The organism is Fluviibacterium sp. S390 (assembly GCF_049800695.1).
GTDB lineage: Bacteria > Pseudomonadota > Alphaproteobacteria > Rhodobacterales > Rhodobacteraceae > Meridianimarinicoccus.
Map to the genome: position 1 here is coordinate 1 of NZ_JBNAFN010000013.1, position 57671 is coordinate 57671.

The window sequence follows — 57671 nt, forward strand, 5'->3', positions numbered from 1 at the left end:
TGTGAGCTCACGGTGAAGTGCAGTTCCTGATATGTCGTTTTACTCCAGCCGGTTCTGTAACTCCATCAGCTCGCTTTGAAACACCTCAGCGGGCGTTCGGTAGCCGAGGCACTTGCGCGGCGTGGAATTGACGCGGTGGCAAATCGACCTCAAGTATCGATTTGTCAGCGCCGTCGGTTCGGTGGATCTGGGGAGATACTTCCGCAGCCTGTTGTTCGTGTTCTCGACTGTGCCTTTCTGGTACGGAGCTTGTGGGTCACAAAACCATGCATCTGCACCTATCCCGGCTTTCAGGTGCCGCCAGGCGGAGAACTCGGTGCCGCGATCAAAGGTGATCGACTGGCGTGCATCGGCGGGCAGGGGAGCTAGCCCCTGGATCAGCGCCTCCATGATCGGTTTGGATTGGCGATCCTCATTGCGCATGACAACGGCGAAACGACTGACGCGCTCGACCAGAGACGTCACGTTCACCTTTCCATGCTCCTTGCGGAACATCATCAGGTCGCACTCCCAATGGCCGAACTCGGCACGCTCAGAGATGCGCTCAGGCCTGTGGGACAGGCTTTGAACGTCGAAGATGTGGGTCCGGTTATGCTTGCGATAGCCACGCGGCCTGCGGCGGCGGCGATGTTCGGGAAGGTGCCGATAAAACTGCTCCTCGCGACCGTCCTTGGAATAGGCGAAGCGATAGATCGTCTCGTGGCTCACGCGGATCGGATGACGTTCCAATCGCATGCGACCGGCTATCTGCTCTGGCGACCAGCCAGCCTTCAGCCGATCCTCGATGGCGGCCTTGAGTTCAGGATGAGCGATCATCTTGCGATGGACAGCACGGCGCTGCTCGTATTTGTCTTGAGCGACGAGAGCGTGATAGCCGTTCAGCTCCGGTATTTCTTCGTCAGTATATCGGTTCCGCTTAATGTCCCGGTAGATCGTCGAGGGGTCGCGGCACAATCTATCCGCAATCTCTGAGACCGGCATTTTGGCTTCCAGCCACTTTGCGAGCTTGCGCCGTTCGTCCAGCTTCAGGTGACAATAGTGGGTTCCCATTCTTCATACTCCATGCAACTCTCTGTATTCGTACAAAATTTGCACTTCGTTTGTGAATCCACCCAGAGGCCGCGATCCGGACCGATGCAAAGCTGTGGTCACGCCGCATTTCCGGGATGATCGGTGCCGCGCCAGGGGCCTCGGGGTGCAGGTGTTGGTCTGGCAGTTTGCCTGGGCCAGCAAGGCGCACACCGCGCGTGGGCACAGCGTGCCCAAGTTTCGAACAGGCTCACATCAGGCGGGCTTGCAGGGCTTCGGGATTGCGCACGGCGATCACTCCATAGTCCATGTGGATTTCGCCATTTCGTTTCAGCTTGCGCAAGATGGTGCCCGTCGCCGTACGTGAAAGATTGGCTGCAACCGCCAGTTCTTGCTGTGTAATCCGGATTGACTCCAGTGGCGGGGATGCCGGGTGGTTCAGCCGATGGCCCGTCAGCCTGAGCAAGAGCGCAACGACCCGCGCCTCGGCCGAGGCGAGCATCAGGTCGTCCGCTGCGCCCATTGCCAGCATTCCGTGCTGCACCGCCAGAACCGCAATCCAGCGCCAGATCTCGGGCTCTGCCCCGGCCATTTCCAGAAACGCGGTTCTGGTGACACGCAGCAGAAGCAGATCCTCGTTGGCATCGATCTCCATGATGCGCTGCAGGCCGGTCACGAGTTCGAAGTCTCCGAACCAGAATCCGGGTCCGCAGATATGGGCGACCCGCTGTTCGTGTTCGTTCATCGCGATGTGCATCCCGATGGAGCCCGAGGCAATTCCAAACAGGTCACCTGCCTCGTCTCCAATTCGAAAGACGATCTCTCCTGCCGGGACGCGCACCCATGAGCCTAGCGACAGAATGCTGTCCGCCAGCGGTGCAGGAACATCGCCCAACCATCCGGATTTCAGGTGTGTGTGGTCCGCCATCTTGCATCCGCCATTTTCACAGGATTGGTCAATCCTGCACAATGTTTTCGAGATGCCAATGGTATTCTGCGTCGATGCAGTGGCATAGGATAAAAGGCCACCGCGCCTGTCAAAGTCTTGGGCTGCCCGGAAAATGGTCCGATCAAACGCAATGCAATGGAAGCTGTCCGGCCTGATTGTCGCACTGTCCGCCATGTCTGCGGGGGCGCAAGACAATGGACTGCCGGCTGACCATAGTATTCACGACGACGGCATCACCCCCGAGAACACCTTCGGCCTGACGGCCAAACTTCTGCTGCCGAGATAGGAGATATTTCCATGCGACCATCCGTTCTTGCCCTTGGCGTCACCCTTTCCGCTGCAGCGTTCACGCTGGCCTTGCCGTCCGGTACTGTGGCGCAGGACATCCCGCCAGACGCGGCTGCGGATGTTCTGAAGGGACGGCCCTATTCGCCCTATGCCGACCGGGCTTTTCCCACGAGTGTGTTTTTCGGCGATACCCATGTGCACACGGCCCTGTCGGCAGATGCCGGCGGCGGCGGAACACGGCTGTTGCCGCGCGACAGCTATCGTCTGGCCCGGGGGGAACAGATCGTCTCGAACACCGGGCAGCCGGTGCAACTGTCCCGGCCCCTGGATTACTACATGATCACCGATCACTCGGACGGGATGGGCGCCATCACCGATATCCTGTCCGGGGCGCCCAACATCCTTGCCGACGAACAGGGGCGGAAATTCCACGAGGCCTTCGCGCAGGGCGGGCAGACGGCGCGCGAGGCGGCGCAGGAACTGACCAAGCAGTTTGCGCAGGGCACCCTGTCGCCGGTTCTGAACTACCAACCCGGCAACCCGGCCTACAAGCGCGTGTGGGACGACATCATCGCCGCCGCGGAAGAGTTCAACAACCCCGGCGTGTTCACCACCTTCATCGCCTACGAATGGACGTCGCTGGTGGCGGGCAACAACCTGCACCGCAATGTCATCTTCCGCGACGGGCCGGAACGGGCTGGACAGGTCGTGCCCTATTCGACCACGCCGCCGCTGGGATCCAGCAATCCCCGCGATCTGTGGGCCTGGCTGGAAAACTACGAAGCGGTGACTGGCGGCGATGTCACCGCGATCCCCCACAACGGCAACCTGTCGAACGGGATGATGTTTCCGCTGGTGGACGACTTTGCCGATGGTGTGCCGCTGGATGCCACGTACGCGGCGGCCCGGCAGAAATGGGAACGCTTGTACGAGTGGACGCAGCTGAAGGGCGATGGCGAAGCCCATCCCCTGCTGTCGACCGAGGATGAGTTCGCCGATTTCGAAACCTGGGACTACGGCAACCTTGATGCGACCGAACGCAAGACCCCAGAAATGTTGCCCGGCGAATACGCACGGTCCGGGCTTCTGCGCGGGCTGGAGCTTGAAGCCACGCTGGGCACCAATCCCTACAAGTTCGGCGCCGATGGTGCGACCGATACCCATATCGGCATGACAACGGTTCAGGAGGACAACTTCTTCAGCAAGTTCGCCGCCTATGAACCCAGCCCCGAACGGGCCAAGCACGTTGGCCGGAACTTCCCGGATGGCGAGGTTGCCTATGAATCCTGGATCTATTCGGCAGCAGGGCTGACCGCCGTCTGGGCCACGGACAACACCCGTGGCGCGATCTTCGATGCCATGGAACGGCGTGAAACCTATGCCACCACCGGCCCCCGCATGACGGTGCGCTTCTTCGGCGGCGACTTTGCCGAAAGCGCGATCGACCGCCGCGACCTGGCTCGCATCGGCTATACCGGAGGGGTTCCCATGGGCGGCGATCTGGCGCCACCCGCCGAAGGCGATGCGCCGGATTTCCTGGTCTACGCGCTGCGTGATCCCATCGGCGCCAACCTCGATCGCATCCAGATCATCAAGGGCTGGATCGATGCCGAGACCGGCGCGGCGATGGAGAAGGTCCATGATGTGGCCTGGGCAGGCGACCGCACCCCCGGCGCGGATGGAAAGCTTCCCCCGGTGGGCAACACGGTCGATCTGTCGATCCCGTCCTGGACCAACGACATCGGCGCAGCCGAACTGGGGGCGGTCTGGACGGATCCCGACTTCGACCCGGACGAACGCGCCTTCTACTATGCCCGCGTGATCGAGATCCCCACCCCCCGCTGGACCGCCTATGACGCGGTGAAATTCGGCGTTGAAATGGGCCCGGACGTGACCATGGTCACGCAGGATCGCGCCTATACCTCGCCGATCTGGCACACACCCCAAGGATAGATTGATGCAAGCCCTAGCCCCCAGCCTTGCCCTCGTGCTTCTTGCGACAACCGCGCTGGCCGAACCCAACCCGGCGAGAAACGCCTATTTCGGCGAAACCCACATGCACACGGCCCTGTCGCTGGATGCCTATATTGGCGGCACCCGTCTGATGCCGTCGGACAGCTACCGCTTCGCCAAGGGCGCGCCGGTGCTGGTCAATGGTCGGCACAAGCAGTTGGACCGGCCACTGGATTTCGCCGCCGTCAGCGATCACGCGGAATACCTGGGCGAAATGGTCTCGACCATCTTTCCCGACGCGCCGGGGCACCTGGACGAGACCATCGTGAACCTGCGCAACCTTCAGACCCTGGAGGAACGACAGCAGTGGTTTTACAAATACGTCGTCTCGAACACGCGCGGCGACAACCCCAGCCATCCGCCGTTCTGGCAGGGCGAGGATACCACGCGCACCGGCTGGCAGATCACCATCGACGCCGCCGAGGAACATAATGATCCGGGCAATTTCACGGCGTTCATCGCCTTTGAATGGTCGGCAGCCCCCGCCGGCGGCAACATGCATCGCAACGTCATCTTCCGCGACAGTGTGGTGCCGGGTCTGCCGCTGGACAGCTGGACCACCAACAAGGCCGAAGAGCTTTGGCAGTGGCTGGACGCGACCGAGCAGGCGGGCTCTACCCTGCTGGCGATCCCGCACAACTCGAACGCCTCGAAGGGGTTGATGTTCCCACAGGTCGACAGTTTCGGCGATCCGGTCGATGCCGAATGGGCCGCCAGCCGCAACAAGTGGGAACCGCTGGTCGAGATGATGCAGATCAAGGGCAATTCCGAAGTGCACAGGTCGTTCTGGGCCGCCGACGAGTTTGCCAATTTCGAGAATGCCGACACGATCCAGAAGAACTCGAACCGCTGGTTCTCGAAACAGGATTTCGTGCGTGAAGGGCTGAAGATCGGGCTGGCGCAGGGACAGGCGCTTGGCACCAATCCCAACCAGATGGGCTTCATCGGTGGCACGGACAACCACAACGGGTTGACCAGCGACGTTTCCGAGGATGATTTCATCGGCGGGCACGGGCCCGAGGATGGCAGCGTAGAGCGTCGGCGAACTGCCGGTGTTGGCGGCTGGATCGACGGGATCGACCTGTCCATCGGCTCGCTCGCCGGGGTCTGGGCCGAGGAAAACACCCGCGCGTCGATCTGGGATGCCATGAAACGGCGCGAAACCTTCGCCACCTCTGGCCCGCGCATCAAGGCGCGGATGTTCGGAGGGGCCGGGCTGGTTCCGGTATCCGATCCGGTGGATTTGGTCGCACAGGGCTACGCGGGCGGTGTGCCGATGGGCGGTGTTCTGGAGGCGGGCCAGACGGCGCCGACCTTTACCGTCTACGCCGAGAAGGACCCCGATGGCGCCAATCTGGATCGCTTCCAGATCATCAAGGGCTGGGTCGATGCCGAGGGCGAGACACATGAACGGATCATCGATGCCGTCTGGGCCGGGGATCGCACCCCCGACAGCGACGGCCAGTTGCCGCCGGTCGGCAATACGGTGGATCTGGAAACCGCGCTTTATACCAACGACATCGGGGCGCCGATGCTTGTGGGAAGTTGGACGGATGACGATTTCGACCCGACGCAGGGCGCCTTCTACTATGGCCGCGTGATCGAGATCCCGACGCCGCGCTGGACAACGTATGATGCCGTCCGCAACGGCCTGCCCCTGTTGAAAGAAGTGCCCGCGACGATCCAGGAACGCGCCTGGACGTCGCCGATCTGGCACACGCCGGCAAAGTGAGGGGGACGACAATGCACAGGGTCCGCCCCGCCATCGCCAGCCTTGCGCTGCTGCTGGCCGCCGCGTCCGGCGCCCATGCGGTCGAGGGCGGCATGGGCGCCTATCTTCTGGGATCGCGGACCACATTTTCCGGGATCGTGCCGGGACCGGGCACATATGTCGGGTTTGACGTGGTGACCTCCGAGGGGTCGGTGCAAGGTCTCTCGCTCGCCGGGTTGCCCATTCGCGCGGACACGAAGATCGACCTGACGTTTGCCAAGCTCAGCGTCACGCAAGTCTTCGACACAACCCTGTGGGGCGGCACCCCTGCCCTCAACATCAACATCCCCTATGTCTTCGACGCGAAACTGTCGTTCATCGGGCAAACACCGCCCATCGACGGCATTCCGATCACCGACACAACCTCGGGGGTGGGCGATGTCACGGTGACCGGTGTGGTTGGCTGGCATCGCGAGAATCTGCATTACAGTGCCGCCTTGTCGGTTTTTGCGCCGACGGGCAGCTACAGTACAGCGACGATAGATGTGGCCAACCGCACCATCGACGCGCTGAACACCGGCAAGAACATCTGGTCGATCCAGCCGGTCTTCGCGATCACCCATCTGGATCCTGCGACGGGGGTGGAGCTTTCGGGTTCGGCCAGTGTGCTGTTCAGCACGCGCAATCAGGCCACCGACTACCAGAACGCACCGGCGGTCAACCTTGAGGCGGCGGTTCTTCAGCACCTGAAGTCCGGCTGGGCCTTCGGCGCGACCGGCTATGCCTACAAGCAGATCGGAGACGACAGCGGCTCTGGCGCCGAGAACACCAAGGCCTTTCTGGGCGCCGACAGCCTGAGCGCCCAGGTGTTCGGTCTTGGACCCATCGTGACCTACGCCGGGGCCAACCTTTTCGGAAACGACGTGAGCTTCCAGTTGAAATACTACAGCGAATTCGGCGCCAAGCGCCGGTTCGAGAGCAACACGCTCTGGCTGAATGCGTCTCTTGCATTCTGAGCGGACCGGTCCCGCGTGGCCCCTGGGGACCGCCCGATCCGGTCGCTAGACCGCGGCGGGATCCGAAGACACATCAACCCTCACCACAACATCCATCGCGATCAAATCGTCGGTTGCACCGGTAAAACTGCCGGTCACCGGCGTCACCTGCGCGATGTTTCGGGCGACGGCGACCGGGATCAGGTTCTGGGATCCGACGCTTCGGTTTGTGGGATCGAAGGCGATCCATCCGGCACCGGGAAGATAGATTTCAACCCAGGCATGGGTCGAGCCGGAGCCCGCAGAGCCCTGAAGGCTTTCTTGCGGATCGGACAGGTAGCCCGAGACGATGCGCGCCCCGAGACCAAGGTGCCGGGCGGCTTCCGCCAGCAGGACCGCAAAGTCCCGGCACGACCCCCACCCCCGATCCAGCGTTTCAGTCGGAGACTGGGTGCCTTCCATCTCGCGACTCTGATAGGAAATCTGCGCAAACACGCCATTGCTGATGTCCTTCAACAGCGACAGCGTGTCGGTCGGATGCGCCATCACAAAACCCGCGACCCACCGGGAAAAGCGGCTTTCCGGATCGCCATATTGCGGGATCGTCAGCGCGCCCAGATCGGTCCATTCCTCGGCGGAATAGGTAAAGGGATACTCTGTGGCCGAGGCAGAGATGGCAAAGACCGGCCACGCCGGCGCACTCAATTCCAGACGTGCGCGGCTTTCGATCACCAGATGATCTGTGGACGCGTCAAAGGTGGCGGTCGCAATGGCGTTGCCGGCGACATCATGCGCCCATGTGACGGTTGCCGCCGGGGTGATGGATACCGCGTGCGAGAACAGCCGCAGCTCCCGCGTTTCGCGCGGGCGCAGCATCAACCGGTGCGGCCCGAGCGAGACCCGGTGGCGATAGCGGTAGGTGGTCGTGTGCAGGATATCGAGATGGGCCACGGTGGGTTCCAATTCGGTTCGGAGACAAAAACGCGCCCGTCCTACGCCGTCAGCGGCGGCGGGTGCCGCCCGGGGTGACGGGCATGGCGTTGCGCCAGACGTTGAGCCCCTTGCAGCGGCGGCAGATGCGCTCTCCGAACCCCTCGCTCCAGAACACGGCCTCGCAGCGCAGGCACTGGCGCTCTCGCGGCACGTCGCCCGAGGCGCGCGCTGGCGCCTTGTCCGGCAGCGCCCTGTCAGCCTTGGGTTTCCTGATCGTCATGTTGCGCCTGTTGTCCGGGCGGTGTCCGTGGACAGTCCGCTGTTCGACGCAGACGGTGTGACTTCGTTCTGCGTGTCCTGGGTGGCCAACACGTCCCGCGCGCTGCGGCTCGATCGGTTTGGCCCCTGCCCGGAATAGAGATGGCGCAACTGGGCTTCCGAAACGCCGTCGGCCTCCATCACCAGACGGATCATCGGGTCGGCCAGCATTTCGTCAACAAAGTAGTCCGACAAGGCCTTGCCCGTCAGCTTGTCCATGGCGCGCGCAAAGTCCAGATCGGCAAGCGAAACGGTCAGGGTTCTGGCCAGTCCGGGATGCGATGTTCTGGGGTGCAGCTTCACCTGCACCGAAGCTTTCCAGGCCTCGGGCTGCAGATGATCCGGTGGCGACACCAATTCTGTCTCGATGGCATACTCTCCCGCGGGAAGCGTTTCTTCAAACCCCGGAACACGGAACGGCCGGGTGAAGATGGCAACGGTCTTGCTGGTCAGGTCTTCCATCGGCGTGGTCCTCCGTGGTTTGGGTTTCGTGGGGTGCGGCGTTGGAAAGCCCGGCGGCAGCGGCGCCTGGCGCACCCACCAGGGGGGGGCGCTGGCACCGCTGCCCGGACAGGCCGTGTACATGGCCGGTGACCGCAGCAAAATGGTCAAGATCCTATTGGTTCAGCACGCAGCGGCCACCTGACAGTTGGAAGTTCCTGTGGCATTCCCACCGGTTCCCGGACCTGTCGATATGGGCGTTGGCGGGCAGTTCCAGCGGAACGCAGCCACCACCCGACCTTGAATAGCCCCGGTCACATTTCCAGCCCGGACCATAGGAGGCATCGCTGAAATAGGCGTTCTCGGGAATGATCACGGCGGTACAAGCGTCGTTCTGTTCGACGTAGCCGCGCTCGCATGTCCAGGGCTGGCCATAGATCGATGCGTTCAGGAAGGCATTGTCGGGCACCACGATGGGCGCACATGCCTCGCCCACGGCCTCGAACCCCCGGTTGCATTTCCAGGATGCGCCATAGGTATCATCCGACAGATAGGCATTGTCCGGCACGACGATTTCCTGACAGGCGTTGTCGACCTTCAGGTACCCGCGCAAACAGCGCCATCCCTGCCCCGAAGCTTCCAGATACCCGCCCTCGGGAACCGCCACCTCGGTGCACATCGCACCGTCGATTTCGCGATACCCGTGCAGGCATTCCCAGCCGTCGCCATAGGTCCGGTTCGTGGCGAAGGCATTCTCGGGGATGTCTATGGGCGTGCACTGATCGCCGTCGATCCGGAAGGTCAGGTCACACTCCCACCCATCGCCATAGCTTTTGGGATGCGCATTCTCGGGCATCGGGGCGCCAAACGATTGTGCAAGGGCCGGAAGCGCGAAAGCGGCGGACGCTGCCAGAACGCAAAAGATCGCCGAACCGCGCGTGGCGCGCCAGAAGGCCGCCGTCCGGTTCCGAACCGGTCGGCCACCCTTGCGCGCCGCAGTTGTCCCGAGCCTACGAGGCATCCAGTTGCAACCCTTCGATACAGGCCTGGGCAAGATCACGGTTCGGAGAGTCCGCCCCAGGGATGGTCGCCCAGCCCGCCGCCATGATCGCATCCCGGCGCTTGAAGGTGGAGGCCGCGCGGATCGTGGCAAGTTGTTCGATCCGGTCGGGATCGGTGCGCGCCTTGTCGAGGCAGACCGGCACCATCGCCGCTATCACCTCGTCACGCGCCATCGCGTTGGCCAGTTTGTCCGCGCTGCCGCCGGTCATCCAGCCGCCCCAGGAAAACCCGCCAACGCCGACGACGACAGCGCCGATCAAGGCGCCGTAGATTCCGGGTTTCAGCCATTCGGGAGTGTTCATTTCAAGTCCTCCGGCGGAGAAAGCGCCGCCTCGCTGTGAGTGTTCTGATTCGTCATTGCCTGATCGCGGCGCAGCGCCGCTTTCAGGTCGTTCTCGGTGGTGGCGCGCATCTCGCTGCGCCCCGCATCTGCGCCCTTGCCTTCCACAAGCAGGTAGGTCGCCGTCCGCCGGTAAGCCTCGAAGCTGAGCCCCTGGAGGAGTTCTTCCTCGACGAGCACCTCGTAGTCGCCGGCGGGCAATACTCCCGCGTGGCCCAGCAGGCCAAACGCGTTGGCAAACGTCACCGTCGATCTTGACGATCGCATGTTCATCCTGGGTCTCCGCAATGTTGGCAGATCCGTCGCTGACACCTGTCTGCACCCCCGGATCACGGCGGCCGTCACTGTCGAACGATCTGTATTCTTCTACATCGGGAACCTTTGCCCGGCGCTGACGCAGGTTAGTCCCGGCCATCAAAATCCGGTTGGCCGGCGGTCAATGCGATCGAGGCGGGAGGGGCCCCGCAGGCGCCCGAAAGGCCGCAACCCTATTTCAACAGGGGCCCGGTCTGATCCAGATAGGCTGGATCGAACTCGGCAAGATCCACCAGCCTGCCGTAGTCGTGAATGGTCACATGGCCCTCGCGGAAGGTCACCAGACCGCTTTCGCGCAACTGCCGCAGGACACGGTTCACATGCACCGCGCTAAGCCCCAGAGTGTCGGCAAGGTGATATTGCGTCAGCGGGCAGTCGAACCCTTCCTTGCTGCCCATGCCCACCAGCGCTAGCCGCGATCCCAGCTCCAGCAGGAAGTGCCCCATACGGGCATCCGCGTCGCGTCGGCCGATCCCGACCAGATGCTCCACCACCATCGCCTCATCCCGCGATGCGGCCCAGAGGATGGCGGTGGCAAGGCGCGGCGTCTGCGCGAATGCCGCCAGCAGATCCTCCGCCAGAACCTCGACGGCCTGGATGTTCACGATAGGCTCGAAACTGTGATCCGAGGTCCGCAGCAGAACGCTCCGCAATCCCAGGAAATCCCCCGGCACCTGGAAATCGACGATCTGGCGCGTGCCGTCCGGCTGGATCTTGTAGGAACAGACCCACCCCGACGACAGGATATAGGCGGCTTGTGCCGACTGGCCCTGATGCACCATATCCCGCCCCGCCACAAAGGAACGGCGACGCTGGTGCAAGCCGTCCAGCACGGCCAGTTCAACCTCGGACAAGGCAACGAAGGCCGAAAGCTTGCGCGTGAGGGGGCTTTTCTCGACTGGTGTCATGGATCCTCCAGTCCAAAATGCGGTCCGCGCGCCGAAATCGGCCCGGAGACTGCTCTCGATCAGTCCAGCATAGACCATTTCCTGCAAGAAGTACCCATACGCAGCACCGCATCCGATGCCCCGGATCACGTTGTGATGAAGGGAAAACCAAGATGATCACGGCGAACGAGCACGCAGGTCAGGCTGCCCTTTCGATCTGCGAGGCGCTTCTGCTTGCCCTGAACGATCACGGGGTTCTGCCGGAGCATGAGATCGTGGGAGTTCTGCGGGATGCTGCGGCAACCCACGAGAACGCCACCGGGACTGAGACCGAGATGGCGCGGCACCGGGCCGTTGTGGCCCTGATCAACGCAATCATCGACGGTGGCAACTCGATTGGGCGCGCGTGACGCCCCCTGAACCAAAGCTGCCGGCAAGCGGCGGGCCAACCCGCATTGAAACCAACGGACAACGGAAGGAAAACCCATGTCAAAAGGCGACAGGAAACGCAGCAACCGCGAAGTGAAAAAACCCAAGAAGACCAAGGAAAAGGTCGCGGCAACCGCCGATTTCGCCAAGGGAAAGACGGCGGTCAGTATCGGGGTCAAGAAAAAACCATAACTCCGGTAGGTGGCGCAATCGGCCCGCAGAATGCAGTCCAGCGCCATCAGGGTGTTGGGGCAAGACATCCGCCGCACCGAAATATATCTGTCCGGACGAAGGGCGCTGCTGGGCTGGAGCGTGAGGTTTGCGCGGCATCAACCTTCAGTTCTGGGCGCGCGCCGTGAAATGCGCCCCGCCCCGCTTGTTCCGTGTTCCAAACGCGTTTGCGGGTTGGGGCGCGACGTGCGCTGACGCGCCGTTACCACGGCAACAGCCATGGGGCTACAACAGATACTGACCTGCTGGCGTTATTGAATGTCGGCTTGCCGATCGGGGTCCCGTTCCAGTCGCGGGGGGCATCTTCCTGACCGCGACGCTGAAAGTTGCAACCCGTCGGTTAGCGATGCCGCAGCATAAGCCCCGCCTATTCGCGTGGCCGGTGAGCCGTTTGCCATCTGCGCGGGCCTCCAACAGGCTGCGATGACCTACACGCCTGTCTGCGCCGATTTGGCTTTTCCAGACCATTCCGCGCGAACTGGGTACACCGGGTATCAGGGTTGCCCTGACGGTCGGCACGGTCTTCACGGCAGTTCTGACCCCACTGGCCTTGCGAAAGCGCAGACCCGCGTCTGATGCCAGAACATGCGATGCGGGCTAGAGGTTCCTGGGGGTGTTGAAGGCAGGGGCTGTGCGCCCTCAAACCCGGCCGCAGATCAAGCCCCTAGGATGCAATCGCCACAACCGAAGCCTCGCCCTCTCCCTTGTTGCGCGTGTAGCGCATACTGTCGCCGCGATATTCGATGATCTCGCAATCGAGACCGAGATCCTCGCCATCCAGGGACGCAGTTCGGCAGAAATACCCATCTTCCCAATACCACTGCCCGGACAACTTGCCGGTCCCGGCCTGCCCCGTGATCCGGCCATCCGCGTGGATGACAAACCTGAGCCCGTCGCCAACCAGTTCCCGGTCGGCAAATCGTTTCAGAAACGCTGTCCGGGACAGCAGCCGTTGCCAATTTGGATTTGGAGATGTCATGGCTTTATCCTAGCGGGCACGGCCGGGCTTCACCAGCCAATTGCTGCCCGGCGCAACCGGTGGCACGAAATACCCCGCTGCGCTGCAAGTCACCCGGTGCCGCCTATCGCGATCCGGAAGGCATCGCATTGACAGCGATCCTCTGTACGACCGTCCAAGGGGAACATCAGCGTCCGGCCCGATACCGTAGACCCGATTGCGTGACGATCGCGTCAAGGCGAATGTCGTGCGGCTGTGGATAGATCGTCGGCAGCAGTGCTGCATCCAGGCCGACGCCCACGACGAAGGGCCGGGGCGACAGGGCCGCCAGCGTGCGGTCGAAGTATCCCCCGCCATAGCCGAGGCGATAGCCCTCTTGGTCCCAGCCGACAAGCGGGGCGAGGACGAACTCCGGGGTCTCCTTCTCTGCGCCGGGGGCAGGCACCGGGATGTTCCAGTGTCCGCGGACCATCGGCGCACCGGGTTGCCAGCGGCGAAAGACCAACGGTGCGGCACGGGTTTCCACCACCGGCAGCGCCGTGGCGGCTCCCGCTGCGTGCTGGTCGCCAAGCCAGCCGCGCAGGTCTGGCTCCGACTGGATCGGCCAATAGCCTGACACCACCCGGCCGGCGACCGGGCCGACTTGGACGTCAATCAGCGAGTCGAGGGCGCGCGCGAGGGCATCGGCCAGCGTGGCCCGCCCGGCCACCGGCAAGGCCGCCCGGGCGGCCAGCAACCGCCGCCGTTCGGAGGTGCGCCAGCGGGCAACGTCCCGGGCCTGTTGCGGATCGACGCCCAGGGGGTCGAAATAGGCTGGGTCGATCTCGTGCGCGAGACAGGGCGGCGAGGCGTAGGATTTGTGCCTGGCAGTCGCCATTTTGGAGCCTTTCCAACCATGTGGGGTCACCTTCCGGGCTACGCCACTTAATAGGTATTGTAAATACTTATTGGTTTGGCGCGGCAGACCCGCCGTGCGGGGAACAAGACAATGCCCGCAAGACCACCGGGCAAAGTCACGCCCCCCGGATCGTTGCTGTCGACGGCCAAGAGCACCCATGGCGTGATCCGCCGGCAGTCAGTCGGGATGGCGCACGTCCCCCCTGCGCAGCAACGCCATCTGAATGTCGAACAGCCGCAAGCCTTCGTCCACGATCGGAAAACTCCGGGTGCCCAACGTCCAGCGGATGGCCACGCCCTGTACCAGCGATGTGAGCAGGATGGCCACATCCGCAGCCGCCACATCATCGCGCAAGGCGCCCGAATCCTGAAGCCCGGCGACGGCCTTGATCTGCCGTTTTTGGAACGAAGCGAGCAGACCCGCGAACACATCGCGCAGATCGGGATTGTCCAGGGTCAACTCGCGAGAGAACAGGATCGATGGCAAGGCCGGGGTTGCCCGGATCGCGGAAAGCTGTGCGGCAATCAGGGCCCGCAATCGCGCCTCGGGATCACGGGCGCCGGCTTCGGCTTCGTCCCAATCCGCAGTGAGACGCGTGGCGACATGTTCGGCAACGGCCAGCCACAATGCGCCTTTGGTCGGGAAATGCCGGAAGATGGCTGGCTGGCTGATCCCGATCATCCGCGCCAGGTCCGTCGTGCTCATGCGGTCGGGCCCGATCTCGAAGGCCAGTTTCAAGACCTGCGAAACGATCTGCGCCTTGCGATCCTCTGCACTGCGGCGTTGCGGCATGACATCCCCTATTGTTAGTGAGCACTAACTAACTTATTGTCGCTCCCGACGCAACACGCGTTTCCGAGTCGCCCAGATGCGGGCCCCCGACAGAAAGGACCGACAATGCCCACCCCGACCGGCTATTCCAGACCCCAGATCGCGCTGCACTGGATCGTCTTTGCCCTGATCGCACAGCAATACCTGCTTCATGATGCAATCGCTTCGGCCTGGGATCGTATCCTGGACGGGGCCGAAGTGGCGTTCAATCCGCTGGTTCTGGCCCATGTGGCGGGCGGGGCGTTGGTGCTCTTGCTGACGCTGTGGCGCCTTGGCCTGCGCCGCCGCCATGGAGTCCCGGCCCCGATCGAAGGCAGCGGGCTGCAGCACATGATCGCCAAGCTTACCCATGTCGGCCTTTATGCACTGATGATCCTGATGCCGATCAGCGGCTCGGTCGCCTGGTTCGGCGGCGTCGAAGCGGCCGCCGAAGGGCATGAGGTTCTCAAGGTCGCCCTGCTGGCGCTGATCGTCCTGCACGTCGTGGGCGCGCTCTATCACCAGTTCGTGCTGCGCGACGGTACGCTGGCGCGCATGCGCCACACCGGGAACTGAGACCGATGCGTCTCGGGCCGCTGCTTGCCTTGCCGCCCATCGCGCTGGGGGCCGCCGCCGCCGCGTGGATGATCACGACGGCGCCCGGCCCCGCGCAGGTGGCGGCCACCGGGACCGGGTTGCCCGTTCAGGTGATGACCCTCGCGCCCGAGACCATCCGACCGATCGCCACCGCCTGGGGCAACCTGCGCGCCGCTGAAACCTGGGTCGCGGTGGCCGAGGTCCAGGGCGCGGTGATCTGGCATCACCCCGACCTTGAGCCGGGGCGCGTGATCCCCGCAGGCACCGAGGTGTTGCGGATCGACCCCGCGGATTACAATCTGGCCCTTGCCCAGGCAGAGGCCGACCTTGCCTCGCTGGAGGCCGAACTTGCCCAGTTGACCGCAGAGGCGGACAACACGCGACGAATCCTGGCACTGGAACGCGACCGGCTGACGCTGGCGGAAACGGATCTTGGCCGCATCCGCCGACTGGCCGAACAAGGCAGTACATCACAGTCCCGTGCCGATGAGGCGGAGCGGGCCACGCTGCTGGCGCGCCGCACGGTCGCCGAACTGGAAAACGCCCTGGGGCTGATCCCGTCGCGGGAGGCACGCATCGCAGCACAGATCAAGCGGACAGAGGCCGCGATCCTCGGCGCGCATCGCGCGATTGGCCAGACGACATTGACCGCCCCCTTCGATCTGCGCGTGACCGAGGTCGCTGCGGAACGATTCCAGACCGTGGCCCCCGGACAGATCGTCATTCGCGGCAGCGGGATCTCGTCGGTCGAGGTCGTCGCGCACCTGCCGCTGGACGCATTCCGTCGACTGATCGGCGACAGCCCGGGGGATGTGAGCCTGCTCGAAATGATGCGCCAGGGTCCGGGCGTACGGCTGGAGGCGACGCTCAGTCCCCTGGCGGATCCTGCTCAGGTCTGGGCCGCGCGGGTTTCGCGTGTCGAGGGCGTTCTGGATGCACGGGCGCGCACCGTCCCGGTCGTCGTGACGGTCGACGATCCCTACCGGGATGCGGACCCACCCCATCGGTTGCCGCTGGTGCCCAACATGCAGGTTTCAGTCACACTCACCGGCGCCCCCCTGCCCGAGGTTCTGGCCATCCCCGAGGCGGCGTTTCATGCCGGCATGGTCCGCGTTGTGGGCGATGGCAACAAGCTGGATCTGCGTGAAGTCACCCAGGCCTTCGCTCAGGATGGCCGCGTGGTGATTGCCGAAGGGCTGGTCGCGGGCGACCGTGTGGTCGTGGACGACATCGCCCCGGCGATCCCCGGACTCACGCTGACGCCCGTCGAGGTCGGAAAATGATCCGCTGGTTCGCCGGCCACCCGACGGCGGCCAACCTTCTGCTTTTGCTGTTTCTCGCGGCGGGCGCCTTCACCGCTCCGGGACTGCTGCGAGAGACGTTTCCCGATTTCCGCGCCGTCGAAGCCGAGATCACCGTGCCCTATCGTGGTGCTGCGGCCGAGGATGTGGAAAGCGCGATCTGCGCGCCGCTGTGGGACGCGGTCCAGGTGGTCGAAGGCCTGGAAACACTGACCTGTACCGCGCAAACGGGCCGCGCCCGGGCCGTCGCCACCATGGCGCCGGGCAATGATCCGCTCCGTTTCGTCAATACGCTGCGTACCGAAGTGGCCGCGATCAACAGCTTTCCCGACCGGACCGATCCCGCCATCGTGCGCGAATTGCACCGCTCGGACCCGGTAACATCGGTCGCCGTGTCGGGCGATCTGCCGCTGCCGGAACTCGACCTCTATGCCGAGGCCCTGTCAAACCGCTTGATCGCCCTGCCGGGCGTTGCCGGCGTCACCCGCTCCGGTCTCGGCACCCGCACGATCCGGATCAGCGCCCGCGCTGCCGTGCTTGAGGGTCATGGGCTGACCCCCGTCGGGCTGGCCGCCACCATCGCCAGCCAGAACATCGACCTGCCTGTCGGCACGCTGGAGGGCACGGGGGCTGATCTGACCCTGCGGCTCACGGCCGAGCGCAACACGGTGATGGGTCTGGCACGGATTCCGGTTCTCGTGCTCGCAGACGGTGCCACACTGACGCTTGGCGACGTGGCCGTGATCGACGAACGATTTGAGCCGCTCTACGACCGGGTCGCGGTCGATGGCACACCGGCGATCCTGATCGACGTCGCAAAGGCGCTGGACGCCGATGCCTTGCGGGTGCTCGATGCGGTTTCGGAACTCGTGGACGCAGAGACAGCGCGCCTGCCCGACCGCCTGCGGGTCGAGGTCGTGCAGGATGTCACCTCGATCATTCGTGACCGGTTGGTGATGCTGGTCCAGAACGGCGTGATGGGGCTGGTGCTGGTGGTTGTGGTCCTGAGCCTGTTCTTCCGTCCGGGATTTGCCGTCTGGGCCGCGATGGGCCTGCCGGTCGCCTTCGCGGGCGCCTTCCTGTGGATGGGGCTGACCGGGCTGAGCCTGAACATGATGACGCTGGTGGCGCTTTTGATGGCGATCGGAATCGTGATGGACGATTCCATCGTGATTGCCGAATCCATTGCCGTGGAAACCGCGAAGGGCGTCACGCTGGAAAACGTGGTTGCCGGGGTCGGGGTGGTGGCGCCCGGTGTCGTGGCCTCCTTCCTGACAACGCTCGCCGTGTTCCTGCCGCTGGCATTCCTGGCCGGCGAACTGGGCGCGGTCCTTGAGGTTCTGCCGGTCGTGCTTCTGGCGGCGCTGGCGGCTTCGCTGGTCGAGGCCTTCCTGATCCTGCCCCATCATCTGAAAGGCAGTCTGCGCGTCGCCCCCCCATCGCGCGTGCGACAGCGCGTTGACGCGGCCTTCGACGTCCTGCGCGAGCGCGGCATCGGGCGTCTCGCGGATAGGGCGATCCGCGCACGCTGGCTGGTCGCCGGACTGGCCATCGGTGCGCTGATCGCGACGGTTGGCACTTTGGGGGGCGGCATCGTCAAACGCGAAGCGATGCCCGAGATCGACGGGGACGTGCTGGAGGCGCGCATCCTGATGCCGGCGGGCACGCCCCTCGCACGCACGGCAGAAGCCGTTTCGCAGGTCGAGGCCGCGCTCGACCGGGTCAACACGCAGCTTGCACCGGAGCAACCCGAGGGGCAGCCCCTGGTCATCCGGCGGATCACACGCCTGGGCCGCAACCTGTCGGCGGGCGAAAACGGCGCACATGTCGGCACCGTGGCCGTGGACCTTCTGGGGGCCGAGATCCGCACGAGCACGCTGGACGAGATCGTGGCGCTGTGGCGGGCCGAGATCGGTCCCCTTCCCGGCGTCACCTCGCTGATCCTGGTCGAACCCGGCATCGGGCCGCAGGGCATCGCGGTCGAATTGCGCCTGACGCATCCCGACCTGGACACGCTGCAAGCCGCCGGACGCGCGACCCTTGCGGAACTTGAAACCTACGCCGGGGTGCGCAACGCGATCCTTGACCTGCGTCCCGGTGCGGGCGAACTGCGGCTGACGCTGGCACCCGGCGCCGAAGCCCTGGGCCTGACGGCCGCCGACGTTGCCGCGCAGTTGCCTGCGGCCTTCCTCGGGTCCGAGCTTGCCGAAGTCCGACGCGGTGACATGGCCTGGGACATCGAACTGCTGCTGGCCGAGGCTGACCGGGAGACGCGCGCCGACCTGAGCGATTTCGAGATTGCCCTGCCCGGCGGCGGCACCGCGCCGGTTTCCACCATCGCGACCATCGAAGAAGGGCGTGGCTGGGGCACGATCACGCGCCGCAACGGGTTGCGGACCTTGACCGTCTCGGCAGACGTCGACGGACGGATCGGGAATGCCGACGCGATCACGGCACAAATGTCCGAAAGTTCCCTGCCCGACCTCGCCGCCGCGACTCCGGGCCTGACGTTCGAGGTTGCCGGACAGGCCGCGAATTCGGCCGAGACCGTCGCGTCGATCCTTAGGGGGTTCCTGATCGGGTTGGTGGGGATATTCATCGTCCTGAGCTTCCAGTTCCGGAGTTACGTCGAACCTCTGATCGTCATGCTGACGATCCCCTTGGCGTTTCTCGGGGTGATCTGGGGGCATATGGCGATGGGCTATAACATCTCGATGCCGTCCCTGGTCGGCGCGGCCTCGCTTGCCGGGATCGTGGTGAACAACGCCATCCTGCTGGTCGGGGTCATCAAGACACGACAGGCCCAGGGACAGACCGCGGCACAGGCCGCAGGCGATGCCGTCCGCGTCCGCTTTCGTCCGATCTTCATCTCGGCCTCGACCACCATCATCGGAATGGCCCCGCTCCTGTTTGAAACCTCCACGCAAGCGCAGACGCTCAAGCCACTGGTCATTTCCGTGGTGTTCGGACTGCTGGCCTCGACGGTGCTGATCCTTCTGGTGCTGCCGTCCTTCTATGCAATCCTTGCCGACCTGGGCCTGAACAAGAAGGATGAGTGAGCTGTTGGACACCGCCGGGCCGGATGGGGCCTTGCAGCTTCGAAAGGCGCATCTTTCCAATGGGGATATCGGCGCTGTCCAGAAGGTGACGGCCGGTTGCGCGCCCTGGACACCCGCGGTCCTTGAAGCGGCCGCGCGACTTGTCCGCGTCGGGCCTCGGGTCAATGCGTCTATTCGTTTTGCCAGTGGACCTTGGTGACGAACACGTATCCGGCGCCATAGACGGTCCGGATCATTTTTGGGGACTTTGGATCATCGCCAAGCTTGCGCCGCAGGCGCGAAATTCGTGCATCGATGCTTCTGTCGTAAGGGTCCAGATCGTCCGGGCTGCCGATATCCAGCAGTTTCGATCGGCTCAGCACGCGTCCCGACAAGGTCAGGAATGTCTCCAGCAAGGCCGCTTCTGCCGAACTGAGGTTCTCGGTGTTGCCGTCCGGGTCGCACAGCGTACAGGACGAAAAGTCCGCGACCCACCCGTCAAACTCGGCAACCTTGGGGCCATGCGATTGCGGCTTGGCGGCGGATTGCGCCTGCCCCCGTCTCAGAACGGCGCGGACACGGGCCACCATCTCACGCGGCTCGAAGGGTTTGACGATATAGTCATCCGCTCCCAGCTCCAGCCCGACAATCTTGTCGGTTGAGTCGCCCCGGCCCGTCACGATGATCGCCGGAATCCCGCGGCGTTTCACGCTGTCTGAAATCATCGTCAGCCCGTCACCGTCCGGCAGGCTCAGATCGATCAGCATCAAATCCGGTGCGGTCTTCTGCAGGGCTTTTTCAAAATCACTGCGCAGCCGGAAGTGCTGGGTCTTGTATCCGACCCCTTCAAGGGCGCGCCGCATGATCCGCGCCATCTCGGTCTCGTCTTCGAGGATGTAAATCAGTTGGCTCATTGTGCCCCGGACCCATCCATCACGTCGCTGTTTTTCTGAAGGGATGACAGAACGTTGGCCAGATCGCGCTTTTCAAAGGGTTTCGCCAGGAACGGATAGGCGCCCGGCTTGCCGAGATCCTTGAGCGACGCACACTGACCGCTCATCAGAACGATGCCAAGGCGCGGGGCTTCGCGGCTGAGACATTCGGCCAGGGCGATCCCATCCATATCGCCGGGCATCGAGATGTCGCTCAGCATCAGCTTGATCTCGGGCACCGAGCGAAACAGCTCAAGGGCCACCGCCGCATCTTCGGCTTCGATCAGGGGATATCCAAGTTCGATCAGATGGCGGCGAACGACGGTTCGAACAGCTTCGTCATCTTCCACCAGCAGGACCAGCGGGTTTTCGGAACTGTCTTCGGCGTCCGATTGCCCGGAACCGGACGCGCCAGCCTCGTCCTTGGTATCCTCTTCGGCGATGGGGAGCAGGATGGAAAACGTCGTGCCCACGCCGGGTTCACTGACCACCGAGATGGTCCCGTTCGCCTCTCGCACAAACCCGAAGACCATCGACAGGCCAAGCCCGGTGCCCCCACTGTTTCCCTTCGAGGTGTAGAAAGGCTCGAAGACGCGCTCTTGCGCTTCTTTCGAGATGCCGACGCCATCATCCGTAACGCTGATCTTGAGATACGGTCCTGCTGGCAGCTTGTTCAGTTCGGCCTCGCTTGGGCCCAGGTCCTCGGGCTCGACCGTGATGGTGATGCAGCCCTGATGACCGATTGCCTCGCGCGCGTTCATGAAGAGGTTGAGCAGCGCCATCTCAAGCTGTGCCGGATCGACCATCGCGGGCCGGTTGCTGGCGTCGTCCGAAAAGACAATGTTGACGTCGCGCGGAAATGTCGACTGCAGCAGTTCGATCATTCCCGAGATCAGAGTGTCGACATGCACGGCGCTCGGATGCGCCGGTTCGCTTTTTGCAAGCGACAGCAATCTGCGCGTCAGGTCGCTGCCGCGACGGGCCGCGGCAATCGCCGGATCAAGGTATTCGTCGCGCAGGGTCTTGTCTGACAGCCGTTCCTTCAGGGGAATGAGATTGCCGAGGATGATTGCCAGGACATTGTTGAAGTCATGGGATATCCCGCTGGACATCCGACCGAGGGCGTCCATTTTCTGCGATTGCAGCAACGCGGCGTTGGCAAACTTGAGCTTGGTGACATCCAGCGACAACAGGTAGAATCCGACAACCTCGCCGTCGGATGGACTATCGGGGCGCAGATAGGTCCGGATCTCGCGTTTCTGACCGTTTGGAAGGGTGATTTCCATTTCGAAATCCACCACGTTGCCGCGGCGCGCATGTTCGAAGAACCGTGACGAGCGTTCGTGGGTTTGGGGGTGAAGAATATCCTTGCAGGGCTTGCCGATCAGCTGCGAGGGATCACGGCCATAGGCGCGCGCGAAACGCTTGTTGGCATACAGAATGTTCATGCCACGGTCGATGTGAGCAATCCCGGCGGGAACCTCATCCGCGATCAGTTGAAGCCGCGACTCGCTCAGCCGCAGTTGCGCGGTCCGTTTCTCGACCCTTTGTTCCAGAACTTTCTCGCGGTTCTTGTCTTCGGTGATATCGGTATAGACCGTCACGAAACCGCCCGTCGGCAGCGGAGAGCCGACGACCCGCAGCGTCTTGCCGTTCATCGAAACGCGTTCGAAATTGTGCGGCTTGAACGCCCGCGCCTGCTCCACCCGCTCTGCGACCTGTGCGTCGACATCGCCGGGGCCGTATTCTCCGCACTCGGCGTTGTGCCGGATGAAGCTTTGAAAATCCGCGCCTTCGAACGCCAGCGCCTCGGGGAACCCCAACAAGTCCAGAAAGCGCTTGTTCCAACTGACAAGCTTGAGGTTGCTGTCGAAGATCGTCAGCCCCTGCGCCATGTGATCCAGGCTCTCCCGGATCAGGTTTTCGACCGCCAACCTATTGGTTTCCTTGCTCATATCAAGTGCTCTCGTGGGAGTGGAAGCGTCGGGGGAAGCGAATTTCAAACTGCAACTGTCACAAACTTTAGCGCCAAACCCGGCATCCAGCCAGATGGCAGTACAATTGCGTACATTTGGCTGAAACTTCGACAACATCTGCATGGCACACACTCCCCAACCTGACGTTTGGGAGGAATCACAATGCATAACGCGACCATCTACGAGCATGGTTTGGGCATGACACCGGCCAACTACGTCGCGCTGTCTCCGCTGAGCTTCATCGAGCGTACTGCTTCGATCTATCCTGATTATCCGGCGGTGGTTTATGGCGACGTGCGCCGCGACTGGCAGACCACCTATCACCGCTGCCGCCAACTGGCCGGCGCCTTGTCTGCACGCGGTGTGGGCGTGGGCGACACCGTCACGGTGGTTGCCGCCAATATCCCGGAAATGTTCGAAGCGCATTTTGGCGTACCGATGTCCGGCGCGGTGTTGAACACTGTCAACACACGGCTTGATTCCGAAGCGATTGCCTTCATCCTGAACCACGCCGAAACCAAGGTTCTTCTGGTCGATGTGGAATTTTCCGATGTCGTCGACCGCGCCGTCAAGATGTCCGGCCGCGACAACATCCTGGTGGTGGATATCGAGGATGCCACGTTTGACGGCGGGTCGCGGGTCGGCGCGCTTACCTACGAAGAACTGCTGTCCGAGGGCGACCCCGCTTTCGAATGGTCCCTGCCCGGCAACGAGTGGGACGCCATCAGCCTGAACTACACGTCGGGCACCACCGGTGATCCCAAGGGTGTGGTGTATCACCACCGCGGCGCGATGCTGAACGCGACCTCCAATATCGTCACCTGGGGTATGCCCCAGCATTCGCGGTATCTTTGGACGCTGCCGATGTTCCATTGCAATGGCTGGTGTTTCCCCTGGACCATCGCGGCGAACGCGGGCGTGTGCCTGTGCCTGCGTGCCGTGCGTGCCGAGCCGATCTACCAGTTGATCCGCGAGGAGAAAGCGACCCATTTCTGCGGTGCGCCGATCGTCCTGAACATGCTGGCCAACGCGCCGGACGCGCTCAAGGATTTCTCGCACGAGGTCAAGGTCATGACCGCCGGTGCCTCGCCGCCCGCCGCCGTGATCGAAAAAATGGAAGCCATGGGCATCGAGGTCACCCACGTCTACGGCCTGACCGAGACCTACGGGCCGTCGGTTGTCTGTGCCTGGAAAGACGAGTGGAACGGCCTGAACGCCGAAGCCAAGGCCAAGCTGAAATCGCGCCAGGGCGTGAAGAACCTGGCCCTTGACGGCTTGATGGTCGCCGACCCCGACAGCCTGAAGCCCGTGCCCCATGACGGCGAAACGCTGGGCGAGATCTTCATGCGCGGCAACAACGTGATGCGTGGCTACCTCAAGAACCCCAGCGCCACGCAGAAGTCGTTCAACGGCGGCTGGTTTGCTTCGGGCGACCTTGGCGTGATGCACCCCGACGGGTTCGTCGAACTCAAGGACCGGTCCAAGGACATCATCATTTCAGGCGGCGAGAACATCTCGTCGGTCGAAATCGAAGACGTGCTCTACAAGCATCCCGCAATTCTGGAGACCGCGGTTGTGGCGCGCCCGGACGACAAATGGGGCGAAACACCTTGCGCCTTTGTCACCATCAAGCCCGGTGCAACCCTGGACGAGGCCGAAGTGATCGCCTTCTGCCGTCAGAACATGGCGACGTTCAAGGCTCCCAAGACCGTGGTGTTTGGGGAGCTGCCAAAGACGTCGACCGGCAAGATCCAGAAGTTCCTTCTTCGGGATCGCGCCCGCGCGCTCTGAAACAGAACCTCCCTGAACTGGGTGGAGTGTTTTCTCCCATTCGCTCCACCCATTTTTTTCAGAAAGAGAAACGATGACAAGCACGGCCCAATATATTCTTGAGACCGACAGCCTTTCCAAGGATTTCAAAGGCTTTACCGCGGTTGATAATGTGAATCTCAAGGTCAAGCGCCATGACATTCACGCCCTCATCGGCCCGAACGGTGCGGGAAAAACCACGGTCTTCAACCTGCTGACCAAGTTTCTGGTTCCGACACGCGGGACGATCAAGGTCAATGGTGCCGACATCACCTCCTCCAAACCCGCCGAGATTTCGCGCATGGGCGTGATCCGGTCGTTCCAGATCTCGGCCGTCTTTCCTCATATGACAGCGCGTGAAAACGTGCGTGTGGCCCTGCAGCGCAAGCTGGGAACCTCGTTCCATTTCTGGAAGCCGTTGTCGTCGCTGAACAAGCTGAATGACCGCGCTGACGAGTTGCTGCACATGGTGGGGCTGGAGCGTTTCACCGACTCGATCGTGGGAGACATGCCCTATGGCCGCAAACGCGCGCTGGAGATCGCGACGACGCTCGCCCTCGAACCCGAATTGATGCTGTTGGACGAACCGACCCAGGGCATGGGCCGCGAAGACGTGGAACGCATCACTGAACTCATCCGCAAAGTGTCGAAGGATCGCACGATCCTGATGGTCGAACACAACCTTGGCGTTGTGTCCACATTGTGTGACCGCATCACTGTTCTGCAACGCGGCGCCGTCCTGACCGAAGGAAACTACGAAGAAGTGTCGTCCGACGCGCGGGTCAAAGAAGCCTACATGGGGAAAGCGGCATGAACGTCTCTGTCCAGAACAACGAGATCGGCGGCCAGCACGCGTCCGAACTTATCGAAGAACTGCGCATCACCGACCTGCACGCCTTCTATGGCGAAGGTCATGCACTGCACGGCATCGATCTGACCGTGCACCAGGGCGAGTTGGTCACCCTTCTGGGCCGCAACGGATCGGGCCGCACCACCACGCTTCGCTCGGTTGTTGGTCTGATCGGCCATCGCACCGGTTCCATCGTTCTCAAGGGCGAGGAAGTCATCAATTCGCAGCCGCACACGATTGCGCGGCTTGGCGTCGGCTATTGCCCGGAAGAACGCGGCATTTTCTCAAGCCTGAACGTCGAGGAAAACCTGATGTTGCCACCCGCCATCGCGCCGGGCGGGATGTCGGTTGAAGAACTCTACGAGATGTTCCCCAACCTTGCCGAACGCCGCAAGAGTATGGGCACACGGCTGTCGGGTGGCGAACAGCAGATGCTGGCCATGGCCCGCATCTTGCGCACCGGCGCAACGCTTCTGCTGCTGGACGAAATCACCGAAGGGCTGGCCCCGGTGATCGTCGACAAGCTGGCCGAGATCCTGATCGAGCTGAAAAAGCGCGGCTACACCGTCGTACTGGTCGAACAGAACTTCCGCTTCGCCGCACCGCTCGCGGACCGGCATTTCATCATGGACCACGGCCATATCGTCGAGACCGTCGCAAAGGACGAACTCGAAACAAAGGCGCATGTCTTCGACCAATACCTGAGCGTTTGAACCATCACCCCAAGGAGGAATAATATGAACATTCTCACCAAACTCGCCGTTGGCGCGTCCGCGACCGCGATGATCGCGTCGGCGGCTGCCGCCGAAGTCAGCGATGGCAAGGTCAAGATCGGCGTTCTGACCGATATGTCCAGCACCTACTCGGACCTGGCCGGCAATGGCGCCGTCGTTGCCGCAGAAATGGCGATTGCGGATTTCGGTGGCACGGTTGCCGGTGCGCCGATCGAACTGATCTCTGCCGATCACCAGAACAAGGCTGACATCGCGGCCAACAAGGCGCGCCAGTGGGGTGACAGCGAAGAAGTCGACGTGTTCGCCGAACTGGTGACGACCTCGGTGGCCCTCGCGGTCTTCGAGATTGCAAAGCAGCAGAACAAGATCGCCCTCGTCTCGGGTGCCGCGTCTTCGCCGCTGACAAGCGATGCCTGCATCCCGACCGGCCTTCACTGGACCTACAACACCCGCGCTTTGGCCGTTGGTACCGGGTCTGCCGTGGTCAAGGAAGGTGGCGACACCTGGTATTTCCTGACCGCCGACTACGCATTCGGTGAAAGCCTCGAGCGTGACGTGGCTGCCGTTGTCGAAGCAGAAGGTGGCCAGGTTCTGGGGTCGATCAAGCACCCGTTCCCGTCGTCGGACTTCTCGTCGTTCGTTCTGCAGGCTCAGGCATCGGGCGCCAAGGTTGTCGGCCTTGCCAATGCGGGCGCGGACACCGTGAACGCGATCAAGGCCGCAAACGAATTCGGCCTGGTTGCCGCCGGTCAGTCCATTGCGGCGCTGTTGACCTTCATCACCGACATCCACGCGCTTGGCCTGGAAACCGCGCAGGGCATTCAGCTGACGACCGGCTTCTACTGGAACCTGAACGACGAAACCCGGGCCTGGTCCGCGCGCTTCAACGAGCAGACCGGCACCATGCCGACGATGGTTCAGGCCGGCGTCTATTCGTCTGTCATGCACTATCTGAAAGCCGTGGAAGCCGCTGGTACGGATGACACCGATACGGTTCTGGCAAAAATGCGCGAGATGCCGGTCAACGATTTCTTCGCCACCAACGGTCAGGTCCGCAGCGATGGACGCATGGTGCACGACATGTACCTTGCCCGCGTGAAATCCCCCGCCGAAAGCACCGGCCCGTGGGACTACTATGACATCGTTCGCACGATCCCCGGCGAAGAGGCCTTTGGCCCGCTGTCGGAAAGCAACTGCCCGACCAAGTAAGACCATACTTCGCCCGGGTTTCACCGCCCGGGCGACCCTCCCCATAATCAAGAGACAGGACGCCGCGAGATGCTCACCGACCTTCTTGGAATTCCGCCACAAGTGTTGTTCGGCCAACTGCTGCTGGGCTTGATCAACGGCGCATTTTACGCCGTGCTGTCACTTGGTCTCGCGGTTATTTTCGGACTATTGAATATCGTCAACTTCGCCCACGGCGCGCTTTACATGCTCGGGGCGTTCACGACCTTCTTCCTTGCGAAGTACATCGGCGTTGGCTACTGGGGCGCGCTGATCCTGGCGCCGTTGATCGTTGGAGCCCTGGGCATCCTGATCGAACGGTTCCTATTGCGGCGCCTGACAGGGGTCGATCACCTTTATGGCTTGCTGCTGACATTCGGCCTGGCGCTTGTGATCGAGGGCGTCTTTGTCAAGATGTTCGGGGCATCCGGCATCCCCTACCCCACGCCAGAGGCCCTCAAGGGCGGTGTCAATCTCGGGTTCATGTTCCTGCCGTACTACCGCGCCTGGGTTGTCGTAGCGTCGCTGATTGTCTGCGTTGCCACCTGGGCCCTGTTTGAACGCACGAAGATCGGTGCATATCTGCGCGCGGGCACCGAAAACCCGCAGCTGTTGCAGGCCTTCGGGGTGAACGTGCCGATCCTGACCACGCTTGCCTACGGTTACGGCGTTGCCTTGGCGGCCTTTGCCGGCGTACTGGCCGCCCCAATCACCCAGGTCAGCCCGCTGATGGGATCCAACCTGATCATCGTGGTGTTCGCGGTTGTTGTGATTGGCGGCATGGGGTCGATCGTTGGCGCGGTCGTGACCGGGCTGGCCATGGGCGTCGTCGAAGGTCTGACCAAGGTCTTCTGGCCCGAAGCCTCTGCCACCGTGATCTTCCTTGTAATGGCCATCGTGCTGGTTCTGCGACCTGCAGGCCTGTTTGGCAAAACTGCGTGAGGTGCATGAGATGAATACGAAAGTTGGATACGGTATCGCCCTGGCACTGCTGCTGGTCGCGCCGTTCTTGATCTACCCCGTCTTCCTGATGAAGCTTCTGTGCTTCGCGCTGTTCGCCTGTGCCTTCAACCTGATCCTGGGATACGGCGGACTGCTGAGCTTTGGTCATGCCGCGTTCTTTGGTGGGGCGGCCTATATCACCGGCCACGCAATCAAGATCTGGGGCCTGCCCACGGAACTTGGCCTGCTGGTCGGGGCCGGCTCGGCGGCCGCGCTTGGCTATCTGATCGGCCTGCTGGCGATCCGCCGTCAGGGGATCTACTTCGCAATGATCACGCTGGCGCTGGCGCAGATGGTGTATTTCATCTTCACAAGTGCCGGCTTCACGGGGGGCGAGAACGGCTTGCAGGGCGTGCCGCGTGGGTATGCACTGGGCATCTTCGATCTGCAGAACAACCTGACGATGTACTACTTCGTCCTGGCGGTTTTCGTGATCGGCTTCCTGATCATCGCACGGGCCGTGCATTCGCCGTTCGGCCAGATCCTTGGCGCAATCCGCGACAATGAGGACCGGGCCACGTCGCTGGGCTATGACGTCGATCGCTACAAGCATCTGGCCTTCGTTCTGTCCGCCGGCCTGGCTGGCCTTGCCGGAGCCACCAAGACGGTCGTGTTTCAGCTCGCGTCCCTGACCGATGTGCATTGGCACACCTCTGGCGAGGTGGTGTTGATGACCCTGCTGGGCGGTCTGGGCACCATCGCGGGACCGGTCGTCGGGGCTGGCGTGATCGTCACGCTGCAAAACTACCTTGCTTCCGGTCCGCTTGGCGCCTGGGTGCCCGTGGTGCTGGGCACGATCTTTGTGGTCTGCGTCCTGGCCTTCCGCCGCGGGATCGTCGGCGAATTGCACGCCCTGCTGAAAAAGTCCTTCTGACAAAAGGCGGCGCGCTTGGCTGCGCGCTGCCCCCAAGCTTGCGGAGATGAGAAATGAAGATCCTCGTACCAGTCAAACGCGTGATCGACTACAACGTGAAGGTTCGCGTCAAGGCAGATGGCAGCGGCGTCGACCTCGCCAACGTCAAGATGTCGATGAACCCCTTTGACGAAATTGCCGTCGAAGAGGCAATCCGCCTGAGGGAAGCAGGACTGGTGGACGAAATCGTCGTCGTTTCAATCGGCGTCAAGCAGGCGCAGGAAACCCTGCGCACCGCATTGGCAATGGGGGCGGATCGCGCCATCCTGGTGCTTGCCGCGGATGACGTGCACACAGATCTGGAACCGCTGGCGGTGGCCAAGATCCTTGCCAGGGTCGTCGAAGAGGAAGCCCCCGGTCTCGTGCTGTGTGGCAAGCAGGCCATCGACAACGACATGAACGCCACCGGCCAGATGCTGTCGGCCCTGCTGGGCTGGAGCCAGGCCACCTTTGCTTCCAAGATCGAGATCGAAGGCGACAGCGCCAAGGTCACCCGTGAAGTCGACGGCGGACTTCAGACCATCAGCGTCGCCATGCCGACCGTGGTCACGGTTGATCTGCGCCTGAACGAACCGCGCTATGCCTCGTTGCCCAACATCATGAAGGCAAAGAAAAAGCCGTTGGCTGAAAAGACCGCTGCCGACTACGGCATCGACGTCGCACCGCGGCTTGAAATCCTGAAAACCGAAGAGCCAGCCGCACGGGCGGCAGGCGAGATTGTCGGCTCGGTCGATGAACTGGTGGCGAAACTCAAAGATGCGGGAGCTGTGTAATGGCTGTTCTTCTTTTGGCTGAAGTGAATGACGGTGTATTGGCCCTGGATGCCACGGCCAAGGCTGTCACGGCCGCGGCGCTGTTGGGACCGGTCACTGTGCTTTGCGCGGGGGGCTCTGCAAGCGGGGCTGCCAATGACGCCGCGAAAATCGCTGGGGTCGCCAAGGTCCTGTGCGCCGAAGACGCGGCACTTGGGCACCGGTTGGCGGAAAGCACGGCGGCCCTGATTCTGGGGCTTGCCGGTGACTACAGCCACATCGTCGCCCCTGCGACCACCGACGCCAAGAACATCCTGCCGCGCGTGGCCGCGCTGTTGGATGTGATGGTCATCTCTGATGCGTCCGGCGTCGTGGACGGCGACACATTCGAACGGCCCGTCTATGCAGGCAACGCGGTTCAGACCGTGAAGTCGACCGATGCAACCAAGGTTGTCACGTTCCGCACATCGACGTTCGACGCTGCCGGCGAACAGCCCGCAGCCCCGATCGACACCGTCGCCGCCGCCGCTGATGCCGGGCTTTCGACATGGGTCGAAGACAAGCTTGCAGAAAGCGACCGTCCCGAACTGACATCCGCGGGTGTTGTTGTGTCAGGCGGGCGTGGTGTTGGCTCCGAGGAAGACTTCAAGATCATCGAAGCGCTGGCGGACAAGCTGGGCGCGGCGGTGGGGGCCTCGCGCGCCGCAGTTGATTCCGGTTTCGCGCCGAATGACTGGCAGGTGGGTCAGACCGGCAAGGTCGTCGCACCGGATCTTTACATTGCCGTGGGCATTTCCGGGGCCATCCAGCACCTCGCGGGCATGAAGGACAGCAAGATCATTGTCGCCATCAACAAGGACGAAGAAGCCCCGATCTTTCAGGTCGCGGACTACGGACTGGTTGCCGACCTGTTCGATGCCGTGCCCGCCCTTACCGAAAAGCTGTAAACAGGAGTTCCTGAGATGACCTATGCCGCCCCCATTCAGGATATGCGTTTCGTGTTGCACAACCTGTGCAACCTTGACGAAATCGCGCAGCTGCCAGCCCTGGAAGATGCGACGCCGGACATGATCGACGCCATTCTGGACGAAGCCGCAAAATACGCCGGTCAGCAGCTTTCGCCGCTGAACGGCGTCGGTGACCAGGCCGGGCTGGGGTTCGACAACGGCAAGGTCACAATGCCCGAGGGTTGGGCGGCGGCCTATGAAACGCTGGTCGAAATGGGGTGGAACAGCCCTTCGGCAAACCCGGAACATGGCGGCATGGGGCTGCCCTATGTGGTGAATGCCTGCATTCAGGAAATGTTCCAGGGCGCGAACATGGCGTTCCAACTGTGTCCGATGCTGACCCAGGGGGCGATCGAGGCGCTTGAAGGATATGCATCCGAGGAGCTGAAGAACACCTATTTGCCAAAGCTGGTGACGGGCGAATGGACCGGCACCATGAATCTGACCGAACCGCAGGCGGGATCGGACCTGGCGGCGATCCGGTCCAAGGCCACCCCCGAGGGCGACCACTATCGCATCAAGGGTCAGAAAATCTTCATCACCCACGGTGAACACGACATGACCGACAACATCATCCATCTGGTGTTGGCGCGGCTGCCGGATGCACCGGCGGGGGTCAAGGGGATCTCTCTGTTCCTGGTTCCCAAATTCCTGCTTGATGCCGATGGGGCACCGGGCGCGGCCAATGACCTGCGCTGCGTGTCCATCGAACACAAGCTGGGCATTCACGCCAGCCCGACATGTTCGCTTTCCTTTGGCGACACTGACGGCGCGATTGGCTATCTGATCGGCGAACCGAACCGCGGACTTGAGTACATGTTCGCCATGATGAACAACGCGCGTCTGAACGTGGGGTTGCAGGGCATCGGTGTGGCCGAACATGCGCTTCAGGACGCCGCGCGCTATGCGGCCGAACGCAAGCAAGGCGGCGCCCCCGGTGTCGACGGCAGTGCGCCGATCATCCTGCACCCCGACATTCGCCGGATGCTGGGCATCATGAAAAGCCGCACCGAAGCGGCACGGATCATCGCCTACCGGGCGGCCGCCTCGCTTGACTTTGCCCACCGCGCAACCGATCCCGACACCCGTGCCTTTCATCAGCGCCGTGTCGATTTGCTTATCCCGGTGGTCAAAGGCGGATCGACAGAAATGTCGGTCCAGGTCGCATCACTGGGCGTGCAGGTCCACGGTGGCATGGGCTATGTCGAGGAAACGGGCGTCGCCCAGCATTTCCGCGATGCGCGGATCACCACGATCTACGAAGGCACGACCGGAATTCAGGCGCTTGACCTGATCGGGCGCAAGATCCTGCGCGACAAGGGGGCCGCTGTGGCCGAACTTGTCCGCGACATGCGCGCCAGTGCAGAGGCGCTCCAGTCCGCAACCGGCAATGCCGCCGATTGGAAAACACTGTCTGACGCAGTGTCTCGGGGCGTTGAAGCCGTGGAGGCGGCAACCGCCTGGCTTCTGGTAAGCGCCAAGGATGCGCCCGGCGCGCCCCTGGCCTCGGCGGTCAATGTGCTGGAGGTCTTCAACATCGCGCTTGGCGCCTGGGCGATGGGCGATGCCGCGCTGGCAGCGGCCAGGCAGATAGCCGATGGCGAGAATGTGGCGGGTGCACAAAGCAAGATTCGCCTGGCCGAATTCTATGCCCGCCAGGTTTTTCCCGAAGCGCAGGCGCGTCTGACTGCAACGATGCACGGCGCGGACGCAGTGCTTGGCTTGTCGCCGGAAGACCTCCTGCAAGAGGTGTGAGGCTGCCAAGACCTGACCGGCGCCGGTCTTTGCACAGGCGCCGGCAATAAGGTGTCAGCGCAAGGCAGTCCCAAGTGCATGGTGCGTGGCTTGTGTAATGGGGCGCGCTACTGCAATTGCTCGGTCCGGCGTCGATGCCGGCCCGAGCAGGACGCCTGTCTTGCTGGTGTGCAGTAGAAATCCGTGATCCCGCTGGTTTTTCGGTCACGGCCGAGGGGAAACCGGTCTATGTAGGGTGCGTGAACACACGCACCTTCCGAGCGACCAGGTTGTTCCGCCGACCAGAAAACGTCGCACCCCGATGCCGCCAGAGACCCTTGATGCGCAAAGCCCCAAAAACATCGCGAACGCGCCGGATATTCTTGTTCACACCCTTGTTCCTGGCCACAATTCTGGCCGCAAATCTGTCGCTCGGCGTGCTGGACGGGGGGCTTTCCGGGGCGAACCTTGAAAAATTCGGGGTTAGTCTTGCCAGCCTGCAGAACGGGGAATGGCTTCGCCTTCTGACCGGGTCTTTCATCTCGCGCGATGCGGGCATGTTGCTTCGTCAGCTCTTTCTTGCCGCAATTTCAATCGGTTGGTTCGAATGGCGATACGGTCCGTTGCGCGCAGGGGCCATGTTCTTTCTGCTTGATATCCTCGGCACACTGCTGCTGATGTTCGGCGTCATCTACCTGATCCAACACCTGAACTTGGACGGTGTGGCCGAGCTTCCAACCACTTTCGACGTCGGCATGTCCGCAGGCGGATTTGGCCTGATAGGGGCAAGCCTGTTTCACTTGCGCTGGCGGGGCCGCGCCATGGCCATCGGGCTGGCTGTTCTGGTCGTGAAGCTTCTCACCTTCCCCGAACCGATCGCCGACATTGCACACCTGATCATGCTGCCGTTCGGCTTTCTGGTGGAAGCTCTGGTCTCGCGGTTAATTGCCCCGAAGCCTGACAGAGCCAGGTGACATGTTCCATCCGCACCAGACGGCCTAGCCGCGCGGAGTTTCTAAAGCTAGGGTCGGCCTTGCAGACACTTTCAGCAAGGTCCCGGATTTGGGTGGAGGCAACCAGGTAGTGGCGTGTTTATCGAGGTTCGTTGTCCTGACCATCCTGGCCATCGGGGTGGTCATCCATCCCGATCTGGCCGCGGCAGACGCCTCTTTCTGGACGCCCGCGGGCCCCGTCGCGGCAGACCAGAAGGCGCATTTCATTCGCGTCACCCTGCTGACGATGGTGGCCGTGGTGCCGGTACTTGTTCTGGTGCCGCTGATGCTCTGGCGCTATCGCTACAGAAACACCAAGGCGAAATTCACGCCTGACTGGGAATATTCCGGCCCGCTCGATCTGTTGATGTGGGGTGTCCCCGTGGTCATCGTTGCCGTGCTGTCGGTGCAGCTTTGGCAAAGCGTCAAAAGACTGGATCCCTACCGGCCCGTCGATACATCAACACCGATCCTGCATGTTCAGGTTGTTGGTCTCGACTGGAAATGGCTGTTCGTCTACCCCGACCTCGGCATCGCGAGCATCGGCGAACTGGCGTTTCCGACCAATCGGCAGGTGGGCCTTTCCCTGACGTCCGATACGGTGATGCAATCCTTCGTTGTCAGCGCACTGGCGGGGCAGATCTACGTCATGCCGGGCATGACAACGAACCTGCACCTTGAAGCAGATGCGCCTGGACGCTTTCAGGGCCAGAACACCCAGTTCAACGGGGAGGGGTTCACCCAACAGAAGTTCGATGCCATCGGCATGTCCGAACAGGCATTCGAACACTGGGTTGCTTCGGTGCGCGACACCGGCGTTCCCCTGGATCCGGCCAGTTACGAGGTTGTCAGCGCAAGATCCACACAGGCAGAGGCGCGTGGCGTTCTCGGCACGGATGCAATGCCGGACGATGCGCTTTATTTTTCGTCTATCCCGGATGATTTCTTCACCTCGATTGAGGCGCGATATCACGCTGGCGTCGCCGTATCGGCGGCACACCAACCCGGCGCCCCTGCCCCGTTGGAGGCTGGTACCCGATGAATTTGCAAGACATTGCCCTAGGACGGCTCGACTGGAACGCGCTGCCCATCCTCAAGGCCATCGAAAATCCGACAGCCAGTGAACTGATCGGCGGCGGGGCTGCCGGGGTCGTCATTGTCGGGGGTCTTGCTGTCGTGATCCTCATCACATGGTGCGGCTGGTGGCGGCCGTTGTGGAAAGACTGGCTGACCAGCGTCGATCACAAGCGTATCGGGATCATGTATATCGTGCTGTCGATGATCATGCTCACGCGCGGGGTGATCGAAGGCGCGTTGATGCGGACCCAGCAGGCTTTCGGTCTGGACGGCGGTTTTCTGGCGCCGGACCATTTTGCCGAGCTGTTCAGCACCCATGGCACGATCATGATCTTCTTTGTCGCCATGCCCTTCGTGTCGGGGTTCATCAACTACATCATGCCGCTGCAGATCGGCGCACGCGACATGTCCTTCCCGGTGATGAACCAGATCAGTCTGGGCCTGACCGCGGCGGGGGCGGCGTTGATCATGATTTCGCTGGTGATCGGGCAATTCTCGACCGGCGGCTGGACGGCCTATCCGCCCTACACGGGCAAGGTCTTCAATCCCGGTGTCGGGCCGGACTACTGGATCTGGTCGGTTGGCATCGCGGGGATCGGATCGACCCTGTCCGGCATCAATTTCGCCGTGACAATCTATAAAGAGCGCGCGCCGGGGATGACCCTGTTCCGGATGCCCCTGTTCACCTGGACCGTCCTGTGCGCCGCGATCATCCTGATATTCGCCATGCCACCGCTGACCGTGGCGACGCTGATGCTGGCCGCTGACCGCTATCTGGATTTTCACTTCTTCACCAACGACCTGGGCGGCAACATGATGAACTATGCCAACCTGTTCTGGCTGTTCGGTCATCCCGAGGTCTATCTTCTGGTGCTGCCCGCCTATGGCATCTTCTCCGAGGTGATCGCGACCTTCTCGGGCAAGCGGCTGTATGGCTATGCGTCGCTGGTCTATGCCTCTCTGGCGATTTCCATTCTCAGCTTCACGGTCTGGCTGCACCATTTCTTCACCATGGGTCAGGGCGCCAACGTCAATATCGCCTTCGGCATCGCCACGATGTTCATCGCGGTGCCCACGGGCGTGAAGGTCTATGACTGGATGGCGACCATGTTCCGCGGGCGCATCCGGTTCTCGGTGCCCATGCTCTATGCAACCGGGTTCCTGATCCTCTTCGTCATCGGCGGGCTGACCGGGGTGATCCTGGCCAACCCGACCATCGACTACCAGGTCCACAATTCCGTGTTCCTGGTGGCTCATTTCCACAACGTCTTGATCCCCGGCGTGCTGTTCGGGCTGCTGGCCGGGTATCACTACTGGTTCCCCAAGGCCTTCGGATTCCGGTTGCACGAAGGCTGGGGGTTTGTTGCCGCCACCCTGTGGATCGTGGGTTTTGCGGTCACCTTCTTCCCGCTCTACGTGCTGGGGATCATGGGGCTGCCGCGCCGGTCGTTCAGCTATCAGGAGGCCGCCTTCGACCCTTTCACCCTTGTGGCCATGTGCGGCGCGGGTCTGATCCTCTCGGCTCTTGCAACGCTTGTCATCCAACTGTGGGTCAGCGTCCGGGGCCGGGACAGCCTGCGGGTGCCAGTGGGTGATCCCTGGAACGGGCGCACCCTGGAATGGGCGACGTCGTCCCCGCCCCCGGAGTATAATTTCGCCGTCCTTCCGCAGGTGACGACGCGTGACGAATTCGCGATGTCGAAAGCCAATGGAACCGCCTTCCCGACCCCGGTTCGTTTCGCGGACATCACCATGCCCCGCAACACCGCGCTGGGGATGATCATGTGTATCGGCGGCACGCTTTTCGGGTTCGCGCTGGTCTGGCACATCTGGTGGCTGGCGCTGGTGGCGCTGGTGACCATGCTGGGGTCATGGGTGGCAGGAACCTTCAGGACAGACCGTTACCGGACCATCCCCGCCGCCCAGGTGGCCGCGACCCACATGGCTTGGCTGGAACAGGTGGCCACGGCCACGCCGACCACACGCGACAGCGAGGCCTCTTCGCGCAACACCGGCCGCGCCGCGCTGGACCTGCCGGAGATCTCTGCATGACGGCTCAAACAAGCTCTCACCCCGGTATGAACCTTGGCGATCACCACGGAGAGGCCCACCGGACGGCCGAGACACTGGTGTTCGGTTTCTGGGTCTTCCTGATGAGCGATCTGATCATCTTTGGTCTGATGTTCGCCACCTACGTCACCATGCTCAACCCGATGGGCATGGCGGGTGGCCCCGGCCCCAAGGATCTTTTCGACCTGAACAGCGCCTTCATCCAGACGATGTTGCTGCTGACCAGCAGTTTCACCTTCGGCATGGCCTCGCTGGCATTGCGGCATGAGCAGGGCAAAGGCCCGCTGATCTTGTGGCTGATCGTAACCCTGTGCCTTGGCCTTGCATTCCTGGGGTTCGAACTGAGCGATTTCTCGAAGATGCTGGCGGCGGGGGCCACCCCGGCGCGCAGCGGTTTCCTGTCGGCGTTCTTCGGACTGGTGCCCCTGCACGGCCTTCATGTCACGGCGGGTCTGATCTGGCTGATCATCATGCTGATCCAGATCGGCACCCTTGGCCTTGTCTCCCCGGTCAAGACACGGCTGCTGCGGCTGGGACTGTTCTGGCACTTCCTCGACATCATCTGGATCGGGATATTCTCGGTCGTCTACCTTTGGGGGCTTGCCTGATGCAGCATCCACCGGATTTCAAAAAGGAACGCCGCGCCTATCTGGTCGGCTTTGTCATCGCGCTTGGCTTGACGCTTTTGCCGTTCTGGGCGGTTGCCGCCCCCTGGGCGTCGCGGAGCCTGATCATCTGGGCGATCGCGGTCTGTGCGGTCATTCAGATCCTCGCCCAGTTCAGGTACTTCCTGCACATCAACCTGAGCCGGCAGAAACGCGAAGACCTGCAGCTTATCCTGTTCGCCACGCTGATCGTCATCATCATGATGGCGGGCACGATCTGGATCATGGCGAACCTTGCGATGCGCATGATGTAGTTTCGGTCATTCAGGCGGGGCAGACCGGAATACAGAAATCGGATGGCCCGGCCCGAAGGCGCGCGGACCTTCGGGACTATGCCTGGCCTTTGCCGGGTACCGCCGGGAACGCAAGCTTCACGATTAGGCCCGGATGGTTGTCGCCAAGCTCAAGCCTGGCGTCGTGAAGGTCGGCGATGACCGCAACCAGGCTAAGGCCCAGACCGCTGCCCGGCGTCGTGCGGCTTTGTTCAAGGCGATAAAGCCGCCGCAGCACCTTGTCCCTTTCCTGTGTCGGGATGCCGGGACCATCGTCTGCAACGCTCAACGTCACCGACGTGGCGGTCTTGCGCAGGGCCACAGCGATGCCGGACCCTGTCGGCGTGTGGCGCAGTGCATTTTCAATCAGGTTGGCCAGCACCTGCCCCAGCAAGACCTTGTCGCCAAGGACTTCGACGGCGCCGTTGTGCGTGTTCGACAGGGTCAGCGCATGGCCGCTTTCCTCGGCCGACGGTTCGTAGACCTCAACAAGCGTCGCAGCGAGCGCCCCCAGATCTACCGGCTGAAACCTGTTCCTGGGGCTGCCGCCCTCGATCTGCGCAATTTGCAACAGGGACTGGAACGTGGCGACGATCCCGGCGGTTTCCTGACCCGCCTGGTCAAGTATGGTCCCGATCTCGTCGGGCAGGTCCGGCAGTTCGCGGGCGCGGTTCAGCAGCACGGCAACCCGTTGGATCGGGGTCTTGAGGTCATGCGCGATGTCCGCCGAGACCTGCCGCAGCGCATTGGTCGAGGATTGCTGCGCCGCCGCCATGCGATCAACCTGAACAGAAATGGTGGACAGGTCGTCCGCGCGACCGGGCATCTTGCCCACCCGTGCGGACAGGTCGCCGTCGGTGAGCCGTTCCAATGTCCGCCCGACTGCTTCGATGCGCCGCCCGCTGCGCCGGGAAATCACCAGCCCCGCCGCAAGTGCGATGGCCGTGGTGGGCAAGACGCTGAGCAGCAGGATGTTGAGAAACAGCTCGCCCAGTTCCTCGATCTGCTCGCGGCTGTTCGCGATCGTCAGCTGGCCGCCATGCAGGTTGGCTGTCAAGGCAAGATAGGGGTCCTCGGACAGATCCTCTCCTTCCGGAAAGGACAGGACGCGAAATCCCTCGCCGGACTTTGAAATCACGCCATTGCCGAAGTACCTGCCGTCGGGGGAACGATAGCTGAGAATGCGCCGCTCCGGATCCGTGGCCGCGCCCTGGGCCGAGATCAGCTGCGCCAGCGCGCCCGCCGAGGGGGCGGCCTGAAAGCCGGCCAGTTCCTGACGCAGATCGGTCTCCATCGTCGTTTGAAACGAGTCCCGGATGATCAGGTAGGAGGCCCCGAGGCTGAGAAGGCTCACCACCGCGAACAGAATGACCAGCGCCACGGCAAGACGCAGCGGCGTGGATTGCACCAGCGCGCGTGCTCTGTCCTTCGGTGTCGTCATTCTTCGATCCGGTAGCCGGATCCCCGGACCGTCTTGATCAATTCCGTCTCGAACGGTTTGTCGACCTTGGCCCGCAACCGGCTGACATGTGTTTCGACGACGTTGGTCTGCGGATCAAAGCTGATGTCCCAGACCGCTTCCAGCAGCATGGTCCGGGTCTGCACCCTGCCCTTGCGGCGCAGCAGATGTTCCAGAAGTGCGAATTCCCTCGGCAAAAGGTCGATGGGTTGTCCTGACCGCGTGACCTTGCGGCGGACAAGATCCATTTCCAGATCGCCGGCGCGCAGGACCGTTTCTTCCTGCGTCGCCCGCGGTCGGCGGGCCAGCGCCGCAACGCGCGCCGACAGTTCCCCGAATGCGAAGGGCTTCACAAGATAGTCGTCGCCGCCAGCATTCAGGCCCTCGATACGGTCGTCGACGCCCCCCAGAGAGGTCAGGAACAGCACCGGGGTCTGGTTCCTGGCACCGCGCAGCGTTTTCACGACCGACACGCCGTCCAGCCCCGGCAACATCCGATCAACGATCAGAAGGTCGTAGTCGGTCGTGCTGGCCTGCAACAGCGCGTCCTTGCCGTCGGTCATCAAATCCACGGTATGGCCTTCTTCGCGAAGCCCATCGGCAACGTAGGTGCCGGTCGTCTTGTCGTCTTCGATGACCAGGATTTTCATTTTGCGCGTCCATGTTTTCTGGTGGCCGCCTGCAAGGCCACCAGCATTCTTGCATCTTGGTCAGAGGTTTGCGACCTACTTCTCGTCGTCGGCCTCGACGGTCATCGTTCCGTCCGCCAGCGTGTAGTAGACCTCCTGTTCGGTGCCATCTGCCATCAGGATTTCGAATTCGACAACGCTGTTGGCCGGGGCATCGTCATCGAATTCAGCCTCTGTGACCTTGCCGCCGGTTTTCGATTCGACCTCTGCCAACACGGCGGCAACTTCGGGATTGGCGGTCAGGAACTGCTTCAGTTCTTCCGCCGATTTCGCGTCCGAACCGGACGAGGCGTATGCCATCGATCCGGCAAGGACCGACAGGCCGAGCAGGCCGGCGGTTGCGGTGCGGGCGAGTTTGGTGCGTTTCATGGTGGTCTCCTTGGTGTCCGGGCGGGATCATCCCGTCCGATGAAACAGATCTATGGCATCCGCATGGCCCGCGCCTGACCGTCCCATTACAACCCTGTAAGGTGCGGATGGCGCTGGCCACGCCGCAAAGACCATGCCGCCGGGAGCCTCTGGTTCCCCCGATTCAAGGGATATCGGGCCCGAAGGGGCCCCTTCGGTGCAGGGTCGCCGGTTGGTCGGCCGTGCTGCCGTCAAGATCCGGCGCACGAACGAAAAACGGCGGGGATATCCCCGCCGTCACCCTGCCGTCAGAATGGGCCTCAAGCCGATGCGGGATGGCCCGCGAAGGCCTCATCCCGCGCGGTATCCGCGCGCTTTTCAGCCTCGGTAAGGATCCGCGGTCCCGCCAGACGCAAGGCCAGCGCAAGTGCGCCCCCCAGCACGATTGCGAAACCGATCGCCATGATCCCGAAGCCGAAACCGGCGAAAACGATCAGGGCCAGAAGCGTGCTTGCCAGAAGTGATTTGATACGTTGCATGTGTCAGGTCTCCTTGTTCCTTATGACAGGAATGTGGGGGGCAAGACCTGCCGTGACCTGACGCTGACATTACATCGGTGTAATGCGTCGAGACTTAGCCGCGGACGGCCCAAGGGATCGGGGTTGCCTGGGGCCGAACCTTCCCAAACATGATCCGAAGACTGCACCATCCGGTCGATCCCAGGACCTCGGCCACGTCGCGCGGGCGCCAAAGTGCGCGTCAGAAGGATGGCCCGGCGCACACTGGCGTCTCTTCCGGGCGTGGCCGTCGAACGCACGACGGCTTTGCAAGGTCTGCCGGGCCATGCGACCTTCGAGGTGCCCTATTGACCAATCGCCGTCTTTTCAAAAAACTGCTCGAAGCCAGGAGGGCTGGACATAGAGCCAAGATCATCACGTACGCATGGACGACGTCGACGGCTTTTGAAACGCCGCAGCGAGCCGATTGGCGCGTCACCGATGGCGATTTCGACACCGCAGAACGCGCATCCAACATCGATCACCACATATCTCTATGATGCAACGTCCTGCGAAGCTGTGGACGGACTGGCGTCCGGCGCGCCAGGTCAATTCCGATGGATCGATGTGTGTGGGCTCAAGGACGACGTCCGGATCGCAGATCTGGCAACGGATCTGGGTCTGAGCGGCCTGTCCGTCGCCGAGCTTTTCCATCTGGACCAGCGCGCCCAAACAGATGTGGACGGCGATCTGGTGCTGACCGTTCTTAGAATGCCGGTCAGTAGCCAGCCTTTCGTTGCTGACCAGATCTCGCTTGTGCTGGGGCCGGATTTTGTTCTGACCCTCCGCGAGCAGCCGCGCGATTGCCTGGATGCGGTGCGCAAGCGGCTGGCAGGTGGAAAGGGGCGTATCCGCAGTTCCAGCGGCTATCTGTTCTATGCCATCTGTGATGCCATCATCGACAGCTATTTCCCCGTTCTCGAAGCGCAGGGTGATCTGATCGAAGCGATGGAAGAACGCATCCTGCGTGATCCCGAAGACGGGGCCATGCGCGACACGCACCAGATCAAGCGCGATCTGTCGATCCTGCGTCACGCGATCTGGCCGATGCGCGAAGCTCTTGCGGCGCTTCAGCGGGATGACATGCCACAGATCAGCGACCCGCTGTTGCCGTACCTGCGCGATTGTTCGGATCATGCCTTTCAGCTTCTCGACATGGTCGAGGTGTTCCGGGAAACCGCACAGGGGCTTGTGGAACTGCAACTGTCGTCGCTTTCGAACCGAATGAACGCGCACATGAAAGTGCTGACGATGATCGCCACGATTTTCATTCCGATGACCTTCATTGCTGGTGTCTACGGGATGAATTTTGACCGCGCCTCGCCCTACAACCTGCCGGAGCTGGGTTGGCGCTTTGGGTATCTTTTCGCGCTTGCCCTGATGGCTGCGGCAGCGGCCACCATGCTGTTTTTCTTCTGGCGGCTGGGCTGGATTTTCGGTCGTTCCGAAGAGGACCGGCGCGGCAGTGGATCCGCGACGGACCCGTCGCGACACTAGAGCCAGCCCCATGCATCCTGCCGCGGAAGATTACAGATTTGTATAGCCGCTGCGAAGTCGTGTTCATCCCCCGCCCCGATATCTGCTCCACAATGCATGAACACGGAGTTTCCCTCATGGCACACCCACAGTCCCCGAAACGACGCACCAAACTGACAGCGGCCCTTCTGACCGCAACCGTGGCATCGACCGGCATGGTTACTCTGGCGCCGACCGCCGCGCTGGCGGTTCCCGCAGGCGGCTATGCCGACCTGATTGAAACGTTCAGCCCCGCCGTCGTCCTTGTCGAAGTCACGTCATCCGCCACCCCCGCCGACGCGGAAGGCGGCATGTCCAACGACGACTTTTTAAAGGAATTCCAGCGCCGGTTCGGGGACACCATGCCCCAGATGCCGCAATCGCCGAATATGCCGGACCGTCAGGGGGTCGGCTCTGGCTTCATCATTTCGGAAGACGGCCTGATCGTCACCAACAACCACGTGATTGCGGGTGCCACAACCGTCACGGTCAAATTCGCGGACGGATCGGAGCACGAGGCCACGATCATCGGGACCGACCCGTTGACCGACATTGCCCTGATCGACATCGACGGCACGGACCTTCCGACCGTGGCGTTCGGCTCGTCCGAGGCGATGCGCGTGGGCGATGAAGTCATCGCCATGGGCAACCCCTTCGGCTTGGGCGGCACCGTGACCACCGGCATCGTTTCCGCCAAGGACCGCGATATCCGCTCTGGCCCGTTCGATGCCTTCATTCAGACCGATGCTGCCATCAACCGGGGCAATTCCGGGGGTCCGCTGTTCAACGACCAGGGGGAGGTGATTGGTGTCAACACCGCGATTTTCTCGCCCAACGGCGCAAGTGCCGGGATCGGCTTTGCCGTGCCGTCGGATCTGGTGTCCACGGTGGTCGCGGATCTTGAGGACGACGGCAAGATCGATCGCGGATGGCTGGGGGTGCAGATCAAGCCGGTCAGCGATGAGGTTGCCTCGGTGCTCGGCCTGAACGCGGGACAGGGCACGATGATTGAAAAGGTCATGGATGATACGCCCGCACAGAAAGCCGGTCTGCAATCGGGCGACATCGTGTTGAGTTTCGATGGCACGAAGATCGAAGAAGCCCGCGATCTGACCCGCGCGGTTGCAGGGACGGCGCCCGAGACGACCTCGAAAATCGAAGTTCTGCGCAAGGGCGAGACCCTGACGCTGGATGTCACCCTGGACAATCGCGCAACTGCTCAGGACGCCTGACCGAAGCCTTGCCGCGCCGCGCGTCCCTCTCAAGGCGCAGCAAGGCCCACACTTCGCGGAAGCCAAAACTGCCCCGGTGCAATTCGCGCCGGGGCAGGATACACGTCAAAAAAATACCAACGACTCGAGGTCCAGACGTGAGCGCTTCCGATACTTCGCCGCCAACAAACCTTTGGGCGCGGATCAAACCGATTGTCCCTTACCTATTGACGGCAGGCTTGTTCGCGCTCGGCACTTTTGCGCTCTACCATCTTCTCAAACCGATCAATTTCCGGGATGTCATGGACCAGGTCCGCGACACGCCCCTGCATGTCATTGTCCTGTCAATCCTCGCGATGTTCACCGGCTATGCCGCGCTGATCGGATATGACTGGTCCGCCTTGCGCTATATCGGCAAGAAGCTTCCGTTCCCGGTCATCATGATGGGCGGGTTCCTGGGCTATGCGCTTGGCAACACCGTCGGGGCAGGCCCGGTTACGGGCGGTGCGGTGCGCTATCGCATCTATTCGTCCCTGGGCCTGACCGCATATGACATCGCGGGGATTGCGGTCTTCGGGTCCGCGGCCTTTGGGCTTGGCGCCATGATCATCGGGTTCGGCGCGCTTGCCTATCATCCCTTTGCCTTGCAGTCCCTGACATCCATAAGCCCACATGTCCTGCGTTGGATCGGGATCGCCGCGCTGATCGTCTCGCTGGGGTTGCTGCTGGCGCTGGCGCTGCGGAAGTCTGACATCACGCTGCGCGGCTACAGCTTCCGCACCCCCTCGTTGGGTCTGCTCAGCGGCCAGTTGCTGTTCACGGCGATCGATATCCTGATGGCCGCAACCGTTCTCTATCTTCTGCTGCCGTCCAACGAGATGGGCTTTGCCACCTTCCTGGCGGTTTTCGCGGCGGCGATCTTTGCCGGCGTTGCCAGCCATGTGCCCGGCGGCGTCGGTGTCTTCGAGACCGTTATCCTGACCGCCCTGCCCGACTCGGTGCCCGTCGATCAGGCGGCTGCCGGATTGCTGCTCTACCGCCTGATCTATTATCTTGTGCCCTTCGGCCTCGCGCTGATCCTGCTGGCGCTGTCCGAACTGCGCATGGCCAGTTCCAAGCCTCCGTCGCCCCGGATGCAGGCACTTGCACCGGTCTTTGGCGCTGTCACCTCCATCGTGCCGCTGGCCATGGCGGCGATGATCTTTGCCTCGGGCATCTTCATGCTCTTCTCGGCGGTCATTCCGGCCGCCAGCGAGGTTGCCAGAGACCTTGAGCTTCTCCTGCCACTGGGCCTTCTGGAAGGCGGCGCCCTGTTGTCCAGCGCGATCGGGGCCGCCCTTCTGATCATTGCGCATGGCATGCTGCGTCGGATCGAGGGCGCTTATTGGCTTGCGGTCGGCGCGCTGATGGCGGGGATTCTGGCGTCGCTGCTGCATGGGCTCGACTATCAGCGGGCCCTGATCCTGTCCCTGATGGTGCTTGTGCTGCTGCCCTGCCGCCGCGAATTCTATCGTAGCGCGCGGTTGACACGAAACCCGCTGTCGCTTCGCTGGGTTTTGCTGTTGGGGTCGATCGTCCTGGCCGCGGCTGCGGTCTATTTCTTTGCCCACAAGGCGACGCCCTACAGTCATGAATTGTGGTGGCAGTTTGCCGAAGACGATTCCGCACCGCGTGCCATCCGCGCTGGTCTGGTCGGCGCGCTTCTGATCGGCCTGTTCGCACTCGTGACGGCCCTGCGACCACCGAAGGTCCTGGCCGATCTGGCAACTGCAGATCAACTGGAACAGGCGCGGGCCGTCATTGCGCAGCAGCCGAACCCGGATGCCAACTTTGCCCTGACCGGGGATAAATCCTTGCTGTTTTCCGACAGCGGCCGGTCGTTCCTGATGTACCGGGTTCAGGCTCGGTCGTGGATCACGCTGGGCGATCCCGTCGGAGATCCCGATGAGGTGGCGCAGCTGGCCTGGGAGTTTGTCGATGCCGCCAATGCCGCAAATGCGCGGCCGGTGTTCTACGAAGTCGCGGCGGACAATCTGGCGCTTTGGGCCGAGATGGGCCTCGCCATGCACAAGATGGGCGAAGAGGCGGTGGTGCCCCTGGCCAACTTCTCGCTGGAGGGCAGCCACCGCAAGAAGTTGCGCACGGCCCACAATCGCGCGGGCCGCAACGGGCTCAGCTTCGAAGTGTTGGCAGCGCCGGTAGATGACGCCACCCTGCAGGTGCTGCACGACATTTCGGATCAATGGCTGGTCGACAAGCACAGTTCGGAAAAGCAGTTCTCGGTCGGCCGGTTCGATCGCGACTACCTGCGTCAGTTCCCGATTGCCATCGTGCGCCACGAATCCCGCATCGTGGCCTTTGCCAATGTCCTGACGACCGAAGCCAAGGAAACCGCGACCATCGACCTGATGCGGCACGTGGACGATGCGCCGTCGGGCTTGATGGACTACCTGTTTACCGAGTTGATGCTGCACCTGAAAGAAGACGGGTTTGCCAGGTTCAGCCTTGGAATGGCCCCCCTCGCCGGCCTTGAAACGCGCCGTGGCAGCCGTTGGACGATGAAGCTGGGCGCATTGGTCTACCGTCACGGCGGGCATTTCTACAACTTCGATGGCTTGCGGAACTTCAAGAACAAGTTCGATCCAATGTGGGAGCCCCGCTTTCTGGTCGCCCCGCCGCGGGCCAATGTCCTGCTCATCGCAACGGACGCTGCGGCGTTGATTGCGGGCGGCATGCGCAAGGTGGTGGCGACCGGCTGACACGGGTCGTCCCGGCCATGGTGACAATCGTACGGATCGACATCGCGGCAGTCACGGAAGCCGCCGGCGGGCCGTTTGCGACCTGTCGCCCGGCCTCTGGTGCCTTGTGCCCATCGCCGGCCCCTCAGCCACTGATGGGCATTGCACTGTCGGTCACTGCTGCGGCGTCAGGCCGTCGTACATGGCATGAAGAAACCGGTCTGCCATGGCGGGGCTGAAAGCAAATTGCCGCCCGATCAATCCTCCCTCCTGCACCCCTTCTTCGGCTTCGTGGATCACCTGATCTTCCTTGATCGTCACCATGATGCGAAGCTGATCCAGTGTCTCGGGATCGACGGCCGTGGGATCGTCCGAGAGGATCACAAAGTCGGCAAGCTTTCCCACTTCGATCGAGCCCTTGTCTGCTTCCTCGAACTGCTGCCAGGCTGGCCAGAGCGTCAGCGCCTTCAGGGCGGTCATGACATCGACCCGTTGCGCCGGGCCAAGAATGTCGCCCGACCGCGTCCGCCGCGTCACCGTGGCATCCAGGATCCGCATGCTGTCGGGGAAGGCCACCGGCGCGTCATGGTGCGAGCCGAACATCATCCCGCGCTCGACCACCCATCCCGTCGGCGAGATGTTGTCGGCATTGACCGGACCGACGGTATGGTCGCGATGCCAGTCTCCCCAGTAGAACGTGTGCATCGGAAACAGCGATGGAAACACGCCGAGGGCCTTGTAGGCATCGATCTGGTCCTCGCGCAGGAATTGCCCGTGGATCAGCACCGGTCGGTTGCCCGGATCGCCGTAGTCCGCCTGGGCGGCCCCGAGGGCCGCGATCAGCATGTCAGAGGCCCCTTCACCATTGGCATGGGTGATGATCTGAAATCCGTTCTCGTAGCACCAGTTCACCGCGTCCTGGACCTGCTCCATTGTCACGGAAGCGTAGCCCGCATAACCGGGTGGGTAGTCTCCCACCGGATCGTAGTAGGGCCTGTCCCTGAGCGCGGTGAAGCCCTGCGGAGACCCGTCGATGGTCAGCTTGCAGCCGCCCACCCGCACGTTGCCGGTATAGTCCTTCGACGTGTGCGCGGCGATGTAGTCCCTGTCTTCAAGCACGTCCGGATAGGCAATGACATCCACAGGCAGCCCCCCCTCCGCATCCACGGCCTTGAGAACTTCCACGATCCCGCCGGAAGAGCGCCCCTCCTGCGCGGTCGTATATCCGTAGCTTGCCCAGAGTTTCGAGCCGGAGCGTGCGAAGGCCGCAATGCCCTCTGGTCCCAGGCGCGCCATCATCGGGATGATCACGGTGAAAAAGGCATATTCTTCGAGCACGCCATTCGGCTCCCCACGCGCGTCGCGCTGAATGACCCCGCCCGGAGGGTTTTCAGAGTCCGCGCTGAGCCCCGCAAGTTCGAGCGCCTTGGAGTTGGCGACCCCAAGATGTCCCGACTGGTGCACGATCACGACCGGCAGCTCTGTCGAGACGGCGTCGAGGTCGTCCCGCGTCGGGTGTCGCAACTCGGCCAGTTGCGCGTTGTCGTAGCCGAAACCGACAATCATGTTCACCCTGTCGACGGCCTTGGCATTGTCTTCTGCCCACTGGCGAAGCGTATCCTGCAGGCTGGCAATGTCCCTGACCTCGCCGTCCGGCGGCGCAAGAAGATTGGCAGAGAGCGCCTGAAGACCGCCCATGACAACGTGTCCGTGGCTGTCGACAAATCCCGGCAGCATGGCGCGTCCGTTCAGGTCGAAAACGTCTGTTCCGTCGCCCTGATACGCGATGAGGTCCGCCAGGGATCCAACGGCCATGATCCTTCCATCCTTGACCGCAACGGCTTCGGTTGTCGGTTGTGCGTCATCGATCGTAAGGATCGGCCCGCCGGTATAGATCGTGTCGGCAATGTCCTGGGCCGAAACGATAGTCGGATACGCGAGTACGCTTGCGAGCGTCCCAAGACGCAGGGTTGTCATCAACATCATCAGTTCTCCTCGTCCGGGACAGGCCGCGGGGATGTCTTCGGGCAACGTCCATTTCGTGCAGTCTTGCATGAAAATGTCGGGAAAACACGCTTGGCGCGGGTCAGGCAAAACACCCCACGGCGTGCGCCCCCCGGTACGAGACTTGCACCGTTCGCCTGACGAACCGTTGCCAGGACATCGTCGTGGGGATCCTGACCCGCAGGGTCAATGGCACCCAAGAGTTGCAACACCATCCCCGGCGGCTTTTACGGTGAGACGGCGCTACCTTTTGACAAGGCCGCGACGACGCCAAGGATGGTGTTGCGGCCTGGTCGCGGGCGAGACCCATGGACCCATCGAGAAAAAGACTGTGACGGGAAAGAACCGTGGACGGATAGGGTGATCGCCGCCACCGACGTCGCCGACCTGCGCCGTCGTGGCGATCACACGGTCGCAATACCTGAATCGGAAATGTATTTATTCCAGGCAAAGCAAGCTTCATTGTCATTCCCGCCACACACCATTTCTCCCACCCGGTAATATCGGCATCAACCCCTACATCAAAGGCGACCTCCCCTTCCTCAATGACTCGCGAATTGGCGCGCCCGAACCTTGGCGAATTTGGGTTTGAGGCAACTGTACGTGGTATTCTGAGGTCTTGGCTTTCTGGCGACACCCGCCGCGATGGCACAGCCCGGTCCGATGACGTCTTACATCGCGGGGCCTCAAGCGCTCCAGCCCGGCTCAGAAGTCTATAAAAGGATGGGTATCTGGCTTGCGTGCTGTCGCGGGGGGCCCACCGCACGGGCGGCTGATGACGGACGCGGCCCGGGTTGGCAGGACAGGCAACCAGACGGGCAGCGATTGAATTAAAATCTCCCGGCAACAATACCTTGGAGCGAAGGAACGACAACCCTGGCCTGCGCCTGCCCCCCACGTTCCGGATATGGACCGCTCACTCAAGCAGGCAGGATGTTGATCAGGGCTATGCTTGATCTGAGCCGCCTCTGATCGGGTCCACACGCGCCACCGCTTGTGTCCCTATGCCAGTGTTTCCGGCAATACCAGCGGCTCACCGGGAGCTGGGATGCCGTTCGTCACACCAGTCAAAGTCGCCGTTGCGGACGCCAAAACGCGTGGATAAAGAGAAATAATAGATATCTGATTTATTGGTTTTCCTGCCCGCGCAATAACCTGTGAATTTTTCGCCTTCCGCCAAACACCTGCCCAATCTTGATCGATCCATGCGTTAATAATTTCTCACATTTTTGTAATGACCCATAGCCCCAAGTGTATTCTCTGCGGACATTCACAACAATGCAGGGGTAAAGACGATGGCAGATCCTATTGTAATCGATCCCGGAACACCCTTTGACGACACCGTCCTTGGCCTCAGAAATGATGATCTTCTTGCGGGCGGTGCTGGCAGCGATCGGGTTACGGGCAAACGCGGCGATGATGTTCTGGTCTATGATGTTGAACTGAACGAAGGGTTCAGGGATCTGTATGACGGCGGCATCGGCTATGACACGCTGCGGCTGGAAATGACTGGCGACACATGGCTCGATCCGGATGTTCAGGCTGAAATTGCCGCCTATTACGCCTTTCTGGACGATCAGACGGCAGGCGGCACCACCGATGCCGACAAGACCTTCTTCACCTTCTCATGCTTTGACCTGCGCGTCACCCGCATGGAAAACCTTGAGATCCTGGTCGATGGCGTGCCGTCGGACGACTGGACGCCACTGCCGGCTAGTTTCGGCTTCGTGCTGGCCGGGATCAACGCGGGCGACTACGCCGGTATTTCGGTTTCCTCGGCAGGGGACGTCAACGGGGATGGCATCGACGACATCCTGATCGGAGGCCGCTACGCCGCAGGCACCGGCGAAGCCTATGTGATCTTCGGCAAGAACACGGGCTCAGAAGGGGACTTCACCACTTCGATCGATCTGGCCTCGCTTGGGGCCGGCGATGGCAGCACCGGCTTTGTTCTGACCGGGATCGATGCCGGTGACTTCGCGGGCATTTCCGTTGCTTCCGCCGGGGATGTGAACGGGGATGGCATCGACGACATGGTGATCGGGGCCCATGGCGCCGACCAATCCAGCGCCTACGATGCCGGAGAAAGCTATGTGGTCTTCGGCAAGGACACCGCCGTCACGGGCGATTTCGCGGCCTCGATAGATCTGGGCAGTCTGGATGGCACCACGGGTTTCGTTGTGACCGGACTCCTCTACACCGACTACAGCGGTTGGTCTGTTGCCTCGGCCGGGGATGTGAACGGTGACGGTATCGATGACATCCTGATCGGGGCTTTCGGGGCCGATCAGGCCGGTACTTTCAACGCAGGTGGGGCATATATTGTCTTCGGCAAGGACACCGCTGTTGAGGGTGATTTTGCCGCTTCCATGGATCTTGCCAGCCTGAATGGCAGCAACGGTTTTGCGCTGACCGGGATCGATGCCTTCGACTATACCGGCTATTCGGTCGCCGCCGCCGGAGATATCAACGGCGACGGCATCGATGACATCCTGATCGGATCCACGTCCGCCGACCGGCCGGGCACGCTCAGTTCGGGCGAAACCTATGTTGTTTTCGGCAAGGACACCGCCGTCGCGGGCAACTTCGCCGCCTCGATCGATCTGGCGTCTTTTGCAGCGGGCGACGGCAGCACCGGCTTCGTTCTGACCGGGATCGACAGCTATGACTACAGCGGCGTGTCTGTTGCTGCCGCCGGCGATGTGAACGGCGACGGTTTCGATGACATCGTGATCGGGGCCTACGGAGGCGATACCGCCGGCACCCAGAATGTGGGCGAGACCTATGTGGTGTTTGGCAAGGACACCAGCGTGACGGGTGATTTCGCGGCCTCTATCGATCTGGCCAATCTCGATGGCAGCATGGGCTTCGTGCTGACCGGGGTAGATGCAGAAGATGAGAGCGGGATCTCCGTAGCCTCTGCCGGGGATGTGAACGGCGATGGCATCGATGACATCCTGATCGGCGGCTACCGGGCCGACCAGACGACCGGGGTTGATGCTGGCGAAAGCTACCTGGTCTTTGGCAAGGACACGGGGTTTGCTGCCTCGGTGGATCTGGCCAGTCTGAATGGCGCGGACGGGTTCGTGTTCAAGGGGATCGGTGCCGGAGACTACAGCGGGTATTCCGTGGCCGCAGCCGGAGATGTGAACGGTGACGGCATCGACGACATCCTGATCGGTGCCGGCCAGGCCGACACGGCAGCCGGCGCCGATACCGGTGAAAGCTATCTGGTGTTCGGCGGGACCACCTTGCTGGCTGCTTTCGATGCGGCAGATGGGGTCAGCGATGGCGCCATCGACCTGGCGTTGATCGGCACGGACCCGATGGCCTTCGTCTGACCGGTCTGGCCCCGGCGCACATCCGGGGCCAGACACACGGTTGCATTTGGCCGAGGTGACGCAGGGGGGGAAGCTGCCGCACAGTTTTGCTGCATGGTGGGATTTCTGGTGCGCCGGACCCCGGACGCTCACACACAGCGGCTTTGGTGGTTCGTATCCGGGATAAGCCCGGTCAAGGCGCCACTGCCCCCGGTTTCTGGGCGCATTCCACAAAGACCCTCAGCTTGCAGTCCTTGCAAATATCATCGTCGGCGGCCGCAACCGCGACACTGATCGCTTCGCCCTTGTTGTTGTGGAGATTGCCTTTCCCCAGTTCATCAAAGACATGCAATCGCTTCAATATTCGCAGCGAAGGCGCGTTGGTCGTGAAGATGTGGAAATCAGCACCTGCCTTTCGCGCCCGTCGTATTTCTTTCAGCAGCAGGCCGGCTCCTGACAGGTCGATCTTCCACAACCCCTTCAAGCCCATAAGCTTGGTCTTCGGCACCGGGCTGGCGGCTTCCGCATTTCGGAACTGCTGCTCTACATTTTCGACAGAGGCAAAGAACAGCGGGCCGTCCACCCGGATCACCGAGATTTGCGGACATTCGGGCAAGCCATAGGTTGCCGCGTTCTTGAACACCCGTCTGCCGTTGATGGTGGTCGGCGAACCCACAGCCACGATGGGATGGGCGCTGTCATAGAGAAAGACGCACAGCGACGTGATAACGCCAACGACGATGGCAAGGTCGAGTTCGGTAAAGATCCCGGTCAGGAAAGTGGCCGCCAGAATTGCCGTTTCGCTCCGGTTGGAAGTCAGCACATGACGAATTTCGCCGAAGTTGATCAGCCTGTAGGACACGAACAGGATCACCCCCGCCATGGCCGGGACAGGCACGTATTCCAGGTACGGGGCCAGCACCCATAGCAGGACAACCAGAAATCCGGCCGCGAAGATCGTGGAAACAGGCGTCTGCGCGCCCGCATCCGCGTTGAGGCCAGACCGCGTGAACGAGCCCGAACCGGCATAGCATTGAAAGAAAGAGCCGACCGCGTTGGACAGCCCCTGCCCCACCATCTCCTGGCTGGAATCATAGGGTTCATCCCGACGCAGCGCAAAGGATCGACCGATGGAGATCGCTTCAAGGAGCCCCACGAAGGCGACCGTGGCGGCAACGGGCAGAAGTTCAGCAAACAGCGCGAACGACATGTCCGGCGCGCCGATGCTTGGCACGATGGACCCCAGCGGAGCGAACATCGCCACCCCCTGTGCCGGTGCGTTCAACAGCCAGGCCACGCCCGACCCAACGGCCAGCGCGATGATATAAGACGGTATCTTCTTGCTGAACTTCGACAGCGCGATCAGCGTCAGGATCGTCGCCCCCGAAATGATCACGGCGGTGGCGTTGATCTGGCCGACATGCGCGCCCACGTGAAGCAGGCGTTCGAAAACGCCCCCACCGCCACCCTTTTCAAGGCCAAGTGCACCGCCGATCTGGCTGGCCGCGATCAACAGGGCCGCAGCGGCGGTAAATCCGATCAGAACCGAATGGGAGATGAAGGAAATCAACCCGCCCAGCTTGAACACGCCCGCGATGATCTGGATCACCCCGACCATCAGCGTAAGCGTGAAAACCATGGCGATATAGGTCTCGGTCCCCGGGGCCGCGAATTGCGACATGGACGCAAAGATCACCGCAGATATCGCTGTGGTCGGGCCGGAAACCATGATCATCGACGATCCCCAGATCCCGGCGATCAAGGCAACGACGACGGCCGTGAACAGGCCGAATTCCGGGGGCAGCCCCGCAATGATGGCAAAGGCCACACCCTGCGGCAGAACGATTGCCGCATTGGTCAGACCGGCAATCGCATCGGCCTTGAGCGTGTCACCATTGACCACCCAAAACCATGGGCGGACGGGGCTCAGTGATGAAAGCAATGCGGTCAGCCGATGGTGCATAAGGGGGTCCCGAACTGGTGCGACAGGCGTTTCAAGCCAGAAGGATCAGCCTTTCTGTCGATCCCGATCTGCCGCAAGCGCGGCTGACAGGTCTGCTTCGGTGGGAAATCCGATGATGACCCCCGCCTTCGCTTCGCCCAGGTCCGCCCCGCGTCTTTCGATCTCGGCATCGGACATGGTCGTGCGCTGGCTGGTGCGCCGGGTCCATTGAAAGAACAACTTTTGCAGCCGCTCACATTCTTCCGCATGTTCGGATTTGCCGCCAAGGTCGTTGAACTCCTCCGGGTCGGCCTCCAGATCGTACAACATCGGGCGGAACCCTTCAGCAAAGATGTATTTCCAGCGCCCATCGAACAGCATTGTCAGCTTGGCTTCGGAAACCCCGACCCCAAGGCGGCGGCGGGCCTGGCGGAAGGAATAGTCGTACTCCGACACGACGAAATCCCGCACCGAGGCACATGAGCCGTGCATCATCGGCCGCAGGGATTTGCCTTCGATGATGTGGCTGACCTCCTGTCCACCGAAGTAGTCGAGGATTGTGGGCACCACGTCGATCGCCTCGACCAGGGCGTCAGACACCGTGCCGCGCGTCGCGTCGGCCTCTGCGCTGGGGTCCACCACGATCAGCGGGATACGCGCGGACGGATCGTGAAACAGTTCCTTTTCACCCATCCAGTGATCGCCCAGGTAATCGCCGTGGTCGGAGGTGAAGACAATCATCGTCTCGTCGGTCAGGCCCTGCGCCTCTAGAAAGGCCATCAGCTCGCCCATCTGATCGTCGATCTGCTTGATCAGCCCCATGTAGGCCCCGATGACCTTGGTGCGGGTGGTCGCATTGGTAAAGGCCTTCGACACCCGCTCTTCCATGAAGGCGCCGAACACGGGGTGCGGGTCGTTTCGTTCCGCGTCGCTGCGCAGCACGGGCATGTGCGTTTCGGGCGGGTACATGTCGTGATAGGGTGCCGGCACAATATAGGGCCAATGAGGCTTGATATAGCTCAGGTGGAGGCACCAGGGGCTGTCGCCGGCCTCGCGGATGAAATCCATCGCGCGGCGGGTGATATAGGGGGTTTCGCTTTCCTCGTCGGCGGCGCGCGCCTTGAGGTCGGAATTGTCAAGGAACCAGCCACTGAGGATGTTGCCGTCTTCATCCTCTCCGCTGTTGGCCACAGAGTCCCAGGGGTTTTCATCCTCCCAGCCACGGTCCTTCATGTATTGATCGTAGTTCTTGTTGCGCTTGCCATAGCTGGTGCTGGGATGCAGCCCGTCGTCGCGCTCGTAGGGTTCGAACCCGCACTCCGAGACCAGGGCACCGATGGTGCTGTCGGGCGCGAGACCAAGGCGTTTCATCCCGTCCGCATCGGCGGTCATATGGGTCTTGCCGCAAAGCGCCGTGCGAACTCCCAGGGGGCGCAAGTGATCGCCCAGGGTCATCTCGCCGACCTTGAGCGGCACGTTGTTCCATGTCGACCCGTGCGAGCTGACATACCGCCCGGTGTAGAACGACATCCGGCTTGGCCCACAGATGGTGGATTGCACGTACGCACGATCAAAGCGCACGCCGCGTTTGGCCAAGGCGTCAATGTGCGGTGTCTCGATGCCTGGATGCCCCGCACAGGACAGGTAGTCCCACCGAAGCTGATCACACATGATAAAGAGCACGTTTTTTGACATGGGACTATCCGGGTCAGAAAGTTGAAGGGGAGCAGGCAAATGGCCGGGGCCGCAGAGACCCCGGCCGTCCAGATCAGCCTTTGGCGGCTTCCGGGATCTCTACGCCCAACTCGGTAAGCGCGCGCAGGGCGCCGGGGTGCAGTTCCAGGTTGATATCCTGCACGGCACCTTGCGGCGTGATGGCCCGCATCCAGGGCGAACTTTGCCCGGCTTCTTGCACGCCGGCATAGAACGCCTTGGTCATCTGATAGATCATCTCTTCATCAGCGTCCTTGTTCGTCACGATGCCCACGGTGACGCCCAGGGTGGTGACGTCGCCTTCGTTGATTTGATTTTCCCCGTAAGCGCCCGCCGGCAGCGTGGCCGCGCTGAAGCCCGGACGGCCCACTAGTGCCTGCACGCCTTCGCTTTCCAGCGCTTCTGCGGGAATGCCAAGGAAGCGGATTTCATTGGTCACGGCGATCTGCGTCAAGGCCGGGCTTGGGGCGTTGGTCGGGTTGCAATAGACGTCGATGTTGCCGTCCTGGAAGGCAGCGGCAGCGGCGTCCCAGCCCAGGGTGACGGCTTCGTAGTCCGTTCCCGCCTCAAGACCTGCGACCGCTTTGAACAGCCGCTCCATCGTGGTGTAGGCCGCACCGCCCGGAGGTCCAAGGAAGACGCGCTTGCCAGCAATCTGGTCTATGGATGTAATGCCGGACGAGCCATAGACGGCGATGTGATAGACCCCCATCGGGAAGTTCAGCACCGTGCGCAGGTTGTTGACCAGTTCGGGGGCTTGATCGATCTTTTCGTACATCGCGGCCTGGCGACGCATCAAGGAGTGGATGACGGGCGAGGACATGCAGAAATCGCTGCGGCCCATGGCGACTTCCAGAACGTGACGTGTTGCGGCGCCAGTGGCGTTCAGCTGGATTTCATAGTCCGGCAGCGCGCCGTTCACGATGTTCACAAAGGTCGTCATCACAAGGTTCGGGCTTGTGCCCGGCCCCAGCGTGGACATGCGCAGCAGTTCCTTGGCAAAGGCCACACGGGGCATCGCGGCGAATGCGGCGGCTCCTGCGGCAGTGCCCAGCAGCGACCGGCGGGTCAGGGATACATTGTTCATGGGTAGTTCCTCCTCTGGATTAGGACTTTTCGGGTGTCAGGAAATTGCCGAAGCGGACAGCGGACCAAAGTGCCAGCGTGGCTGCGACGGCAATCCACGAAACAAGGGGTCCAAAGAACAACAGGGCAAAGGCCAGGGCAAGGCCGATTGGCGCATAACGTGCCTTGCCCTTGCCCGGATAGCAGGCGCGCGAGATGTGCAGCACCGCAAGGGTTACAAACAGGATGGACTGTGCCGACTCCATCAGCGGGTAGCCCGTGCCAAGCAGCATCGCGGGCTGGTAGATGAAGGCGAAGGGGATGACGAAGCCAGGCAGGGCCAGCCGGGATGCTTCCACCGCCGTGCGCATCGCCCCGGCTCCGGCAATGGGCGCTGCCGCGAATGCTGCAAGTGCAACCGGTGGAGTGACGGCGGACAACACACCGAAATACAGGACGAACATATGGGTGTGAATGATCGGCACACCAAGTTTCTGCAGGGCCGGCCCCATGACAAGCACGATGATCAGATAGGCGGGCACCGTCGGCATTCCCATGCCCAGAAGCAAGCAGGCCAGCGCCATCAGCAGCAGCGACACCACCAGTTGTCCGTCGGCATAGCTTGCCACCAAAGAGGCAAACCGCAGCCCGACACCGGTCAGGTTCAGAATGCCGATGATGATGCCCACGGCGCCCACGATCACCACCAGCTGCGCCGAGATCATGCCAGCCGAACGAATGAACGTGAGCCAGGATTGCAGGTCCACCAGCAGGCTGGGTTTCAGCGCGAAGCCAAACACGATGGCAAAGGCGACACCGATAAATCCGGCATAGGCTGGGGACGACCCTCCGACCATGGCCACGACGATTGCGGTCAGGGACAGCATGAAGACGATGATCTGCGCCACTTCACGCCAGCCGAAACTCAGCTTGGGCTGTTCGGAGGTGTCGAGGTCCATGTCGCGCGCAGCGCTGGAGGTCGCCATGAACAGACCCGCGTAATACAGGATCGCAGGAACAGCGGCCGCGACACAGATCGTCAGATACGGTTCGCCCGTGATGTCGGCCATGATGAACGCGACCGCACCCATGATGGGCGGGGTAATCTGACCCCCACTTGAGGCCGCGGCCTCGACGGCGCCCGCGAAATGCGCCTTGAAACCGCGCTTCTTGATCAGCGGGATCGTGATGACCCCGGTGCCCACGACATTGGCCACGGCACTGCCCGAGATTGTTCCGAACAAGCCGCTGGCAATGGTGGCCGCTGCAGCGGGACCCGAGCGCACCCGGCCCGTGGCAGCCAGCGCCAGCTTTACCAGCACCTTGTCAATCGTCAGAAATTCCAGGATGGCGCCGAAGATGATGAAGATGAGGATCGTCGACACAACGGTGGCCATGGGACGCCCGAACACACCGTCGAAAGAATACCAAAGGACCTGGATCAGTTCCTCTGACGTCATCCCGGCATGACGCATGAAGCCGGGCGCATACTGCCCGAAGGCGCCATAGATCAGCACCACGGCTGCAACGCCCGCCATGACCATTCCGACCGACC

50 protein-coding genes (1 of these 50 running past the window's edge) are annotated in these 57671 nt (G+C 62.2%); 27 read left to right on the top strand and 23 right to left on the bottom strand.

Annotated elements, in window-relative coordinates; all coding sequences use genetic code 11:
* Window positions 1-39: 39 nt before the first annotated feature.
* Both ACP15K_RS11460 and ACP15K_RS11465 read right to left on the bottom strand, forming a co-directional pair.
* Entirely contained in the window at window positions 40-1050 is a 1011-nt protein-coding gene (locus ACP15K_RS11460) for an IS30 family transposase (RefSeq protein WP_424990000.1), read from the bottom strand.
* A gap of 229 nt (window positions 1051-1279) precedes the next feature.
* Window positions 1280-1957 (bottom strand): Crp/Fnr family transcriptional regulator, encoded by a 678-nt coding sequence (locus tag ACP15K_RS11465; protein ID WP_193142747.1) that lies wholly within the window; start codon window positions 1955-1957, stop codon window positions 1280-1282.
* Window positions 1958-2108: 151 nt separating this feature from the next.
* Between ACP15K_RS11465 and ACP15K_RS11470 the strand changes: the two genes are divergently transcribed.
* The 4 genes from ACP15K_RS11470 to ACP15K_RS11485 are packed head-to-tail and all read left to right on the top strand — an operon-like array spanning window position 2109 to window position 7006.
* Entirely contained in the window at window positions 2109-2264 is a 156-nt protein-coding gene (locus ACP15K_RS11470; protein WP_424990567.1) for a hypothetical protein, read from the top strand.
* A gap of 11 nt (window positions 2265-2275) precedes the next feature.
* Window positions 2276-4219: a DUF3604 domain-containing protein gene (locus ACP15K_RS11475; protein WP_424990568.1), complete on the top strand. Its 1944-nt coding sequence runs from the start codon at window positions 2276-2278 to the stop codon at window positions 4217-4219.
* A 4-nt stretch (window positions 4220-4223) separates the two neighbouring features.
* A complete protein-coding gene (locus ACP15K_RS11480) occupies window positions 4224-6011 on the top strand; it encodes a DUF3604 domain-containing protein (protein ID WP_193142750.1) in 1788 nt (595 codons plus the stop codon).
* Between the two features lie 11 nt (window positions 6012-6022).
* On the top strand, window positions 6023-7006 hold the full coding sequence (locus tag ACP15K_RS11485) for a SphA family protein (protein ID WP_193142751.1): 984 nt from the start codon (window positions 6023-6025) through the stop codon (window positions 7004-7006).
* Window positions 7007-7051: 45 nt separating this feature from the next.
* Here the strand turns inward: ACP15K_RS11485 and ACP15K_RS11490 are convergent, their stop codons facing one another.
* The 7 genes from ACP15K_RS11490 to ACP15K_RS11520 form a co-directional block, all read right to left on the bottom strand.
* Window positions 7052-7936 (bottom strand): transglutaminase family protein, encoded by an 885-nt coding sequence (locus ACP15K_RS11490; protein WP_424990569.1) that lies wholly within the window; start codon window positions 7934-7936, stop codon window positions 7052-7054.
* Window positions 7937-7985: 49 nt separating this feature from the next.
* Window positions 7986-8198 (bottom strand): hypothetical protein, encoded by a 213-nt coding sequence (locus ACP15K_RS11495; RefSeq protein WP_193142753.1) that lies wholly within the window; start codon window positions 8196-8198, stop codon window positions 7986-7988.
* Entirely contained in the window at window positions 8195-8698 is a 504-nt protein-coding gene (locus ACP15K_RS11500; RefSeq protein WP_193142754.1) for a hypothetical protein, read from the bottom strand. Before ACP15K_RS11500 ends, ACP15K_RS11495 begins: the two co-directional genes overlap by 4 nt.
* A gap of 154 nt (window positions 8699-8852) precedes the next feature.
* Window positions 8853-9533, bottom strand: a complete 681-nt coding sequence (locus ACP15K_RS11505; RefSeq protein WP_226925979.1) for a hypothetical protein — start codon at window positions 9531-9533, stop codon at window positions 8853-8855.
* Between the two features lie 154 nt (window positions 9534-9687).
* The gene (locus ACP15K_RS11510) at window positions 9688-10041 is read right to left on the bottom strand and encodes a hypothetical protein (RefSeq protein ID WP_193142755.1); all 354 of its coding nucleotides are present in this window, start codon (window positions 10039-10041) and stop codon (window positions 9688-9690) included.
* Window positions 10038-10352 carry a hypothetical protein gene (locus tag ACP15K_RS11515; RefSeq protein ID WP_193142756.1) on the bottom strand — a complete coding sequence of 105 codons (315 nt, stop codon included), beginning with the start codon at window positions 10350-10352 and terminating at the stop codon, window positions 10038-10040. Before ACP15K_RS11515 ends, ACP15K_RS11510 begins: the two co-directional genes overlap by 4 nt.
* Window positions 10353-10567: 215 nt before the next feature.
* Window positions 10568-11302 (bottom strand): Crp/Fnr family transcriptional regulator, encoded by a 735-nt coding sequence (locus ACP15K_RS11520; RefSeq protein ID WP_193142757.1) that lies wholly within the window; start codon window positions 11300-11302, stop codon window positions 10568-10570.
* Between the two features lie 152 nt (window positions 11303-11454).
* On the opposite strand from ACP15K_RS11520, the gene ACP15K_RS11525 reads away from it, so the two are divergent.
* Together ACP15K_RS11525 and ACP15K_RS11530 are read left to right on the top strand one after the other, a co-directional pair.
* Window positions 11455-11691 carry a hypothetical protein gene (locus ACP15K_RS11525; protein ID WP_424990570.1) on the top strand — a complete coding sequence of 79 codons (237 nt, stop codon included), beginning with the start codon at window positions 11455-11457 and terminating at the stop codon, window positions 11689-11691.
* 76 nt (window positions 11692-11767) lie between these two features.
* Entirely contained in the window at window positions 11768-11902 is a 135-nt protein-coding gene (locus tag ACP15K_RS11530) for a hypothetical protein (RefSeq protein ID WP_264299190.1), read from the top strand.
* Window positions 11903-12605: 703 nt separating this feature from the next.
* On the opposite strand, the gene ACP15K_RS11535 is transcribed toward ACP15K_RS11530, so the two are convergent.
* From ACP15K_RS11535 to ACP15K_RS11545, 3 genes are all read right to left on the bottom strand, one after another.
* Window positions 12606-12920, bottom strand: coding sequence for a hypothetical protein (locus tag ACP15K_RS11535; protein WP_193142759.1), 315 nt, complete (start codon window positions 12918-12920; stop codon window positions 12606-12608).
* Window positions 12921-13086: 166 nt separating this feature from the next.
* Window positions 13087-13806, bottom strand: a complete 720-nt coding sequence (locus tag ACP15K_RS11540) for a 5-formyltetrahydrofolate cyclo-ligase (RefSeq protein ID WP_424990571.1) — start codon at window positions 13804-13806, stop codon at window positions 13087-13089.
* A gap of 168 nt (window positions 13807-13974) precedes the next feature.
* Window positions 13975-14589 carry a TetR/AcrR family transcriptional regulator gene (locus tag ACP15K_RS11545; RefSeq protein WP_424990572.1) on the bottom strand — a complete coding sequence of 205 codons (615 nt, stop codon included), beginning with the start codon at window positions 14587-14589 and terminating at the stop codon, window positions 13975-13977.
* A 105-nt stretch (window positions 14590-14694) separates the two neighbouring features.
* Between ACP15K_RS11545 and ACP15K_RS11550 the strand changes: the two genes are divergently transcribed.
* From ACP15K_RS11550 to ACP15K_RS11560, 3 genes are read left to right on the top strand one after another with little or no spacing between them, the layout of a single operon-like run.
* Window positions 14695-15183 carry a cytochrome b gene (locus tag ACP15K_RS11550; RefSeq protein ID WP_193142761.1) on the top strand — a complete coding sequence of 163 codons (489 nt, stop codon included), beginning with the start codon at window positions 14695-14697 and terminating at the stop codon, window positions 15181-15183.
* Window positions 15184-15188: 5 nt separating this feature from the next.
* The gene (locus ACP15K_RS11555; protein ID WP_424990573.1) at window positions 15189-16487 is read left to right on the top strand and encodes an efflux RND transporter periplasmic adaptor subunit; all 1299 of its coding nucleotides are present in this window, start codon (window positions 15189-15191) and stop codon (window positions 16485-16487) included.
* A complete protein-coding gene (locus ACP15K_RS11560; RefSeq protein WP_193142763.1) occupies window positions 16484-19564 on the top strand; it encodes an efflux RND transporter permease subunit in 3081 nt (1026 codons plus the stop codon). The genes ACP15K_RS11555 and ACP15K_RS11560 overlap by 4 nt, the downstream gene beginning before the upstream one ends.
* Window positions 19565-19734: 170 nt before the next feature.
* On the opposite strand, the gene ACP15K_RS11565 is transcribed toward ACP15K_RS11560, so the two are convergent.
* Together ACP15K_RS11565 and ACP15K_RS11570 are read right to left on the bottom strand one after the other, a co-directional pair.
* Entirely contained in the window at window positions 19735-20457 is a 723-nt protein-coding gene (locus tag ACP15K_RS11565) for a response regulator (protein WP_193142764.1), read from the bottom strand.
* On the bottom strand, window positions 20454-22430 hold the full coding sequence (locus ACP15K_RS11570) for a hybrid sensor histidine kinase/response regulator (RefSeq protein WP_424990574.1): 1977 nt from the start codon (window positions 22428-22430) through the stop codon (window positions 20454-20456). Before ACP15K_RS11570 ends, ACP15K_RS11565 begins: the two co-directional genes overlap by 4 nt.
* A gap of 183 nt (window positions 22431-22613) precedes the next feature.
* On the opposite strand from ACP15K_RS11570, the gene ACP15K_RS11575 reads away from it, so the two are divergent.
* From ACP15K_RS11575 to cyoD, 14 genes are all read left to right on the top strand, one after another.
* Window positions 22614-24242, top strand: coding sequence for an acyl-CoA synthetase (locus tag ACP15K_RS11575; protein ID WP_193142766.1), 1629 nt, complete (start codon window positions 22614-22616; stop codon window positions 24240-24242).
* Between the two features lie 73 nt (window positions 24243-24315).
* The gene (locus tag ACP15K_RS11580) at window positions 24316-25074 is read left to right on the top strand and encodes an ABC transporter ATP-binding protein (protein WP_193142767.1); all 759 of its coding nucleotides are present in this window, start codon (window positions 24316-24318) and stop codon (window positions 25072-25074) included.
* On the top strand, window positions 25071-25823 hold the full coding sequence (locus ACP15K_RS11585; RefSeq protein ID WP_193142768.1) for an ABC transporter ATP-binding protein: 753 nt from the start codon (window positions 25071-25073) through the stop codon (window positions 25821-25823). Before ACP15K_RS11580 ends, ACP15K_RS11585 begins: the two co-directional genes overlap by 4 nt.
* Before the next feature lie 24 nt (window positions 25824-25847).
* Window positions 25848-27053 (top strand): ABC transporter substrate-binding protein, encoded by a 1206-nt coding sequence (locus ACP15K_RS11590; protein WP_193142769.1) that lies wholly within the window; start codon window positions 25848-25850, stop codon window positions 27051-27053.
* 69 nt (window positions 27054-27122) lie between these two features.
* Entirely contained in the window at window positions 27123-28013 is an 891-nt protein-coding gene (locus tag ACP15K_RS11595; RefSeq protein ID WP_193142770.1) for a branched-chain amino acid ABC transporter permease, read from the top strand.
* 10 nt (window positions 28014-28023) lie between these two features.
* Window positions 28024-28947, top strand: coding sequence for a branched-chain amino acid ABC transporter permease (locus ACP15K_RS11600; RefSeq protein ID WP_193142771.1), 924 nt, complete (start codon window positions 28024-28026; stop codon window positions 28945-28947).
* Window positions 28948-29000: 53 nt separating this feature from the next.
* Window positions 29001-29759: an electron transfer flavoprotein subunit beta/FixA family protein gene (locus ACP15K_RS11605; RefSeq protein WP_424990575.1), complete on the top strand. Its 759-nt coding sequence runs from the start codon at window positions 29001-29003 to the stop codon at window positions 29757-29759.
* A complete protein-coding gene (locus ACP15K_RS11610) occupies window positions 29759-30685 on the top strand; it encodes an electron transfer flavoprotein subunit alpha/FixB family protein (protein WP_193142773.1) in 927 nt (308 codons plus the stop codon). Before ACP15K_RS11605 ends, ACP15K_RS11610 begins: the two co-directional genes overlap by 1 nt.
* 15 nt (window positions 30686-30700) lie before the next feature.
* Complete coding sequence (locus ACP15K_RS11615; protein WP_424990576.1) at window positions 30701-32500, top strand: acyl-CoA dehydrogenase; 1800 nt, start codon at window positions 30701-30703, stop codon at window positions 32498-32500.
* A 374-nt stretch (window positions 32501-32874) separates the two neighbouring features.
* On the top strand, window positions 32875-33453 hold the full coding sequence (locus ACP15K_RS11620; protein WP_424990577.1) for a hypothetical protein: 579 nt from the start codon (window positions 32875-32877) through the stop codon (window positions 33451-33453).
* A gap of 109 nt (window positions 33454-33562) precedes the next feature.
* Window positions 33563-34513, top strand: a complete 951-nt coding sequence (locus ACP15K_RS11625; RefSeq protein WP_424990578.1) for a cytochrome ubiquinol oxidase subunit II — start codon at window positions 33563-33565, stop codon at window positions 34511-34513.
* Complete coding sequence (locus ACP15K_RS11630) at window positions 34510-36600, top strand: cbb3-type cytochrome c oxidase subunit I (RefSeq protein WP_424990579.1); 2091 nt, start codon at window positions 34510-34512, stop codon at window positions 36598-36600. The genes ACP15K_RS11625 and ACP15K_RS11630 overlap by 4 nt, the downstream gene beginning before the upstream one ends.
* Complete coding sequence (locus ACP15K_RS11635; protein ID WP_193142778.1) at window positions 36597-37226, top strand: cytochrome (ubi)quinol oxidase subunit III; 630 nt, start codon at window positions 36597-36599, stop codon at window positions 37224-37226. Before ACP15K_RS11630 ends, ACP15K_RS11635 begins: the two co-directional genes overlap by 4 nt.
* Entirely contained in the window at window positions 37226-37537 is a 312-nt protein-coding gene (cyoD, locus tag ACP15K_RS11640) for a cytochrome o ubiquinol oxidase subunit IV (RefSeq protein ID WP_193142779.1), read from the top strand. Before ACP15K_RS11635 ends, cyoD begins: the two co-directional genes overlap by 1 nt.
* A gap of 76 nt (window positions 37538-37613) precedes the next feature.
* Here the strand turns inward: cyoD and ACP15K_RS11645 are convergent, their stop codons facing one another.
* From ACP15K_RS11645 to ACP15K_RS11660, 4 genes are all read right to left on the bottom strand, one after another.
* Window positions 37614-38996 carry an ATP-binding protein gene (locus tag ACP15K_RS11645; RefSeq protein WP_424990580.1) on the bottom strand — a complete coding sequence of 461 codons (1383 nt, stop codon included), beginning with the start codon at window positions 38994-38996 and terminating at the stop codon, window positions 37614-37616.
* The gene (locus ACP15K_RS11650) at window positions 38993-39664 is read right to left on the bottom strand and encodes a response regulator transcription factor (protein WP_193142781.1); all 672 of its coding nucleotides are present in this window, start codon (window positions 39662-39664) and stop codon (window positions 38993-38995) included. Before ACP15K_RS11650 ends, ACP15K_RS11645 begins: the two co-directional genes overlap by 4 nt.
* A gap of 75 nt (window positions 39665-39739) precedes the next feature.
* Window positions 39740-40072: a PepSY domain-containing protein gene (locus ACP15K_RS11655; RefSeq protein ID WP_424990581.1), complete on the bottom strand. Its 333-nt coding sequence runs from the start codon at window positions 40070-40072 to the stop codon at window positions 39740-39742.
* A 299-nt stretch (window positions 40073-40371) separates the two neighbouring features.
* Window positions 40372-40590 (bottom strand): hypothetical protein, encoded by a 219-nt coding sequence (locus tag ACP15K_RS11660; protein ID WP_424990582.1) that lies wholly within the window; start codon window positions 40588-40590, stop codon window positions 40372-40374.
* Between the two features lie 459 nt (window positions 40591-41049).
* Here ACP15K_RS11660 and corA point away from each other — a divergent pair, with 459 nt between their 5' ends.
* From corA to mprF, 3 genes are all read left to right on the top strand, one after another.
* The gene (gene corA / locus ACP15K_RS11665; protein ID WP_424990583.1) at window positions 41050-42105 is read left to right on the top strand and encodes a magnesium/cobalt transporter CorA; all 1056 of its coding nucleotides are present in this window, start codon (window positions 41050-41052) and stop codon (window positions 42103-42105) included.
* Window positions 42106-42221: 116 nt separating this feature from the next.
* Complete coding sequence (locus ACP15K_RS11670; RefSeq protein WP_193142785.1) at window positions 42222-43355, top strand: S1C family serine protease; 1134 nt, start codon at window positions 42222-42224, stop codon at window positions 43353-43355.
* Window positions 43356-43492: 137 nt separating this feature from the next.
* A complete protein-coding gene (mprF, locus tag ACP15K_RS11675; protein WP_424990584.1) occupies window positions 43493-46093 on the top strand; it encodes a bifunctional lysylphosphatidylglycerol flippase/synthetase MprF in 2601 nt (866 codons plus the stop codon).
* 153 nt (window positions 46094-46246) lie between these two features.
* Here the strand turns inward: mprF and ACP15K_RS11680 are convergent, their stop codons facing one another.
* The gene (locus tag ACP15K_RS11680; RefSeq protein ID WP_424990585.1) at window positions 46247-48058 is read right to left on the bottom strand and encodes an amidohydrolase; all 1812 of its coding nucleotides are present in this window, start codon (window positions 48056-48058) and stop codon (window positions 46247-46249) included.
* A 1313-nt stretch (window positions 48059-49371) separates the two neighbouring features.
* Between ACP15K_RS11680 and ACP15K_RS11685 the strand changes: the two genes are divergently transcribed.
* Window positions 49372-51417: a hypothetical protein gene (locus tag ACP15K_RS11685; RefSeq protein WP_424990586.1), complete on the top strand. Its 2046-nt coding sequence runs from the start codon at window positions 49372-49374 to the stop codon at window positions 51415-51417.
* A gap of 172 nt (window positions 51418-51589) precedes the next feature.
* On the opposite strand, the gene ACP15K_RS11690 is transcribed toward ACP15K_RS11685, so the two are convergent.
* The 4 genes from ACP15K_RS11690 to ACP15K_RS11705 form a co-directional block, all read right to left on the bottom strand.
* Window positions 51590-53299, bottom strand: a complete 1710-nt coding sequence (locus tag ACP15K_RS11690; protein ID WP_424990587.1) for a SulP family inorganic anion transporter — start codon at window positions 53297-53299, stop codon at window positions 51590-51592.
* Between the two features lie 105 nt (window positions 53300-53404).
* On the bottom strand, window positions 53405-55009 hold the full coding sequence (locus ACP15K_RS11695) for a sulfatase-like hydrolase/transferase (RefSeq protein ID WP_424990588.1): 1605 nt from the start codon (window positions 55007-55009) through the stop codon (window positions 53405-53407).
* A 97-nt stretch (window positions 55010-55106) separates the two neighbouring features.
* Complete coding sequence (locus ACP15K_RS11700) at window positions 55107-56138, bottom strand: TAXI family TRAP transporter solute-binding subunit (RefSeq protein ID WP_424990589.1); 1032 nt, start codon at window positions 56136-56138, stop codon at window positions 55107-55109.
* Between the two features lie 19 nt (window positions 56139-56157).
* Window positions 56158-57671 carry the 3' portion of a TRAP transporter permease gene (locus ACP15K_RS11705; RefSeq protein WP_424990590.1) on the bottom strand. Its footprint extends 301 nt past the window's final position, so only the last 1514 of its 1815 coding nucleotides appear in the window; the start codon falls outside the window, past its right edge; its stop codon occupies window positions 56158-56160.

Excerpts from the sequence above, each read along its gene's own strand:
- ACP15K_RS11570 (WP_424990574.1), bottom strand. The coding sequence starts at position 22,430 with ATGAGCAAGGAAACCAATAGGTTGGCGGTCGAAAACCTGATCCGGGAG.
- ACP15K_RS11495 (WP_193142753.1), bottom strand. The coding sequence starts at position 8,198 with ATGACGATCAGGAAACCCAAGGCTGACAGGGCGCTGCCGGACAAGGCG.
- ACP15K_RS11575 (WP_193142766.1), top strand. The coding sequence starts at position 22,614 with ATGCATAACGCGACCATCTACGAGCATGGTTTGGGCATGACACCGGCC.
- ACP15K_RS11635 (WP_193142778.1), top strand. The coding sequence starts at position 36,597 with ATGACGGCTCAAACAAGCTCTCACCCCGGTATGAACCTTGGCGATCAC.
- ACP15K_RS11480 (WP_193142750.1), top strand. The coding sequence starts at position 4,224 with ATGCAAGCCCTAGCCCCCAGCCTTGCCCTCGTGCTTCTTGCGACAACC.
- ACP15K_RS11680 (WP_424990585.1), bottom strand. The coding sequence starts at position 48,058 with ATGATGTTGATGACAACCCTGCGTCTTGGGACGCTCGCAAGCGTACTC.
- ACP15K_RS11465 (WP_193142747.1), bottom strand. The coding sequence starts at position 1,957 with ATGGCGGACCACACACACCTGAAATCCGGATGGTTGGGCGATGTTCCT.
- ACP15K_RS11605 (WP_424990575.1), top strand. The coding sequence starts at position 29,001 with ATGAAGATCCTCGTACCAGTCAAACGCGTGATCGACTACAACGTGAAG.
- ACP15K_RS11685 (WP_424990586.1), top strand. The coding sequence starts at position 49,372 with ATGGCAGATCCTATTGTAATCGATCCCGGAACACCCTTTGACGACACC.
- ACP15K_RS11700 (WP_424990589.1), bottom strand. The coding sequence starts at position 56,138 with ATGAACAATGTATCCCTGACCCGCCGGTCGCTGCTGGGCACTGCCGCA.
- corA (WP_424990583.1), top strand. The coding sequence starts at position 41,050 with ATGGCGATTTCGACACCGCAGAACGCGCATCCAACATCGATCACCACA.
- ACP15K_RS11515 (WP_193142756.1), bottom strand. The coding sequence starts at position 10,352 with ATGAACATGCGATCGTCAAGATCGACGGTGACGTTTGCCAACGCGTTT.
- ACP15K_RS11630 (WP_424990579.1), top strand. The coding sequence starts at position 34,510 with ATGAATTTGCAAGACATTGCCCTAGGACGGCTCGACTGGAACGCGCTG.
- ACP15K_RS11470 (WP_424990567.1), top strand. The coding sequence starts at position 2,109 with ATGCAATGGAAGCTGTCCGGCCTGATTGTCGCACTGTCCGCCATGTCT.
- ACP15K_RS11525 (WP_424990570.1), top strand. The coding sequence starts at position 11,455 with ATGATCACGGCGAACGAGCACGCAGGTCAGGCTGCCCTTTCGATCTGC.
- ACP15K_RS11505 (WP_226925979.1), bottom strand. The coding sequence starts at position 9,533 with ATGCCCGAGAATGCGCATCCCAAAAGCTATGGCGATGGGTGGGAGTGT.
- ACP15K_RS11565 (WP_193142764.1), bottom strand. The coding sequence starts at position 20,457 with ATGAGCCAACTGATTTACATCCTCGAAGACGAGACCGAGATGGCGCGG.
- ACP15K_RS11460 (WP_424990000.1), bottom strand. The coding sequence starts at position 1,050 with ATGGGAACCCACTATTGTCACCTGAAGCTGGACGAACGGCGCAAGCTC.
- ACP15K_RS11510 (WP_193142755.1), bottom strand. The coding sequence starts at position 10,041 with ATGAACACTCCCGAATGGCTGAAACCCGGAATCTACGGCGCCTTGATC.
- ACP15K_RS11555 (WP_424990573.1), top strand. The coding sequence starts at position 15,189 with ATGCGTCTCGGGCCGCTGCTTGCCTTGCCGCCCATCGCGCTGGGGGCC.
- ACP15K_RS11655 (WP_424990581.1), bottom strand. The coding sequence starts at position 40,072 with ATGAAACGCACCAAACTCGCCCGCACCGCAACCGCCGGCCTGCTCGGC.
- ACP15K_RS11695 (WP_424990588.1), bottom strand. The coding sequence starts at position 55,009 with ATGTGTGATCAGCTTCGGTGGGACTACCTGTCCTGTGCGGGGCATCCA.
- ACP15K_RS11585 (WP_193142768.1), top strand. The coding sequence starts at position 25,071 with ATGAACGTCTCTGTCCAGAACAACGAGATCGGCGGCCAGCACGCGTCC.
- ACP15K_RS11615 (WP_424990576.1), top strand. The coding sequence starts at position 30,701 with ATGACCTATGCCGCCCCCATTCAGGATATGCGTTTCGTGTTGCACAAC.
- ACP15K_RS11595 (WP_193142770.1), top strand. The coding sequence starts at position 27,123 with ATGCTCACCGACCTTCTTGGAATTCCGCCACAAGTGTTGTTCGGCCAA.
- ACP15K_RS11580 (WP_193142767.1), top strand. The coding sequence starts at position 24,316 with ATGACAAGCACGGCCCAATATATTCTTGAGACCGACAGCCTTTCCAAG.
- ACP15K_RS11520 (WP_193142757.1), bottom strand. The coding sequence starts at position 11,302 with ATGACACCAGTCGAGAAAAGCCCCCTCACGCGCAAGCTTTCGGCCTTC.
- ACP15K_RS11530 (WP_264299190.1), top strand. The coding sequence starts at position 11,768 with ATGTCAAAAGGCGACAGGAAACGCAGCAACCGCGAAGTGAAAAAACCC.
- ACP15K_RS11475 (WP_424990568.1), top strand. The coding sequence starts at position 2,276 with ATGCGACCATCCGTTCTTGCCCTTGGCGTCACCCTTTCCGCTGCAGCG.
- ACP15K_RS11670 (WP_193142785.1), top strand. The coding sequence starts at position 42,222 with ATGGCACACCCACAGTCCCCGAAACGACGCACCAAACTGACAGCGGCC.
- ACP15K_RS11650 (WP_193142781.1), bottom strand. The coding sequence starts at position 39,664 with ATGAAAATCCTGGTCATCGAAGACGACAAGACGACCGGCACCTACGTT.
- ACP15K_RS11545 (WP_424990572.1), bottom strand. The coding sequence starts at position 14,589 with ATGCCGCAACGCCGCAGTGCAGAGGATCGCAAGGCGCAGATCGTTTCG.
- ACP15K_RS11560 (WP_193142763.1), top strand. The coding sequence starts at position 16,484 with ATGATCCGCTGGTTCGCCGGCCACCCGACGGCGGCCAACCTTCTGCTT.
- ACP15K_RS11600 (WP_193142771.1), top strand. The coding sequence starts at position 28,024 with ATGAATACGAAAGTTGGATACGGTATCGCCCTGGCACTGCTGCTGGTC.
- ACP15K_RS11645 (WP_424990580.1), bottom strand. The coding sequence starts at position 38,996 with ATGACGACACCGAAGGACAGAGCACGCGCGCTGGTGCAATCCACGCCG.
- ACP15K_RS11485 (WP_193142751.1), top strand. The coding sequence starts at position 6,023 with ATGCACAGGGTCCGCCCCGCCATCGCCAGCCTTGCGCTGCTGCTGGCC.
- ACP15K_RS11610 (WP_193142773.1), top strand. The coding sequence starts at position 29,759 with ATGGCTGTTCTTCTTTTGGCTGAAGTGAATGACGGTGTATTGGCCCTG.
- ACP15K_RS11535 (WP_193142759.1), bottom strand. The coding sequence starts at position 12,920 with ATGACATCTCCAAATCCAAATTGGCAACGGCTGCTGTCCCGGACAGCG.
- ACP15K_RS11590 (WP_193142769.1), top strand. The coding sequence starts at position 25,848 with ATGAACATTCTCACCAAACTCGCCGTTGGCGCGTCCGCGACCGCGATG.
- ACP15K_RS11660 (WP_424990582.1), bottom strand. The coding sequence starts at position 40,590 with ATGCAACGTATCAAATCACTTCTGGCAAGCACGCTTCTGGCCCTGATC.
- ACP15K_RS11550 (WP_193142761.1), top strand. The coding sequence starts at position 14,695 with ATGCCCACCCCGACCGGCTATTCCAGACCCCAGATCGCGCTGCACTGG.
- cyoD (WP_193142779.1), top strand. The coding sequence starts at position 37,226 with ATGCAGCATCCACCGGATTTCAAAAAGGAACGCCGCGCCTATCTGGTC.
- ACP15K_RS11500 (WP_193142754.1), bottom strand. The coding sequence starts at position 8,698 with ATGGAAGACCTGACCAGCAAGACCGTTGCCATCTTCACCCGGCCGTTC.